This window comes from Oscillospiraceae bacterium (assembly GCA_035353335.1).
Taxonomy (GTDB): Bacteria; Bacillota; Clostridia; order Oscillospirales; family JAKOTC01; genus DAOPZJ01.
The window spans coordinates 1-41,484 of record DAOPZJ010000021.1; the positions used below are offsets into that span (position 1 = coordinate 1).

Here is a 41,484-nt window from a genome sequence, read left to right on the forward strand (position 1 = left end):
CCACATCCTCTTGAAATTGTTCCGTGATAACCCTCTGTTCTAGTCAAGACCCAAAGATATTATACTGAAATTCTGAAATTCAAACGCCTCCGCGGGTTTTTTGCGGAGGCGTTTTCTTTTCTTTGAGGTAAAAATAACGGCGCCAAGCCGTTTCGGCATTTCTTTATCTGCGCCGAAAGCCTCATATCCGCCCCTCTGTTTTTAACGCCGACAGTGCGGTGATATCAAAAATTCACGCAATATGATATTGTAAAACATTCAAGGTAAAAATAAAGTGGTTATCCCTAATGTGAAGCCGCTTACCGCTTATTCTTGTGTTTGATTTTTAAGCGGCTTCACGATATAATCTGAACGGGAAGCTTTCCGAAATCGATGCTCATTTGAACCTGAGAAATCGGAAGTATTATCGCCGCGCGCGCGTAAAGTCCCCCGCGGGGAGCAAGTTGACTTATTTTCAGGGAGAACAAAAAATTGATCAAACGATACATAAAAATGGTGCGGCATTATTGGTGGGCGCTGGGTCTCGGAACCGCCGGACTGGTCGGAGCCGCACTGATGAATCTTGTGGCTCCGGCGCTGGTGCGGAATTTGACGGCGTCTTTGACCGACGGCACTCTGACAAAAAACACATTATTGGTGATGGCGGCGATCCTGTTGGGATCGTATCTGCTGCGGGCGGTTTTCCGGTATCTGGCCATGTATTATACCCATGTGGCGGCATGGAACTTTGTCGGTGAACTGACGGCGATGGTGTACGCCAAACTCCAAAAACTCTCGATGAAATTTTATGCCGATAAACAGACCGGGCAGCTGATGAGCAGAGTTATCAACGACACCCGTCTGTTGGAAGTGCTGATGGCGCATGCCCTGCCCGACCTGGCCTCCAACCTGCTGATGTTAGTTGGTGTCACCGTCATGATCTTCTTCATCCATCCGGTGCTTGCGCTGATCACTTTGCTGCCGGTGCCGCTCGTGCTGTATGTCGGCACGTTCTTTTCAAAAAAAGTGGCTCCGCTTTTTCGCATCAATCAACGGGTGCTCGGCGAGCTGTCCGGTACTTTACAGGATCACCTCGCCGGGATGAAAGAGATCCAGGCCTTTGGAATGGAAGGCGCCGAGGATGCGGCGATGACCGAATTTTCAAAGCAATACAGTGCCGTCAACATCTATGCCAACAAGGCGAATGCGATCTTTCATCCCTCGATCGAGCTGTTGACTTCTCTCGGAACCCTGGCGGTGATCGGGTTCGGAGGAGTTGCCGCCTTGAACGGGAAGCTGACGACCGCCGATATCGTGGGATTTTTTATGTATCTGGGATTGTTTTATCAGCCGCTCACGATGTTGTCCCGCACCGTTGAGGACGTCCAGTCGGCCATGGCGGGGGGCGAGCGTGTTTTGGAGATTTTGGACGCGCCCGAAGACATCACCGATGCGCCCGATGCGGCGCCTTTGACCGACGTCACGGGAGCGCTCACGTTCGAAAACGTCAGTTTTCATTATAACCCCGAGGAACCGGTTTTGGCCGATGTGTCATTTCACGCGGCGCCGGGTCAGATGATTGCGCTCGTCGGCGCCACCGGGGTGGGAAAAACCACCATGGCTTCGCTTGTCGAGCGGTTTTATGATCCGGTGTCGGGGCGCATATTATTGGACGGGATCGATATCAAAACCGCCTCGGTCGGTTCGCTTCGCCAAAACCTTTCGCTCGTGCTCCAGGACGTCTTTTTGTTCAACGGAACGATCGCCGACAATATCGCTTTCGGCTGCCGGGATGCCGCCCGCTCACAGATCAAAGACGCCGCCGTCATCGCCTGCGCCCACGATTTCATCGCCTCCCTGCCGAACGGCTATGACACCTTAATCAGCGAGCGGGGGATGCGGCTGTCGGGAGGGCAGAAACAGCGAATCGCCATCGCAAGGGCGGTATTGCGTCAAACGCCGGTATTGATTTTGGATGAGGCGACCTCCGCGGTGGACACCGAAACCGAATCCGCCATCCAGCAAGCCATCGAAAATCTGGCGGGACGCCGTACCATGCTGGTGATCGCCCACCGGCTCTCCACCATCCGCCGTGCTGACATGATATTGGTTCTCGAGAACGGGCGGATCGCCGAACGGGGCACCCACAGCGAGCTGCTTTCGAAAAACGGGGTTTACGCCCGGCTCTGTGCCGTCCAGGCCAACAATTTCATGGTCTGAACTTATATAGAATCCACAGCCGCATCGATCGGAGGCGTATTTCATTGAGAATGGAAATCGCGTTTATTCACGAAGGGGAAAGGCCTGCCGAAAGCGCTTCGGTCGCAATGATACTCCCCGGTAACCGGTTGATTCAGCCAAAAGAACACCTGATGAAATGCCGAACGCTTTCAAAAGAGATGGGTATTCCGGTGGTGACGGCGCCTTTTGCCTATGAAGGCGGTGCGGCCATGGCCTGGATCGGCAAAGGGCAGGAAATTTTGCAGCAGGCCTGCTTTCCGGACGACGGCTTTCAAAAAGGCGGCGACGTGAACGTATTTGATACCCCCTGGGGACCCGCCGCTCTTTGCTGCGACGCGGATATTTTCCAGCCACAATACGCGCGTCTTGCGGCGTTCAAAGGTTGTAAGTGCCTGATGGCATCGACCGCGAGGATCAGGATCGACTCTGTATGCGAATATATGCCGGAGGACTTGCCGGCCTGCGGTGATCGCGGGCTCTTTTTTGTCGGACCTTGGGCTTCGGCACAGGCGAACGGGATCGCCGTCGCGGCCGCGGGCCGAACCGGCGGGGCTCTGATTCTCCCGTGCGCGTTGACGCCCCGGGGGAGCGGGCTTGGTGAGAGCGGATTTGATCCGGCGGATCTGGCAAGGGCGCATCGGGAGTTTCCGGTTTACGAGAGCATGAATCCAAAGCTCTATGAGCGTTATCGGAAGGAGCTGGAAGCATGATCCATTGGCTTGCCCGACAACTTTCCGAAAGTTTAAGACGGCGGTTATCCGAACCGAAACTGAAAAAGGCCTTTGCGGTTTTACCGGACCGTCCGGCAAAGCCGGACGTGCGTCCTTTTCAACCGAGAAGCGCCGGGGATCAAAGCCCGGTTCGCGTGTGTGCCGTTCAGGCAGAGGTGAAGCTATACAGCAGCCTTGAAAAAATGGCCGCAGACATCGACCGCTTTTTTTCCGACGCGCAAGATCACCAAACGGAGTTGATCTGCTTTCCGGAATTCTTCGGAATGCTGCCCCTTGGCCTGCTTCCGGGCGTGCGATTCGGATTACGGATGCTTAACAAATTCAAAAAGAGAACGCCGGAATCCTCTCAGGAGGCAAAAGCTAAAAGCGTCCGAAAAAATAAAGAAAAGACCGGTCCGCGGCAAATACCGCCCTTACCGGAGCTTTTGCAGCCCTTTGATTTTTTACAGAACCGGTATACCGAACTGATGGCGCGCTTCGCAAAGCGATACGGGATGTACGTCTCCTGCGGCACGCTGCTTGCGCCGGAAAACGGAAAGGTCTATAATCGCCATATTTTCTTGGGGCCTGACGGGTCGGTGCTCGGCATACAGGATAAACTCCATCTGACCGAAACAGAACGGGAACTGGGAATCTCCACGGGAGACGCGTTATCGGTCGTGCCCACTCCCATCGGAAATATCGCCCTCATGGTTTGTATGGATGCGTCATATTTCGAAACCTTTCGGATTGCCAAACATCTCGGCGCGCACTACGCGATCGTTCCGATCGGGGATATGGCGGAGTTTCAGCCGTGGCTGGCACTCCGGGGAACTCAGACAAGAGTGAGCGAAACAGGGCTTGCCGCGATCAAGTCGGCCTTGGTTTCTAAACCGTCTTTTCCGATGGTTTTTACGGGCCGCGCGGGAATTTGGTTTCCGCTCTCGAGCGGAAAGAAAAGTATTGAAGCGCCGCAGCACAACTCATCAACAGCGGTATATGGAGAAATCGATTTGGTTCCGCAGCACAAAAACGACCTTCCCGGATGCCGGACGAATCCCGCATTTGACCGCCGATACGCGGAAGAATTGATCAAAAAGAGCAAAGATTTCACAAAACAATAAATCAAGCCTCCAAAGGCTTGAATTTGTCGCATCCTGACCGGATATACCCACGACTTCGAATACGGAAGGTGAGGTAAAATAATGGCAGACACTGTTTTTGAATTCATAGGTTCTTTAGCCGACGGCGGAGCCGAAACGCTGGTGAAAGATTATGCCAAAATGTTGGATCCGACTTTATTTTGTGTCAAAGCAGTCGTGATTCATGCTGATAAATCCACGGCGAATTATAAAACGATTGCCGCAAATGATACGGAAATAATAGCGGTATATAAAAAATGGAACGTGGCGGTCAGAGCTTTCAATAAAGTTTTCGGGAAGTATTTTGTCAGCAGGAAACTGAAACGATTCATTAAGCAATACCATCCGACATGCATTCACGTCCATTTGGCGCTGTTGAAGTATTTGGTTCCCATCAGCAAAGAACTGAAAGGGATCCGACTGCTTTATACCTGCCATAGTCTGCCGGAACATTTGTTTGAAGGAAAAAACGCCGCGGAAAAAAAGGCCGCGAACTATTTAATCAAGAATCACGCGCTTCGGTTAATTTCGATTAATCCCGAAGCAAAAGATCAGCTCAACGAAATATTTCATATCGACAACACTGTTTTTATCAGAAACGGCATCGATTTTTCTCGTTTTCATAACAACGGGATCAAAAAAGAGGAGGTTCGCAAAGAACTCGGAATCCCCGAAGACGCCTTTGTCATCGGGCATGTCGGAAGATTTTCCCCGTATAAGAATCATGAATTTTTAATCGATATATTCAATGAAACAAAGAAAATCAATGATCAAGCTTTCCTGGTTATGGTGGGAACCGGAGAAACAAAGAAAGATATCATGGCGAAGGTCAGAAGACTGCGCCTGGAACAATCGACGATCGTGCTGTCAGCCCGGCCGGATATCCATCGCATCTTAAAAGCCGTTGATGCGTTTGTGTATCCCGCGAAATTTGAAGGGCTGAGAATCGTGATGATTGAAGCGCAGGTCAGCGGATTGCATTGTGTTTTGTCGGACAGCGTTGCGAAAGAAGCTTTCATCTCCCCGTTGGCAATCCCCATGAGCATTCATGAAAGCCCCGAAAAATGGGCGGAAGCAGTGATTGACATTACAAGAAGAAGCGCGATTGAAGACCGCACTTCGGAATACGATATGAAAAAAGAAATCAGACGGCTTGAAAAGCTGTATATGGGCTTGAACTCCAGCCCCTAAATTGAATCCGGAGATTTCCGAAAACTTCTCTGCGCTCATCTCCTATGCGTCGGCTGATACCCGAGAACGTAATCGGACACGGTCCGAAGACCGCGCCCTGCTTAATGTATAAATTAATTAAATTCCTAATTCTGAATTCTTAATTCTGAATTCTGAATGAAATCTCTACGCCGCGCTGCCCTCCTTTTCAATCCGCTTGTCCCTTCTCTCCCCGGCGCACAATCCCTTTTTAACGGCCGGTTTCCGCCTTTGTTTCCTCATGGGGATCAAAAGGCAGGCGATCCCGCCGCCGACGGCGCCGCCGATCAAAACGGAAAAAACCACGCCCGCGGCGGTGCTTCCGAAATCGCTCGTGACAAGCAGCGCCGTGATGATGAAAAACGTGCAGGCGGCGATAAACCCGACCGCATTCTCCGCTTTCTTCAGGCGTTTTTTCAGACCGGTCATCCCGTATAAAAAGACCCGGTCGAGCATCTCTTCGTTATATCTGTCGTTTGCATATTCTCTCATAAAAAAGAACTCCCCTCCGTGTTGTGCTTTCACTATACACGGAGGGGAGTCCGATAAAACGGACTTTACGAGGGATTTCCGAAATAGGCGCCGGCGCGGGTCCCGATGTCGTAGATATCGACGTAGGTGTCGGGCATCACGGCGTCGAATTCGATTTTGGCGAGGTTTGTATCGACGTTCGGGTCCTCGCCCGGACGCAGCGCGCGCGCGATCACAAGGAAGCGCACGTTTTTGAAATAATAGCAGCAGGAGTGCAGGGTCATAACGGTGTCGCCGTATTCAAGCGAATAGCCCGTGTTGACGACCGTTCTGGCCTCAACTTCGGTCTTGAAATTGTTGAACACCGCGGGGTCGCTGAGATCGGTCACGGCGAAATCGAAGGTAGGGCCGTCTTCCCATTTGACGTTGGCGACGACAAAACCGACGATTTTAAACTCTCTGACGTCGTTGATGCCGTAGAATTTGATGACGGGGGCTTTTTTATAGAGATCGAGCCCGTACATCAGCGCGTTGTATTTTTCGAGCGGGCCGAACATCAGGCCGTTTTTGTTGTTATGTCCGTGGATGAGTATGTTCTGGTTCGGGGCGTTCAGGTCGACCTTGTAATCGACGAACGCGGTGCCCTCTTTGGAATATTTCAAATCGAGGTTTTTGCGGTAATATTTATCGTTGTTGTCGGTCTGCACGATCGGATAACCGAAATCTTTGATGCCGTCGATGGTGATGAAGCCGACAAGCTCCGGGTTGCGCGCATAGAACGGCTTGAGCTGTTCGAGAATTCCCGCCGGGAATTCCACTTCTTTATAGGGGTCTTCGCCGGGATTGGTCACCATGGAGGGATTTTGAAACAAATTCAGATCGGAGGCCACGCGCTTCCGGTCGGCGGATTCCCGGATATAGTTGTTCGCGAGCATCGCGCCGGAAAAAATCAGCGCCGCCATAAAAATCACCAGCAGCCCGTTCATCATCAGTTTCTGCTGTTTTGTCAGGGGTCTTTTCTTCTTTCGATTCTCCATATGTCCTAGCATCTCCTGTTTTCAGCCGATCTGCGTCCAGGTGACCCGGTCGGCAAGTGTTGTCGATATGATGTTGATCCAGGTCCTGCCCTGGTTGAGTGTCAGCTCATTGCCCTTTTCGTCGTAGAGCGTGATCCGGTCTGTCTCCCCGACGCCTTTCTGCCAGTAAATCTTCCGGCCGCCGCACATAGAGAAATAATACCCCTCTCCGGCGTTGATGTCAATGGTAACCATCGTTGCGTCGTTCGGATTCGCGTATTGTTTGGCAAAAAGCACAAGGACGTTGGTCACGCCGACCTGTTCGCCGTTGTTGAGATCGGTCTGCGCGGCGCCTGCGAGGGACCGCATGTAAAGGCCTGTCGTTTCGTCGAAATGATATTCGGCGTTCAATCCGACCGGCAGATAAACCGCTCTTGCCCGGAATGCCGGCGGAATGACCAGTTCGCCGCCGGCGGCGAATTTAAAACAGGTCTGCGGGTAATCGTCCCCGAGCGCGGTGCGCATTTTTGACGAGGAGATCACTTTGGTGAGCATTTCGCCGTTTGTCATCACCGTGTGCTCGGCGGCGCGGGTCTTTTTGAGTTCTTCGTCGCGGTAGGTCAGCTCTTTATCGGAATAATAGGCCGCGTCGAGGGTCTTGTATCCCCGCGCTTTCGCAGCGTCTTTCGTCTCCTGGTTCGCGCCCATGTAAACCATGATCGAGTCAAACGATTGGGCCAGATCGAGAAAATGCAGCCGGGCTTCGCGGATCGAGCCGATCACGGGCGCGGAGCGCCAGTCGGAATAAAACGCGAGCAGGCGGGTGATTCCGCCCTCGGCTTCGGCTTCGATCACGAGATCCGCGGCCGTAATGCCGTTTTGCGGCAGCGCTTTGACGTAGTTGTTGATAAGCACCGAGACGGGCCTTGTGCGCGCCATATAAGACGGAAGGTTGCTCTGTCCGGTCAGCGGATTGAGCGTTCCGGTAGACACATACTCGGCTCCGGCGCTTTTCGGCGTTTCGGACACTGCGGGAGGCGCCGAGGCCTCTTCGGAGGAAAGCCCCGCCCACGGGTCCGAAAACTCAGGGCCGCTGTATTCCTGCACCGTTCCGCAGCCGGCCGCCAAAAACAAAGAAAAAATCAAAAGGGCGGCGAGCGTTCTTCTCATCGGGGGCACCTCCTTCTCACAAAGACGTTTTTCAAGTCCGGTTTGTTACAAGTCTTTTTTGCCGTCGGAAAATCACGCTGCATATTACCACTAAAACGCGTTTGTGTCAAGACGATTTTCGCGCGGGAAATGCGTCCGCGAATTTCCTGCGGGAATGGATCGCGCCGGTCGGGCAGACGCCGACGCAGGCGCCGCAGCCCGTGCATTTTGCCGGGTCGATGACCGCGAGATTGTTGTCGAGTACGATGGCGCCGCTCGGGCAGGTGTTCACGCATTTGCCGCAGCCGAGGCAGCCCGCTTCACAGGTCCTGTGGGTCGTCGCGCCCTTGTCATGGCTGGAACACAGCACGATGTGCGTCGCATCGGTCCGGACCAATTTGATCAGGCCTTTCGGACAGGCCTTTGCGCAGGTGGAACACCCCGTGCATTTGCTCTGGTCGACTTTCGCCAGTCCGTGTTCGATCTTCATCGCGCCGTAGACGCAGACCGCGGCGCAGTCGCCGAGGCCCATGCAGCCGTAGGTACAGGCGCTGATTCCGCCGTAAAAGGTCGAGGCGGCGGCACAGGTCCTGATCCCGCGGTAATTCATTTTGATTTCCACTTTGTCCTTGGAGCCGCCGCAGCAGACGACGGCGGTCTTCGGCACGATCCGGATGACGCCGAGTCCGGTGATCTTGCCGATCTTTTCGGCGGTCGCCGTTCCGCCGGGCACGCACAGGTAAGCCGGCGCGTTCCCGCCCGCGACCGCGGCCGCGTATTCCGAACAGCCGGCAAATCCGCAGCCGCCGCAATTCGCGCCCGGAAGCGCGTCGCGGATCTTGGCTTCCCGTTCATCGACCGGAACGGTCATAAACACCGAGCAGGCCACGAGCAGCACGCCGCCGAACAGCGCGATGGCGGAGACGATGATAATCGGAAGAATGATGTCACTCATAAGATTATTTACCTCCGAAAAGCCCGTCGGCAAGACCGGCGAAACCGAGCAGACATAACGCCGTGATCGACGCCGCGATCAGTAATATCGGAAGTCCCCGCAGGGATTTCGGCACGTCTCCGGCTTCCACTCTCGAGCGGACTCCGGTGAACAGCACCATCGCCACGAGATAGCCGATCCCGCAGCCGAAGGAGTTGACCATCGCCTCGGCGAAGGTGTAGCCCTGGTCGATGTTCAGAATCGTCACGCCCATGATGGCGCAGTTTGTCGTGATCAGCGGCAGATAAATGCCCATCGCCTTGTACAGCGGCGGAATGTATTTTTTCAGGACCATCTCGACCAGCTGAACCAAAATCGCGATGACCAGGATGAAGATGATGGTCTGCATATAGCCGAGGCCGTTGGGGTCGAGCAGAAAGATTTGAATCGGCCAGGTGACCGCCGTCGAGAGCACCATGACGAAGGTGACCGCCGCGCTCATACCCACGGAAGTATTGAGTTTCTGAGAGACCCCGAGGAAAGAACAAATGCCGAGAAACTTCGAAAGCACGAAATTGTTGGTCAGAATCGCGGCGATGACAATGGCGAGAATTTTCGTCATTTCACTTTCACCCCCTCCGGTTCTTTGGCCGGAATCGCGTCCGCGCAGGCGTCTTTTTCGGCTTTGCCGCAGAATTCGCGCGCGCCGCAGGCCTCGCATCCGGCATTGGTCACCGGTTTGCCGGTGATTTTATTGACCAAAGCGATTAAAATGCCGTATACAAAGAAGCCGCCCGGCGGCAGTATCATAATGAGCATCGGCTCGATATGGCCCTGCGTGACGGCCATTCCGAAAATCGTGCCGTTCCCGATCAGTTCGCGGATGCTGCCCATCACGAGCAGCGCCGCCGTGAAGCCGATCCCCATTCCGATGCCGTCGAGCACCGAGGCGAGCACGGTGTTTTTGTTCGCGAACATCTCGGCGCGCGCCAGGATGATGCAGTTGACCGTGATTAACGGCAGATAGATGCCCATCTGCGCGTCGAGTTCGGGCGTATAGGCCTTGACGAGCATCTGGACGACCGTCACGAAACCGGCGATCACCGTGATGTAAGCGGGGATCCGGATTTTATCGGGGATAATTTTTCGCAGCAGCGAAATGACGAGATTCGAGCCGACCAGCACAAAAGTCGCCGCAAGCCCCATTCCGAGGGCGTTGCTCGCCATCGTGGTCAGCGCGAGGGTCGGGCAGGTGCCGAGAATCAACCTGAAAACCGGGTTTTCTTTTAATATTCCGTTGGTCAGCGTCTTCCACATCACTGCTTACCTCCGTTAAAGTGCGCAAGCACCGTATTGACCGCATCGGTGATCGCCTTTGAGGTGATCGTCGCGCCCGAAATGGCGCTGATCTGGTCATCGGATTTTGCCGTACCCCTGACAACCGAGAACTGCTTGACGTTTTTATCGGTGAATTGACCGTAAAACGCGGGGTCTTCGGCCTTTTGACCCCTGCCCGGAGTCTCGGAAGAAGCCAAAATCGAGACGCCGGCTACGACGCCGTCCGCTTTAATGCCGACCAGCAGTGTGATCGGACCGGCGTAACCCTCACTATCGATCAAATAAGCCCTTCCGAGGGCGACACCGTTGATATCCGTACAATCATAATAAGTGAATTTATTGCTGACAGTTCCGGTGTTTTTGGTTGTTCCGGGCAATAATAATTTGATGTTTTCAAGGATTTTCGTGTCTACAGCTGTATTCGATTCGGTGACCGGGACCGCAGACGAAACTTCGGATGAGACCTCAGACGCGGCCGCAGAGGTAACCGCTTGCCCACTGCCGTTAAAATGTTCTAACACGGTATTGACGGCGTCGGTGATCGCCTTTGAGGTGATCGTCGCGCCCGAAATGGCGTTGATCTGGTCGTCGGCCTTCGCGTCGCTTTTTACAACCGTGAACGAATCTGCTTTTTTATCGGCAAACTGTCCGTAAAAATCGGGGCTTTCGGCTTTTTTGCCCATCCCCGGGGTCTCGGAGGAGGAGACGATCGAAATTCCAGCGACGGTGCCGTCCGGTTTGACGCCGACCATCAGCGAGATCGGGCCGCCGTAACCTTTGGCGTCGATCAGATAAACTCTGCCGAGCGACTTTCCGTCCGAACCGGAACAATCGTAATAGGTGAACGCGTCGCACTCGGTCTCGGTGTTTTCGGTCGTGCCGGGCAGAAGCAGGGCGATGTTCTCGGTGACTTTCGCGGCATCTTCGGCAGCGATTTTTTCGGCGGTGAAATAATTGGTGACCGAGACCGCCGCGGCGACCGTGAAGCACAAAATCAACAGCACCAAAATCGGTTTCAGATAGTGTTTGTTCATGGTTTCGCCGCCTCCTTCGGGGGGCCTTTCAGACGCCTTTTGCGGTCAGTGCCGAACGGGCGCGGATAGGTCGCCATCTCGATCAACGGCGTCAATACGTTCATAATCAAAATCGAATAGGAGACGCCCTCGGGCAGATTCGACCACAGCCTTATCACGACCGTGAAAAAGCCGCAGCCGATGCCGAAAATCACTTTCGCCAAGAGATTCGTCGGGCTGGTGGCATAGTCGGTGGCCATAAAGACCGCGCCCAGAATCAGGCCTCCGGAGAGCATCTGCATCACCGGGTCCGCGCCGAATATCCGGGTGAGCAGCCCGACCGTACCGATAAAACAGAGCGGGATGACCGGCGTAATGACTTTTCGGATAAACAGATAAAGACCGCCCGCCAAAAGCAGCAGACGGCTGACTTCCCCGATGCAGCCGATCGTGTCCACATTGCCGACCAAAGCGCCTAAAATCGTCGTGCCGTCCGGGACAAGCACGGTGCCGGTCTTCATCATCGCAAGCGGCGTCGCCGAGGAGACGCCGTCATAGGCCGTCCGCCAGGCGGTCATCGCCGTCGGAAAAGAGACGAGCAAAACGATGCGCGCGGTGATCGCGGGATTCGCGAAATTCTGCCCGATACCGCCGAAGCACTGTTTGACGATGACGATGGCGGTGAAAGCGCCGATCACGGCCATCCAGACCGGGAATTTCGGCGGGAGGTTATAAGCGAGCAAAAGCCCGGTCACGACCGCTGAGAGGTCGCCGACCGAGTTTTCGCGTTTGGTGAGTTTCCTGAAAAGATATTCAAACACAACAGCCGCAGCCACCGTCGACACGATCAGCACGGCGCTGTACCACCCGAACATCACGCACCCCGCGATTCCCGCGGGCAGCAGCGCGATGATCACGTCGAGCATAATGCGCCGCGTGGACGAAGCGGTGGTCATGTGCGGCGAGGAGGTGACGATAAACCGTTTTTCCATCATCTTTTCCCTCCCTGCTTTTTGGCGTAGACCTTGCCGAGCCGCATCATCTGGGTCAGCTGCCGCCTGGCCGGGCAGATATAAGAGCAGCACCCGCACTCGACGCAGTCCATCACGCCTTTTTTCTCCAAATCCGCGGCGTCGCCGCGCAGGTAGGCCTTATATAATTCATACGGCGCGAGGTTCATCGGGCAGGTATTCGCGCAGCGGCCGCAGCGGATGCAGGGTTGCTCGGGTTCCTTTTCCCCGCCCGCTCCGGCAAAAATCAGAATCGCGTTGTTTTGTTTGAGCACCGGTTGTTCGTCGGTGTAGACGCAGATGCCCATCATCGGGCCGCCCATGATGATGCGGTTGGCGTCCGGCGCGTAGCCGCCGCAGAACTCCACGATGTCTTTGATCCGGGTTCCGATGGTCACGCGCAGGTTGCCGGGGTTTTTGACGCCGTTGCCGTCAATGGTCATCCGGCGGGCGACGAGCGGCATCCCGTCTTTGAGATATCGGCTGATAAACGCCGTGGAGGTGATGTTCATCACAACGCAGCCGACGTCGGACGGCAGTTTTCCCGCAGGGACTCTGCGTCCGGTGGTGCTGTAAATCAACATTTTTTCCGCGCCCTGGGGATATCGGGTCGGGATGGACTGCACGCGGATCCGATGTCCTTCGGTCGTGCAGGTCTTTGCGACTTTGGTCAGCTCCGCGATGGCGATGGGCTTGTCGTTTTCGATGGCGATCACGATCTCTTTGGCGTTGAAGTGTTCGGCCGTGACCATAATGCCGTTCATGATGTCCCAGGTGTTTTCGCGGCTCTCGCGGTTGTCGGAGGTTATGTAGGGCTCGCATTCGGCGCCGTTGATGATGAGCGTGTCAATGCAGTTTTGTTTGTAAAGCGCGAATTTGACGTGCGCCGGGAAACCCGCGCCGCCGAGGCCCACAAGGCCGGACGCGCGCACCGCGGTCACCAAATCCTCTTTGCCGTGGACGTGGGGAGGGGTGACGCCGCCGAAAACGCGGTGTTGGCCGTCGTTTTCGATTTCGACGGCGGCCGTTTTCGTGCCGCCCGGGAGGATGATCTCGCTGATTGCGAGGACTTTTCCGCTCACGCCCGAATGAATCGGCGCGCAGATCTGTGCGGTGCTGTCGCCGATGATCTGACCGATTTCCACGCGGTCGCCTTTTGCGACCGTGGGAATACAGGGCGCCCCGATATGCTGGAGCATGGAGACAACCACCCTCTCCGGCGCGGGCATTTCGACCGTCGCGCACTCCACGGTGTTCTTGCAGTGCGGCGGATGAACGCCTCTTTCCATGCCGAAAAGAGCGGAGATTCGTCCGTTTAGTCCCATCGACTCATCCCTTCCTTGGTTCTGCCGTAATTTTAACATAAATGAATTTTGGTGTCAACGGGAAATGGTGTCAACTTTACCCCCAAGAGTCAGTATATATAGGGAAGCGTTGTTCCCGTTGGGGAAATCAATGCTTCACGATACAAGCCGTTTAAACCGCCCGACCATTCGGAAAAGAGGATTAAATGAGCGAAAAGCGCCGCGGCGTCACCGCCGTTTTCATTTTCATCATTTGCGCCGCCTGCCTGGGCCTTCTTGCCGCGTTTCCGCGGCAGACGGCGGCCGGCATTTCGCACGGGCTGACGCTGGCGGCGGGCCTGTTCATCCCCGCGATGCTCCCGATGTATTTTCTCGTCTTTTTCATCGCCGGGACTCCCGCCGAGGCGGTGCTTCGCAAACTGCTCTCCCCGCTCTGCCGGTTTTTCCGGGTAAGTGACGGCGGCGCCATCGTGCTCGTATCGGGTTTTCTGGGCGGTTATCCGTCGGGCGCGATCGCCGCGAAAAAACAGCTCGAACGGGGCGCGTTAAGCCCGGAAGAAGCCGGACGGTTGATGATTTTCTGCATCAACCCGGGTCCGTCTTTCGTGATCGGCGCGGTCGGCGGAACTCTTTTCAACAGCGTCAAAGCGGGCTTTTTATTGATGTTTTCGGGCTGGGCGGCCTCCGCGGTGCTCGCGCTTGTCAGCCGCGTCAAAACCCTGAAAGTTTTCCCGAAGCAAAGCAAAGAGGCCTATGAACCTCTGTCGGCCGTCTTCTGCGACGCCGTCTCGGGCGCGGCGGGCGCGTCTTTGACCGCCTGCGCGGCGATCGCGCTTTCCTGCGCGGCCGTCTCCGTGCTCTCGGAGATTTTCGGCGGCGGTACGATGATTTTATCGCCGTTATTCGAAGTCACCGGCGGCGTCGGCGCACTCAGCCGAACCGGCTCGCTGCCCTTTTGCGCGGCAGCGCTCGGTTTCGGCGGCGTCTCGGTCATAATTCAGATCGTCTCGTTCAGCGCACGGTTTTTCGGTTTGAAAAAACTCTTTTTCTTCCGATTCGCCCACGCTGCGCTCTCCGCCGGTTTCGCGGCTGTGCTCACGCTGATTTTCCCGGTCGAAATACATGAAGTCACAGCCGAGACCCTTGCGGCCGTTCGGGAAAACCAAGTGCCGGCGGCGCTGCTGCTCGTGTTCTGCGGATTCGCACTCTCGCTTGCAAATTTGCTCCGAAAGCGGTATAATGAGAACGGTCTTTAAAAGCCGCGAATGAATCTGACAGCAGCTCTTTATTTTTGATGCGATAAAGGATATCGATTATGAAAAATACCGAGGATAAGAAAATCACGCCCGCCTGCGCCTATTGCACACTCGGCATCGGGAAATCCGAATGCCGCAGACGCGCCGAAACGCGGGGCAAAACCGCCTGTTTCCGCTTTAAATACGACCCTTTGCTGCGCGTTCCGAAACCGCCGCGTGTTCTTGCCGAACACTCGGAGAACGAGTTCAAGCTATAAAACATAAAATCAGCCGCCGGATTGCTCCGACGGCTTTTTGATTGCTTATGATTGATTTGCCAGTCGCTCGAACAACCGGTAATCCGCATCTTCATAGATCAGTTTATACCCGGCGTCATGCGGCAGACAGGTGTATAAAACATCGCCTTTCGGCACCAAAAGGTGCGTAAAATCATATCTGCTCAAAAAATCCTGATAATAGATCCGTCCCCTCTGGAGGTCATAATACTCCCGCATGATGTCTTTTTTGCCGTTGTTATTTTTGACAAAGACCTCCGCCCTGGGGTCAATGTAACACCTGAACCCCATATATTCGGCATAACCGCCGACGTCATAAGAAGTATATACGACAGCGGTATCGGGATCGGCATGCTCCAGAAGATAACCCACCGCGTCCGCTCCGTCGGGTTTGGAAGCGAATCGAACCGATTTCTGATATTTATCCGCGAGCCCGAAAACGAGCGCCGCGCAAACGGCAGCGATTAATAAAATTCTGATCAAAACCTGCCGTTTCGGAGAAGACGGCGTTTTTTCTTTTATTTTTGCCTCCCGTAAAAAGTAACTGAGCGGGAAAAGGCCGCAGATCGAAAAGAACAAAAATCCCCGCATCGAAGAAAGCGCGAGAAATGCCGTTCCGAGCGTCAGCAAGACATAGCGGAGTTTTGTGTTCCCTTTTTTATAAAGTATATATGTCAGTGTCACCGCCAGGAGAGTTCCGAAAATCCACTTTCCGAAACCGACATTGATGTCGGCGGGCAGCATCTCCTGCACCATATAGCTGATTTCGGGGTACCCGTAAGATTTGAACAGATAGGTCATCGCGTCAAACCCGTAAGGATTCGCGAATCCCGCCGCAAACATCAGGATTGAAACGATCAAAAACGATATTTTCGGATATCCCTGCCCCTTGATAAACAGAAAGCGGAACTTGAAAGCATCGATCCAATACGGGATTAAAATCACAAACAACATCGGCCACATCGCGGCGTGAAAATTTATTTCCAACGCCGATAAAACGGGCAGAATATACAGGTATTCCTTTTTCCCCCTGATAATATAACTCTCGAGGCAAAAAATCTCCAGTACAATCAAAAGTGTGGAAATGATATACGGCCTTGTCACCATGAACGGCGTGATCAATGCGCCGGTCAGCATCGTTATCCCGTAAGAGACAATGAAATTGTTTTCCGAGACCAGCATGCTGATTTTATAGAGGATAAAAACGATCAGGCAGTAAAAAATCATGACCAAAGCGAACAGGCCGAAGACGCCGAGCTTTGCGTACACCGTCCAAAACAGCGACGAAGTCAGCCATTGCTGCATCACAAACGAAAGGCCCTCATGAACCGTGAACGGCTCCGTGACGGGAAATCCGTTATGAAGAACGTATCTTCCGCTGTTCAATAAAAACCAGACGTCGTTGTCAAGCGCCTGACTGATCAGCAGACACGGGATAAAAATCAGGAAAAAAAGGCCTTTTTGCGCTTTTTGATTTTGATTCGATTTGATATTTTCCAAAATTCCACCGGCTTTCCCCAAGAAATCCGATTTTTCGTTCGGGATTATTATAACATTCCTTTCGGGATATTACAATAATAAGCATATGAGGCACTCTTTTACCAAATTTGTACGGAGCTTCCGCCATCGAATAAAAACGGGCATTTTGCAGATAATGATTGGGAAATGTCGCAACATGCGGCAAAAAATCTGCAAATTCGGAGGAATTTCATATATGAAGGCAACAGGAATCGTCAGGAGAATCGACGATTTGGGCCGGGTGGTCATTCCAAAGGAAATAAGGCGCACCATGCGCATCCGGGAGGGCGACCCGCTCGAAATTTTCACGAACGCCGACGGAGAGGTCATCTTTAAAAAGTATTCGCCCATCGGCGAACTGACCGAAGTTTCAAGCATCTACGCGGAGGTCATGTTCAAAAACAGCACCGACCCCGTCATCATCTGCGACCGCGACCATGTGATCGCGGCGTCGGGGGTCTCGAAAAAGGAAGTGCTGGAACGGAGGGTCTCGCCTCTGCTCGAGGAAGTGATGGAGCAGCGCAAGCCGTTTGTCGCGAAACCGGGCCTGAAACATCTGGCGGCCATCGAAGGCATTGAGCGCACCGCGTCCATCGCGATCCCGATTCTGGCGGCGGGCGACGTCTGCGGCGCGGTGATGATGATGTCGGACGAAAACAGCACCGTCCCGAAAGACAGCGACGTCAAGATGATCAACGTCGCGGCCGCGTTTTTGGGCCGCCAGCTCGAAGGGTAAATGTCGGTTTGAGTAAAACAGCGTCGTGATTTGACGCAATAAAGAATGCCACGCTATTTAGCGATTGAAATGGTATTTATCTGACTGCCCGCACAAACGCGCGGGCAGTCACAAATTTATTATAATGTAAAACATACATACAAAATTATCTTGTTTTACCTGAATGAAAAGATGTATAATTTAACCATCTTGATTTTAGAGGAGATATAAATGGAGTTTCAACATATCTGGGATAATATCTTAAAGCACGAAGGTGCAGAATTTTATACGAAAACGCATTTACCTTTTACATATAAAATAAAAGGCGGATGTGTTGTTCCTAACAGAACTAATTACCCTTTGGCAAAGATAAATTTTGAAAAAGCAGCTAAGATGCTTCCGCTGGAAGGTCCGGGGCAGATTAATAGTATGGTCATGGGTCCATCATATGTTTATTCATTGTTGACTGATAAACGCATTATTGGTTAACATCGATTAATTGTGTCCTAACCACCTTATCTTTGGATTATACATAAAAAACGCTTGCAATCCCTTTTAAACTGTGATATAATCCTTAAGCATTTGTTTCCGGCTGTTCCGGCCGGGGGTTGATGACAAAAACATTAACGCAGGTATTCCTCTGGCGGCGCATTGTATGCGCGAGACCATGAATGCCGGTAAAATACGGAGGGTAAAAACATCATGGATCTCATTAAAACAATGACGGATTCCTGCCTCAAGGCCGAGCCGCCCAAGTTCTCCATCGGCGACACCGTTCGCGTGTCGGTTAAGATCAAAGAGGGCGAGCGCGAGAGAATCCAGGCCTTTGAAGGCACGGTCATCGCCCGCAAAAACAGCGGCATCTCCGAGACGTTCACGGTTCGCCGCATCTCTTACGGCGTCGGCGTCGAGCGCGTGTTCCCGATTCACAGCCCGAACATCGCGGGAGTCGAAGTCGTCCGCAAAGGCACCGTCCGCCGCGGCAAGCTCTACTATCTGCGTACCCGTGTGGGCAAGTCCGCAAAGATCAAAGAAAAACTTTAAAAACAAACACTGCGGGGACGTCGTCTCCGCAGTTGTCATATTCGGCTGTTTTACGGTACTGTCGGCCGAAATCCTTGAAGGGAACCGGACAAAACGATGAACGACGACGCCAAAAGCGAACCGAGATACGGATTTTCCTACAACTTAGCCGATTTCATGCTCAGCATGGTCAAAGTCACCGCCGTGCTGGTGGTGGTGTTGATGCTGCTGTTTCGCTACGCGGTCGTGGACGGCGACTCCATGGTCCCGACTTTCGAAAACCGCGACCGCGTCTTTGCCGCCAACATCTTTTATGAACCGCAGCGGCTCGACGTCGTGGCGGTCTTTGAGGTAAACACGCTCCACAAACCGCTGATCAAACGCGTCATCGGCATTGCCGGCGACAAAATCGTCGTCGACGCCGCGGCCGGAAAGGTCTACGTCAATGATATCGCGCTCGAAGACGCCTACGTGTCGGGCCCGACCAACGAGGCGGGCAGCGTCAGTTACCCCGTCATCGTGCCCGAGGGATACATTTTCGTCATGGGCGACAACCGCAATTACTCCTACGACAGCCGCTATACCGAGATCGGAATGATCAAACTGAGCGCGGTCATCGGAAAAGTCGTTTTGCGGTTTTACCCCGTTGACAAAGTGACTTCACAGTTCTCATGACACCCGATATCCAATGGTACCCGGGTCACATGACCAGGACCCGCCGCGAGATCGAAGCGCAGCTCAAAATCGTCGATCTGGTGGCGGAAGTGCTCGACGCGCGTCTGCCGCTGTCATCGCGCAATCCCGACATCGATTCCATCGCAGCCGGAAAACCCCGGCTGATTCTTTTGAATAAATCCGATCTCGCCAATCGGAAAATCACCCTCGCCTGGGCCGAAAAATTCCGGTCGCAGGGTCTCGGCGTGGTCATCACCGACTGCAAGAGCGGCTACGGCATCAACAGCATCAAGCCGGCCGCGTTCTCGCTGCTCGCCGAAAAGCGCGCGAGAGACGCGGCAAGAGGTATGACGAAGGCCGTCCGGATGATGGTCTGCGGCATTCCGAACGTCGGCAAATCGGCGCTGATCAACCGGCTCGCCGGCACGAAAAAAGTCCGCGTCGAAGACCGTCCCGGCGTCACCCGCGCCCGTCAGTGGGTCACGGTCGACAGTGAATTCGAACTCATGGACACCGCGGGCGTGCTCTGGCCGAAATTCGAAGACAAAGAAGCCGCCGTCCGCCTTGCGCTGACCGGCGCGATCAAAGACGCGGTGCTCGATACCGCCGGGCTTGCGCTGAAAATGCTCGAATACCTCTCCCAAACCGAACCCGAAGCGCTGAAAGCGCGTTATGAAGTTGATCTCTCCGGCACGCCGCTGGAACTCTTCGACCGCATCTGCAAAAAGCGCGGCATGATAATCCGGGGCGGCGAGCCCGATTACGAGCGCTGCGCGGTGATGCTGCTCGACGAACTGCGCGGGGGTAAACTCGGCCCCGTCTCTTTCGAAAAGCCATGACGCTCTATGAATTCGACAAAGCGGTCTGCGGCGAGGGTTTCCCCGTCGTCTGCGGGCTCGACGAAGCGGGCAGAGGCCCGCTGGCGGGTCGGGTCTATGCCGCCGCGTGCGTGCTTCCGGCCGGATTCGAGCCGGAATTTTTAAACGACTCCAAAAAACTGACCGCCAAACGGCGGGAGGTTTTATATGACGAGATCACCGCGAACGCCCTCGACTGGGCGGTCGCTTTTTCCGATGAAAAAGAGATCGACGCGATGAACATCCTCGAGGCCTCGCTGCTCGCGATGCGCCGCGCCGCCGCGCAGTTGTCGGTCATTCCCGACATCTATTTGGTCGACGGCAACCGCCATCCGAAGATCGCGGGGGTCTGCCGCATGGTCGTGCAGGGAGACGGCAAATCGGCCTCGGTCGCGGCGGCCTCGATCCTGGCCAAGGTCAGCCGTGACCGCTATATGACCGCGATGGCGGAAAAATACCCGGGCTATGGATTCGAGCAGCATTTCGGCTATCCGGTCAAGGCGCATTACGACGCCCTCGCCGATCTCGGCCCCTGCGAACTCCACCGCAGGACCTTTTTAAAGAATTTGGAAGAAAAGCACCCCGCCGCAAGCAAAGGCGCCAAAGGCGCCGCCGTAAGCAAAGGCGCAAAAGGCGCCACCGTGAGAGGCGCCTTGGGCGAAGACGCGGCGGCCGTCTTTCTCGAACACAGCGGTTTTCGGATTTTATCCCGCAATTTCAAAGTCACCGAGGGCGAGCTGGACATCGTCGCAGAGCGCAACGCCCTCGTACATATCGTCGAAGTCAAACAGCGCGCCGCCGACTCTATCGAGCGCCCCGCGGCTTTTGTCACTCCGGCAAAGCAAAACCGCCTCAAAACAGCCGCCATGCGCTGGCTGTCCCAAAGCGGCTGCAAAATGCCGTTTTGTTTCGACATCGTCGAAATTTTAGGCGACGAAATCACCCTGATCGAAAACGCGTTCTGAATTGCCGGCATGATGCCGGTTCTTAAAAAACGACAGGAGGAATTCCGATGAACCAAATCATCAGAAGACCTGCCGCGCAATCCTGGCCGCTGAAAAACGGTTTCGGGAATCACCGGCTGATTGTGCGGGTATCAAAGGCCGCGGATTATGTCATGGCAGAGGCTCAGTGGAGGAGACGGGACGCTGAACCATGGAAGATCGGTGTACGGATCAAACACCTCGTTACGGATGCGGAAATTACGGATATCAAAATTCTAGGGAACACAAGAGAAAACTGCAGGATCGTATTCAGGGCGCCGATGACGGGTGAATACGGCATATACTTTATGCCGTTTGTCATTGAAGGAAGGCACTGGTATACTCCGTTTGTGCGATATATGCCGGCTGAGGATTTAAAGGCGGACAAAAGCTGGGCCTCTTCCCTGCCGGATTGCCCGGAACGCGCTGAGGCACTTGCCATAGAGAGCCGTACGGCGTTTGATCTGTTCGGTTCAATGGAAGTGATCGCTTCGGAACAAGAGACAAATGAGCTGATTGAACTCCATCGTGAGAAGGATTTTTTAATATTTACCGAAGACAGGCAAAACCCCGTCATGATGTTTTATGACCTCCCGCAAAAATGGATTACGCGGGAAGGGGTAAAAAGTCATTTCAACGGCAGCGCTTTTTCAGACGAATACTATGTCTTTCAGGCCGCGGTTTACGCGCTGAAAGACATTGAATGCCTGAAAGCGGAATTTGAAAGCGATACGTTTGACACCGGCAGGCTGACCTGTTTTAATACGCACGGCACCGACTGGCTGGGAAGAAGGTTTTCCAAAACCCTGTCCGTTCGAAAAGGGGAGATCCTGCCGCTCTGGGTCGGCGTTGACATCCCGAAATATACGGATGAGGCCGGGTTTACGGATAAAATATGTTTTGATGTTTCGATCGGCACCGGTCGTGCATCAAAAGAAAAAATATCGGTTGAGCTGGACATCAGCAGGGAAAATCTGCCTCGGCGCGGAGATGCCGATCTTTGGCGGCTGTCGCGTCTGAGGTGGTTGAACTCCGGAATCGGGCTGGAAGAAAGCACCGTCAAGCCATACACGCCGGTCGTTGTCAGGGGCGACACAGTCACCTGCCTCGGCAGAAGCGTGACATTCGGCGCAAACGCATTGCCGTTGTCGATCAAAACATATTATAACAACAACGCCACGGACATCACCGAACGGGCAAGAGACGTGATTTCCGAACCAATCGGGTTTTCAGTCGCTGCCGGCGGAAAAGTCCTTCCTTTTATACAGGAAAAATACAGTGTCAAGAGCATCAATGATACCAAAGCCGAAGCAGCCGCGGAACTGAATTGCGGCAATATATCAATGAAAACAAAAACGGTTATGGAGTATGACGGACACGCGGAAACATATATTACGCTCGTCTCGTCCGAAGACATCCTCATAGATGATGGCGGTCTGCATATCGCCATGCCCGGGGATGCCGCCAAATACATGGCCGGTATGGGATACGAGGGCGGTCTTACCGCGCAGGAATGGGATTACAGGTGGGACGAACAATACGCGAACAATTTTTTGTGGGTCGGAAACGTGTATGCCGGGTTGTCGCTTAAATTGAAGCACAACGAAGACGTCTGGGAGTTGTATAATTTCAAAAAACAAGGCGTTCCCGCTTCGTGGGCCAACGGCGGAAACGGCGGGGTCAGGTTGGAAAAAACAGGCGGCAACCCGACGATCCATGCGTTTACCGGCGGATTTACGTTAAAAGCCGGAATGCCTGTTCTGTTCCGTTTTTCGCTTCTCATCACACCGCTAAAACCGATCGACACCGACATGCACTGGCAGCACAGGTATTACCACAAAGATACATGGAATAACGAAATACCCGATATCGAAGAGGCGAAAGAAGTCGGTGCCGCGATCATAAATCTGCACCAGGGCGGGCCTTTGAATCCGTTCATCAACTATCCCTTCGAACAGTCGGACAACCTTTCCCTGCAGACAAAGCAAGCGCACGATACCGGCCTGAGGTATAAGATTTATTACACCGTGAGGGAACTGACCAATCACGCCGCGGAACTGCCCGTGCTTCGCGCGCTGGGCAGCGAGATTTTGATGGACAGCCCGAATTTCCGCATCGCGGACCATTTTACCGATTCCCCCGACGAGCGGATGACCGGCGCGCCCTGGCTCTGCGAGCACCTGACCGAGGGTTTCGTTCCGGCATGGCAGGCGCTGCTGCCGAACGGCGAATACGACAGTGCGATTGCTGCGACAGGGCTGTCCAGATGGCACAACTATTATCTTGAAGGACTTTCATGGCTGATAAAGGTAAATGATTTCGATGGTATCTATCTCGACGGTGTCGGATACGATCGTCAAATTATGAAGCGGGTGCGCAGAACGCTGGATCAGGCCAAGCCGGGCTGCCTGATTGATTTCCATTCGGGCAATAACTATAATCCGCTGTACGGGCTGGCGAATCCGATCATTCAGTATTTGGAACTGATGCCGGGCATCGACAGTCTCTGGCTGGGCGAAGGTTATGACTACGAAAATACCTCTCCGGAATACTGGCTTGCGGAAGTCAGCGGCATACCCTTCGGCCTGATGGGTGACATGCTTTCGGCCGGCGGCAACCGCTGGCGCGGCATGGTCTTCGGTATGACGGCGCGGTACGGTTGGCAGCAGGGAGGGAACCCTGTGCCGGTGTGGGAATTGTGGAAGCGGTTTGGCATGCAGGGCACAAAAATGCTGGGATGGTGGGATGAAGACTGCCCTGTCAAAACAAACAGTGACAGGCTTAAGGCGACCGCCTTCGTCGGGGAAGACCGCTGCATGATTGCTGTCGCATCATGGGAAAAAGAATCGGCCGCTGTCCGTTTTGATATCGATTGGGCAAAACTCAACGTATCCGAATCCGACCGCATCACAATTCCGTTTATTCAAGATTATCAGGATGAAGAACCGTTCGACTTCAGCAAACCGCTCGGCATTGAACCGAATAAAGGGAAGATCATCATCATCCGAAAAGGATGACCGCCGCTTTCAAATTCATTATTTCAATTTCTCATTCCATCAGCGCTTTGGATAACGGCTTCGCGAGCGCCGCGCAGCAGCCGCCATGCGCCGGCTGTCCCAAAGCTGCCGCAAAATGCCGTTTTGTTTCGACATCGTCGAGATTTTAGGCGACGAAATCACCCTGATCGAAAACGCTTTTTGAATATGTAGGGGTCGGCATCCTTGACGACCCGTAAGCAACAGTTATCGCTTTTAAAAAAGGACCTTACTATAATCCAATTGCATTTGCGTTATATTAATTGTTGCAAAACTGAATGCTCTCAAATCTGCATTGCCTGATGACAGGCTTGATATATAAACCTCATCCTTATAAAGCAGTATTACATTATAATCGCCGTCACTCCAAAATGTTTCCACATTTGGCCCTTTTTCTTCAACTCTGTTAAGCAAACTCATTATGTATTCTGCATTTTGAATACTCAGCTTTTTCTTTCCCGTAAAATCGGTTGAAATCAGAGATTCCTTGGAACGTATATCACGACTATTCATACATTGACCTTTTGCATATTGTAAAACCCCGTTACTCTCCAGTAAATAATAATATGTCGGATAACTTGCGCCGGATGTTATGGTCATTTTGAAAACAACATTATGAAAGGGACTGTACCACAGTGTTTTGAATGAGCTGAAATAGATCTTCCATGTACATGCTCCGATGATCAGTAATAACGATAATATGATTGCCGTAATTTTAATTGGCTTTTTCATAAAATGATGAACCCTCCGTTTATGGTATATATTACCATCGAAGTAGAGTTTCGTCAAGATCATACCTATAAACAAAAGCGGACGGAAGCTCAAAGCTCCGCCCGCTCAATTTTTCTTACGCCTGCGCGGTGGCCGTGCAGACATTCTTGCCTCCCTTGTATTCAGTAACGGCTGCGCCGTTCCCGCAGGAATGGGGGCAGAATTGCTATGCAATTCATCTTCCGCCTGAAGCGGTGGTTGGATTCATATTTGTAGGGAAGCGAAATCCGCGCGGCGGGACAAGGTTGCCGACCCCTGCAACTCGGACGGCCAATGGCCGCCCCTACGCCATAATTCTTGATTTTGAATTCTGAATTCCGAATTTCCCTACTCCATCAGCGCTTTGGATAACGGTTTTGCGAGCGCCGCGCAGGCAGCCGCCGCGATCACGATGCCCGGAATCATATAGAGCGCGTTATAGGCCGCCGAATAGAGCCAGACCGTCGGCGTGTGCATAAACCAGACCTTCGGCGCCGCGAAGCTCGCGTAAAAGACCACGCCGCTGACGATGTGGACGAGCCATCGCGCGAATCCGCCGATGACCGCGCCGAGCGCCCAGCCGCCCGCGCTCTTTTTGAGCATCATCAGCCCCGCCAGCCCGACCATCATATACGCGAGCGGATAATCCATGATGAGCGACCAGATGTTGACCGCGTACCCCTCGTTGAAATATTGGATCATACCGGCCACCGCGCCCGCCATGAGCCCCGAAAAAACCCCGCGCCGCAGCGCGTAGATCATCAACGGAATCATCGCGAAGTCGATGGAGCCGCCCTCGGGGCCGACCGGGATGCGCAGCAAACTCAGCACCGCCGACAGCGCGACCATGACGGCGCCTTCGGCAAGCACGAGCAGCTTTTTGTTTCTGATTTTTTGCATTGCCATAGGAAACATCCTTTCAAACTTTCAACCGCATTCCGTGATCATGTTGATAAATGAATAAACAAAACCGCCGATAAAATATCGACGGCTTACAAGTCATTGCGTTGAGCATGTACCTCCGTCGGCATTATCCGAATCAGGTTCAAGGCCGTAAATTTACGGCCTATGGGTTTCGGGCAAGGGACCCGCTCTCAGCCGACCCGTTCGTCGGCACCCCAATGCAGTTGTAAATTCATTTTATCACAATCCGTAAAAATGTCAACCCAACATTTTTCGCAGAGACGTCAATAACTTTTTTTCGCGGCGCGAGACCTGCACCTGGGTCATTTTCAACCGTTTCGCCGCCTGGGTCTGGGTCAGCATGCAAAAATAACGCAGCCGGAGCAGTTCGCGGTCGTCTTCTTCAAGCTCCTTCATCGCCTTGATCAGCGACAGGCGGTCGGTCAGCTGTTCCTCCTCGAACGGCACGGGGATGTCCAGCTGGCTCTCCTCGTCCTCCTCGTTGCTGACCGTCAGTGAGATCGTCGGCGCGGCGGCCTGAATCGCGTCTGCCGCCGTCTCGGGCTCCACGCCGAGCAAAACCGCGAGTTCCGACACCGTCGGCTCGCAGCCGTTTTCGCGGCAATATTCCTCGCGCGCACGCAGCGCGTTCATCGAAAGCTGCTTTAAAGCCCGTCCGATTTTGATTGAACCGCCGTCCCGGAACTGGCGTTTGATCTCTCCCAGAATCGCGGGCACCGCGTAAGTCGAGAATCGCAGCCCCCGCTCGGACTCGAATCCGTCCGCCGCTTTGCATAATCCCACGCATCCGGCCTGGAACAGATCGTCATAATCGATTCCGCGCCCCCGAAAACGGTACGCGGCCGCCCGGACAAGGCCGAGATTTTCGGTAATCAGCAGCTCGCGCTGCGGCGACCGGAACTTTTCGTTTGCCCTGCTCTTCAATTTTTCCGACCCTGCCACCTAACGCCCTTTCCTGTCGGACTTCTTTTCGGCGTCCGGACTGATCAGCCGTTTCTTTAAGGTCACGGAAGTCCCTCTGCCGGGCTTGGAGCGTACAGCGACGCCGTCGGAAAACTGCTGCATCACCGTGAACCCGAGTCCCGAGCGCTCACCGCTTGTCGACGTGGTAAACAGCGGCTCCATCGCCTGCCTGACGTCGGCGATGCCGCGCCCCTTGTCCGAGATCTTTATGTAAAGCACCCCGTCCGAAGTCAGTTTGGCCGCCATGACGATCTCACCCGAACTGCTCGGATAGGCGTGAACGATGCAGTTGGTCACTGCCTCGCTCACCGCCGTTTTGACGTCCGAAATGACGTCGCAGGGCGGATCGGCCTGCGCCGCGAAGCAGCCGGCAATCGCTCTCAAAAAACTCTCGTTAACCGACTTGGCCGGAACCGTCAGACGCATTTTGTTGATCACTTTCATTGGTATTATCCCCTTTCTCACTTTCCCGAAATTCCGCGATCCGATCCAGCCCCGCCAGTTTCATCACCCTTTTTTGGCGCGCTGTCAGCCCGCTGACAGCCACTTTGCCGCCCCACGCCTCGATCACGCGAAACCGCCCCATCACCAGTCCGATGGCCGAACTGTCGATGAAGGTCACGTCGGAAAAATCCAGCTCCACTTCCGCGGGGCGTTTGCGCATCAGCGCGTCGTCGATTTGCGGCCGAAACCGCGCGGCCTCGTGGTGGTCAATTTCCCCGCTCAGATAGACAGTCACCCTATCGAGCGCAATTTTAATCAGCATCTCTATCTCCCTTTCTTTGTTTCGGAGGTGCTTCGCCTGTCGATTACCGCATCACGGCACTTCAAAAGGCGAAACTTCCTCTCGCTCGCCGATTGATTTGATAAAAGCATACCGCAGCCCGCGCGAAAAACTTGTCGAAATCCGAATCCCCGAAAGCGGGTATTTTGCTTTTCTCGCTCGGCGAAAACCCGATTATTTTGCCTTTTTAAAATCAAAACACTTGCAAAAAAAAGGGCGGTATGTTATAATAGCGCTTGCGCCTTTTATAAGGAAGCATCAACAGATAGGAGAATTTTCATGAGCGTTTTTGAATATGTCATCGGCGGGTTGCTGCTGGTGGTGTCCATTGTGCTCACCGTCGTAATTTTGCTCCAAAAAGAGAGAGCAAGCACCTCCAACAATGCGTTCGAGGCGGATACATCCGACAGCTATTACAGCAAAAACAGCAGCCGCACCAAAGAAGCCGCGCTCAGCCGGATCACCAAGATCCTTTCGGTCGCGATGTTCGTGCTTGCGATCGCCATCAATATTTTCATCAATGTGTCCAACAACTCCAAAAACACTTCCAGCTCCGCGAGCAGCGCCGCGTCCGGCACTGTTTCCTCGGCCTCCGGAGACACCGCGCTCGAGTCCACCCTCAGCGCCGTGTTCGCTTCTTCAACCGCGGCCTCGGCTCCGGCCTCCGTTGAAAGCGCCGCGAGTTCGGTTCCGACCGCTTCGAGCCAGGGTTAGTCCGTTCATAAAAAGTGCCGCCGCAGCGGGCCTGCCCGCTGCGGCGCTTTTACAGTAAATTGAATTTGAGTGTCACAGCTCGCAGAATGAGATTCCTTTATAATAGGTCTTCAGAATCTGCGAATAGGTCTTCCCCGCTTTTGCAAGCGCGCCCGCCCCGTATTGGCTCATTCCGACGCCGTGCCCCCAGCCCTTGACCGAAAAGGTGAATTCGCTGTTTTTATATGCCACCTCAAAGCAGGCCGAACGCAGCCCGAAGAGTTCCCGCAGCTGCAGCCCCGTCAGCGAAATCCCGCCGATTTTCGCGGCGCTGACATACCCGGCAGGCGTCCGAAGAAGTTCTTCAAACCACTTTTTCTGATCCGAGGGCAGTTCGCATCCCGCTTTTTCAAGCGCTGTTTTCACCTCATCCGTTGAAAGCATCACTTTTGACAGATAATCGGGCGACTGCTCGTCCCCGGAACTGTCGACTCCGACCAGATACGGCGAATAGGCGCCCCAGATATTCTGCGCGCTCTCGGTCTTGCCGCAGCTGATGGCATGATAAGTCGCCACAATCGGCTCGCCCTCGTAAACCATGATCAGATCACCCACCTCTTCAACCAGTTTGTCAAGGCGTGCGATCTGCTCCTCCCAGTCATCGGGATACAGTTTTTTGATCTCCTCATCGCCGATGTACGCCTGTCCGACTGCCGGGTCGTCGGAGATATCGGCGCCGGCAAGCGAAGCCGTAGGGCTGCTGCGCTCGCGGATCTTGTAACTCACCGCATAGGTATGCGCCGCGACAATCTGGGCTTTCAGAGCTTCATCCGGGTATTCGAGCGGCATTTCGGCGGCAGCCGCGCCGCGCAGATATGCCTTCGGGGTCAGAGCGATCACCTTTCCGCTCGCCGACAAAAAGACTTTGTACTCCGACTCGTCGCCCGAAGCGGGTGAGGCATTCAGGGAACTCGAACCGGCATAAATCGCGTCAAAGAACTGCGACATCGTGGGAATATCGGATGCCGTCGTCATTTCCGAAGAACTCATCTTTCCGGCCGGCTCCTCCATTTTCGAAACTGCCTGCGCGAGCAGCGGAGCCGCGACCATGCAGATTACTGCAAGCGCAATGCCCGTTTTCAGCTTTTTCATTTTGATTTTCTTCCTCCCCGCACGGTTTTCCCGGAAATTGCGGATCGGCTCCGACACGATGTCGCCGCGCCGACCACAAAATAAAGATATTCACAACCTGTCCGCGGTATGCGCGGAGTTTCTCATCGAAAGGAGACGTCCGGTTTGAAAAAAAACACCATGACCTTCGCGGTCTGCCTCGTCTTTGCAGCGCTGCTGACTGCCGTCAACACCTACGGCGCCGTCGGCACTTCGCAGGTCATGCTGCGCGACGGCATGGGGTATATCTACGCGCTCCTCGCAGTCGGGGCGCTGCTCTGGTTGTTTTTCACCGGCAAAAAACGCTTCCGGACCGAACCGGGGTGGCTCAACACCGGCAAACCGGAATTTTTCTTTTTCGGCGCCGCGGTTTTGACGGTTTCGCTCGTTTCTCTTTCCGAATTTTTACCGCAGCTCGGAAATTTTGACCCGGTCCTCCAGGGCCCGTTTTTGATGACCCGTACGGCTTTCTCCTGCCTCGGCCTCGCGGCCGGCCCGCTGCTTTTTATCGCGGGCGCTTCGAAAAAAGCCGGGCTCAAAGGCCTTTCAACCGCCTTCGCTGCGATTTGGAGCTTTGCCTTTGTGGTTTCGGAATGCACCTTTTTCATTCCTCTGCCCGATATCTCACTCTATCTTCCGCGGCTCGGAACCGCGGTTTTCGCGACGCTGACTTTCTGTTATCTGACAATGGCCGGAAAAGCCGGCCTTCGCCGAAACGCCGCGGGACTTCGCACCTGCGCCGGGGCGCTGATGATGTTCTCGGTTTCGGACATCGTATTCTGGATGGTTTATCACAACAACGCCTTCCGCTCGATGCCCGTTTCGAGTTTTCTGTTCGCGGTTTTCTTCGCGTTATATTCCGTATGGTTTTCTTTTACGCTGGACCGCAGGTTTATATCCCATGACCCGTCGGCGGAGGTGGCGGCCGTTGAACTATGAAATCGTAAATTTTTCGGGCGGTTTTGAACTTCTGAAGCCCGCTTCCGCTTTCCTGAAAAGCGCCGGAGCGCTCTCTTTGAAGGTTCTTTTTGCCCTGCTCACCGAAGGCGGCGGTTCGTCGGAGGCGATGGCCGCGCGATTCGGATGCGAAGACAAAGAGATCCGGGATGCGCTTGCCTACTGGATCGACTGCGGCCTTTTTTCGCGCTGCGGCGGAAAACTCGCCTTTGCCGAACTGCCCGAGCAGAAGAAAACAGTTCAAAAACCGCTCCCGGCCAGCATCGCGGCGGTTCCGGCCATGACTTCGGACGAAGCCGCGAAACGCATCCGCGAAAATGAGGAATTGAAATTTCTGATCGAGCAGATGCAGCGGTGTTTCGGCCGGCTGCTCACTCAGAACGAGGTCTCCCAGACCATCTCGGTATGCGACTATTCGGGGCTTCCCGTCGACGTGATGATTTTGCTCGTCGGCTACAGCGCCTCGGTCGGAAAGACCTCGATGGCTTACATCAAGAAAGTCGCGATGGATTGGGGAGAGCGCGGCATCGTCACCCAGCAGCAGGCCGACGAACAGCTCAAAGCCCTTGCCTCTCAGTCGAGAGCCGACGAGATTGTCACGAAGGCGCTCGACGTCACCGGCAGAAATCTCGTCGCCCGCGAGCGCGAATACGCAAACGACTGGGTCGCCGTCCTCGGTTTTGACGGCGATATGCTCGCAGAGGCCTATTCCCAGTGCGCGCTCGCGACCGGAAAAAGGGATTTTCGATACATTGATAAGATTTTACATAACTGGAGCGAGAACGGAATCGCCACCCTTGAGCAGGCGAAAACCTTCAAACAGAGCCGTTTTTCGAAGACCTCCCGCAAAAAGGCGGACGAAGAGGCGAACGGCGAATTTTTGAAAAACGCCTTGTCTATTAAGGACGTTTGATGTAAAATAGAGCTTGGGGGTGCGAACGATGAACGAGGAGATCCTGCGCAAAGCGGCGGACGAACTCGCCGCCGTCCGCGAACGGAATCTGCGCGAGCAGCAGCGGCGTTTTGAGGAATGCCGTCGGCTGAATTCGCGCTTTTTTGATATCTCCGCCGAAAATTGTGAGCTTGCCGCCGCCATGGTGCGGGTCGCTTTATCCGGCAACACCGACAATCTCCCCCCGCTGAAAGACCGGTCCTTGGCGCTTCGCGCCGAACAGGAGAAACTTTTAAAAGCCCTCGGAAAACCCGAAAACTGGCTTGATGCGATCTTTTCCTGCCCCGTCTGCAAAGACACCGGCATCACCGACGGCAAGCGCTGCGGCTGCGTTCAGAAGCTGATCGCCGAAATCAACACCAAAACTCTGAACGCCCGCTCACCGATGAAGTTACATACCTTTGAGGAATTCGACCTCTCTTATTACGACGATAAACCCGACCCGAAACTCGGAGAGTCGCCGCGCGCAAGAATGACCCAGATTTATAACAAACTGCGCGGTTATGCCGCCAACTTTTCTCCGGCTTCCAGGAGCTTATTGCTCTGGGGCCAGCCGGGACTCGGAAAGACCCATCTTGCCCTCTCGGTCGCATCGGTCGTATTATCCCGCGGTTTCTCGGTCGCCTATATCCCCGCAAACGACCTGTTTTCTCAACTTGACCGTGAGCGTTTTTCAAACGACGAGGAGAACGAAACGCTCAAAACCGCTTTAAACTGCGACTTATTAATCCTCGACGACCTCGGCACCGAATACCTCAACGCCTTTATCCAGTCGCAGTTATACACCATCGTCAATGACCGGCTGCTCGCCCGAAAACCCACGATCATCAGCACCAACCTCGAACCCGGCGAACTCGACGAACGTTACCCGCGCCGGCTGGTCTCGCGCGTCATGGGTGAATACGCCGATTTTCTGCTCACCGGAAAAGATGTCCGAATCATCAAAAAATATAAATGAAATCTTTCAATGTGAAAGGAAGGTCAACTTTATGAACCTCACCAAACAGGAGATCTCCGCGCTGCAAACACTCGCCAAAAGAACCCACGAGGCCGCCTGCGACCCCGTCAATATCGAGCGCGAAAAGGGCTGGAGAGCGCTGAACGGCCTCAAGCCGATCCGCCCGATGGTCATCATCGACCAGCTGCCCTGGAACGAATTCCCCCAGGAAGAACTGACCGGCGCCGTCACCTCCGACCCCTATTGGCAGCGGGCCGAAAAGATGATGCAGCGGATGTTATTCCGCTTCAAATATATCCCCGGCGACGCGATCATCAAAGACGTTTTCACCGTCACCAAGGAGATTTCCGGCATCCACGATTTCGGCCTCAGAGTCAACGAGGACACCGCGAGCATCGAAGAGAGCAGCGAAGTCCGCGGACATTATTATCATGACCAGCTCGAGACCGACGAGATCGTCGACGCTCTGACCCCTAAGCCCATCGTCTATAACGAAGAATCGACCCTGAAGCATCTCGCCGAGGCACATGAGCTGTTCGACGGGATTCTTCCGGTCGCTTTGAACGGCGTCAACCCGCCGAACGACATCTGGGACCACCTGTCGATGTACCGCGGCGTCGAAAACCCGCTGTACGACATGGCGGAGCGCCCGGAGTTCGTTCATAAAATCATGCGCAAATTCACCGACATGTATATCGGCAACCTGCTCGAGCTTGAACGGCGCGGACTGCTCGGACACAGCCAGGAGACCATCCACTGCACCCAGGCGTTCGTCGACGAACTGCCCAAGCCCGGTTTTGATCCGAATCACGTGCGCGCCTGCGACACCTGGGCTTACGGCCTCGCGCAGATGCTCTCGACCGTCTCCCCGGCGATGTTTGAGGAGTTTGAAGTCGACTACTGCAAAGAGTGGGCAAAACACCTCGGCCTGGTTTATTACGGCTGCTGCGACCCGCTCGACCGCAAGATGGCGCAGGTCCGCAAGATCCCGAACGTCCGCAAAGTCAGCATGAGCCCGTGGACCACCCCGGAAGTCGGCGCCGCCGCCATCGCGGGTGACTATGTGTTCTCCTCGAAACCCAACCCCGCGCATCTCGCGGCCCCGACCTTCGACGGCGATATGGTCCGCGCTTATCTGACAAACATCCGCAAAGCCGCCGAGAGCAATAAGTGCCCGGTCGAATTCATCCTCAAAGACGTCAGCACCGTCAAGCATGACTTCAAGCGTCTGGTCGAATGGGAAAAGATCGCGATGGAGGTCGCGAAAGCTTAGTTTAAACATTAACCCGAACTGAAAATTGAATACGCGTGAGGAAAGCTTGATAATCAGTTTTCAGACCAAATTATGAAAAGGATGGCTGTTATTATGATGAAGCTCAACTACAAACGCACGATTCTGATCGGTCTGGCCTTTATGTCCATCTGCGCGTTCTGGCAGATGTACGACAGCGTCATCCCCTTGATTCTGAAAAATACGTTTGGCATCGGCGACGGCCCTTCAGGCATCATCATGGCCGCGGACAACGTGCTCGCGCTGTTTTTGCTGCCGCTGTTCGGCGCGCTTTCCGACCGCGTAAACACCAAAATCGGCCGCAGAATGCCGTTCGTCCTGATCGGAACGGCGCTCGCGGTCATTTTGATGAACTTTTTGCCCTTCTTTGACAACAGCTACTTTGCCGCGCCCACCAATCATCTCAAGCTCTTTTTCATCATCGCGCTCGGCTTGCTGCTCATTTCGATGGGCCTCTACCGTTCGCCCGCAGTCGCTCTGATGCCCGACCTGACCGTCAAACCGCTGCGCAGCAAAGGCAACGCGGTCATCAATCTGATGGGCGCGGTCGGCGGCGTCATCTATCTGATTCTGACCACCTTCCTCTATTCCAAAAAGCGCACCGAAGGCCTTGCGCACATCAATTATCAGCTCCTGTTCATCATCGTCTCGGCCATCATGGTCGTCTCGGTGGCGATTTTGTTCTTCACCATCCGCGAGCCGAAACTCTATGCCGAGACCAAGGCCTACGAAGATCTGCACCCCGAGGAAAACCTGACCGTCACCGACGAAAAGACCGGAAAGGTCCGGCTCCCCGGAGACGTCAGGCGCAGCATGGGCTTCCTTCTGTCGTCCATCGCGCTGTGGTTCATGGGCTATAACGCCATCACGACGGCGTTCACCAAATACGCCGCGCAGGAATGGAACATGTCGCTCGGCAGCGCGAGTCTGTGCCTGACCATCGCGACGGTCGGCGCCATCGTCTCCTATATCCCCATCGGCATGCTCGCCACCAAAATCGGCCGGAAAAAGACGATTATGGGTGGCATCGTGCTGCTGGCCTCCTGCTTCTTCGGCGGTTATGTCTTCACTTTGATCACAGATCAGTTCTCCCCGGTGCTTTACGGGCTCTTTTTGCTGATCGGCCTGGCCTGGGCGGCCATCAACGTCAACTCGCTTCCGATGGTCGTCGAAATGTGCAAGGGCTCGGACATCGGCCAATTCACGGGTTATTATTACACCTTCTCGATGGCGGCGCAGACGATTACCCCGATCGCCTCGGGCTATCTGCTCCAATATGTCGGCTACCGGACGCTGTTCCCCTACGGCGCATTCTTTGTGGCGCTGTCGTTCGTCACGATGATCTTTGTCAGACACGGCGACAACAAACCCGCGCCCGCGAAAGAAAAGCTCGAAATGCTCGACGTCGGGGACTGAAATTTGAAAATTAAATATTCAATTTAAAAAAAGGACGGCTCATGGAATGCCCGTATTGTTAAAAATCCTGATTATTCTTCTTGCGGTTGGTTTGTTTTTATTTGTTCTTGTCTTATATATGATCGCTCCGAATAAAAAGCGGGACTGCTCCAAATTTCGCGGCAGAAAATATGCCCACCGCGGCCTGCACGGCGACGGCATTCCCGAGAATTCACTTTCGGCATTCAAGGCTGCAAAGGAAGCCAACCTCGGTGTCGAGCTCGATGTCCAGTTCACAAAGGACAAGCAGATCGTCGTCATGCACGACGGAAACTTGAAGCGCCTGTTCGGTGTCGACCGAAAAATTCTTGATCTGACATATGATGAACTCAAACAATACCGGTTCGGCGGCACCGATGAGCACATTCCGCTGTTGTCCGAAGTGCTTGAAGTCCTCGGCGGCGTTCCGATTATCTGTGAGATCAAACCCTATTCGGGCAACCGTTGCCCCGAGCTCTGCGAAAAGACCTGCGCTTTCTTTGACAACTATCAGGGCGACTGGTGCATAGAATCCTTCAGCCCGTTTCTCGTTCAATGGTTTCGCAAGAACCGTCCCGACGTCATCCGGGGACAGCTCTCTGCCGGCATGCTGATTTTTAAAGGCCTAAACGCCTTCAGCCTCTTCGGTCTTCGCCATCTGTTGATCAATGTCTTATCCCGCCCCGATTTTATCGCCTATCGGTTTATTGACCTTTCACCTTTGGGTTTCCGGCTCTGCCGTCTATTTTATAAACCTTTTATGGTCGGCTGGACAGCCCGCGGGGACAAACAATTCGCCCAGGCGCAAAAGAATTTTGATACTATTATTTTTGAAACCTATGAAAGGGAACTCGGAATTGACGAATGATATTTAAAACGCAGCGTTTTAATTGTCATCCTGCACGCGGTCGAAGGATCTCGGACCGATCAAAGCAATCGGCAGCAATTTAAAATTTCATCTTCACTCAATCGAAAGGAGTGGACATATGCCTGATCTCCAAAATGCCGCATTTTTTAAACTCAGTTACGGCCTCTATTTGTTAAGTTCCGGAAACGGCCAGAAACAAAACGGCAGCATCAACAATACGGTCATTCAGATCACTGATACGCCGAAGCAGCTGGCCGTCACGGTCAACAAAAACTCTCTGACCCATGAGCTGATCGCCGAAACGGGTCTGTTCAACGTCTCGGTGCTCACGACCGACGCCCCGTTTGAACTTTACAAGCGTTTCGGTTATCAAAGCGGCCGCACCGCCGATAAATTCGCCGGTTTTCCCGAAGTCGAGCGCTCGGAAAACGGATTGCTCTATCTGACCAAATACGCCAACGCCCTGCTCTCGGGCAAGGTCACCTTCTCCAAGGACCTCGGCACCCACACCCTGTTTGTCGCCGACACCACCGATGCGCGGATTCTCTCGGACGGCGAATCGGTCACATATCAATATTATTTCGACCATATCAAGCCCAAACCGGAAGCGGCAAATAGGAAAAAGGGCTATGTCTGCAAAATCTGCGGCTGGATTTATGAGGGCGATCCTCTGCCGCCGGACATCATCTGCCCCATTTGCGGCCACGGCGCCGCCGATTTTGAACCCTTGCAATAAACCAACCCATAGGGGCGTCACGGGCTGCAGCCCGCCGTGGCGCCCGCCTTGTAATCGCCATGTAGGGCGCGGCTTCCCAGTCCCCATCACATGGATTGCGCGCCGCCCCTACGGTATATAAATCCCGCCGCGCGGTACCTTTCTTCTTCCCTATTCACTCTTCACTCTTCACTTTTATTTATTACCCAATTCCCCCTCGGGTCGTCGGGGACGCCGACCCCTACGGAACGATTTTACGCTGTTTCCACAGAGAGTCAAAAATAGATTAACCCTTTTAAATAACGGAGGTTTTTTCATGACAAGACGGGACCGCCTGATGGCGACATTGCGGGGAGAAAAGACCGACCGCCCGCCGGTTTGTTTTTATGAACTCAACGGCATAGACGAAGATATTCACAACCCCGATCCCTTCAATATCTATAACGACCCGTCATGGCGGCCGCTTTTAGAGTTGGCCCGGGACAGAACGGACCGGATCGCCATGAGAACGGTGGCGTTTCATCATGAGCCAAACGCCGTCGATCAGCTGACAAGCACAAAGATCTATTACGATGAGAACGGCAGCCGCCACAATATTACCGAAATAAAAGCCGGGGACAGGGTGCTTCGGCAGCACACACGGCGTGATAAAGACATCAATACGGTCTGGGCTTTAGAGCATTTTGTCAAGGACGAGGACGACCTTCGCGCATGGATCGATCTGCCGCACGACGGCAATGTGGGAATCCCGGACTGCCGTCCGGTGCTTGAGGCGGAAAAAGTCCTCGGTGACACGGGGATCGCGCTCATTGACTCAAGCGATGCCCTTTGCGAGATCGCTGCGCTGATGAGCATGGAAGATTATACGGTCATCGCCATGACCGCGCCCGAGCTGTTTGAGCAGGCGCTGAATATCGCTCAGGTTTTAATTGAGAAAAAAGTTGAAATTCTCTCTAAAGAACTGCCCGGCCGGCTTTGGAGAATTTACGGGCCGGAGTACGCCACTCCGCCCTATCTGCCGCCGGCTCTCTATGAGCGCTATGTGGTGAATTACGACCGCCCGCTCACAAAACTGATCAAAAGCACGGGGGGCTTCCCGCGCCTGCATGAGCACGGGCGGATGAAAGCCGTGCTGGACCTGATTTTGAAGACGGGCTGCACCGCCGTTGACCCGATTGAACCGGCCCCCCAGGGCGATGTGACGCTGGCGGAGGTTCGGGAGAAAACCGGCGGTAAGCTGGTGCTGTTCGGGAACCTGGAGATCAGCGACATTGAGCAGCTTTCCCCTGATGAGATGGAAAAGAAGGTGCTGACGGCGATACAAGAGAGCGGAGGCAGCCGGTTTGTGCTGATGCCGTCGGCCTCGCCGTACGGAAGGAAGCTGTCCCCGCTCACCTTGGCAAATTACACCCGCATCGTTGAGACCGTAGAAAACTATAGATACTAAAGGTGTGAAAAACAATCCCGCCGGGTTCTGTAAACAATGCGGCAAGGCGGATCGTATGTCATGCCCGATATCGTTTATACAGTGTCCAAAGACATGGTTTACAGGTTTTAAAGTAATCAGAGGCAAAAAGGAACGCTAAAAGAAGAACACGCCTTCCTGCTGTTTGAATAATCCGGCTTTACCGTTGACAAAACATTCGGTACAAATGTCATTATAAGAAAGGGCTTCAGGCCGTGATCACACTCACCAATTTACAGGCAAGACAATTTTTATTACTGAAACACGGCTTGATCGGCGAATACCGCTTTATCGGTAAAGAGGGCGCGTTCGATTTTGTCAAACAGTCCGGCTGCATCCAGTTTGACCCGGTCGACGTCTGCGGCAAAAACGCCGAACTGGTGCTCCAGTCCCGCGTCAAAAACTTTACAAAGCGTACTCTCGAGGAGCTTTTATACAAAGATCGACTGCTTCTCGACTATCCCGACAAAAATCTCTCGATCATCCCCTCTGAAGAATGGCCGTATTTCACGCGCTTTAAAGAGGCCGCACGCCGCAACGTCAGCCGCTATCCCGAAATGCGCGCGCTGCTGGATACCGTCTATCAAAAGGTGCTGAAAGACGGCGCCGTTTGTTCCGACGATCTCGGCCTCAAGGGCGATTTTTACTGGCAGTCGGCCATCCACTGGAGCGCGGGGCATAATCTCTCCCGCTCGGTGCTCGAACAGCTTTATTCGACCGGCGACCTGATCATCCACCACAAAAACGGCTCGCGCAAATATTACGACGCCGCCGAAAAGTACTTTCCATCGGATTTGCTGCACGCACCCGAGCCGCTCCCGGACGATTTCGAGTTCTTGAAATGGCGGATTCTGCGCCGCATCGGCGCGGTCGGCATGCTCTGGGACCGCCCTTCGGACGCCTGGCTGAATATCTGGAACTTGACAGCCGGCGAGCGCAGCCGCGCGTTTACCGCCCTGCTTGCCGAGGGCAAACTGCTCGAACTCACCGTCGAAGGCATTAAATCACCCTTGTATTGCCGTTGCGAGGATATCTCAATCATAAACACCGTACTGCAAAATCCGGAGCTCAAACCCCGCTGCGAATTCATCGCTCCGCTCGATAATTTTTTATGGGATCGTAAACTCGTCAAGACCATATTCGGCTTTTACTACTCCTGGGAAATTTACACGCCGCCCGAAAAACGCAAATACGGGCACTATGTGCTGCCCATTATATACGGCAGCCGCTTTATCGGCCGGATCGAAGCCGTCTGCGACCGCAAAAACAAGTGTCTCGCGGTCAATCGCTTCTGGCCCGAAGACGGCGTAAAAATGACCAAGGCGCTGACAAACACCGTCAACGCCCGCCTCGCCCGCTTCGCGAAATTCAACGAAATGTCGAATTATGATCAATTATCCGTTTCGTAATAAAGCCGCAAAAAAATCGACTGTCTGAGTTACCATAAACGAAAATACCGCCTCAATATAAACCAAACCGGGTCTAAACCGCCCGGTTTTGGCTTTTAGGGCCTTTCTCACAAAAAATACACGAAATCCCATTTAATTTGCCATAAACTGTATGGTACAATGGATGTGTCACCATCGGTTAACATTGTCATATTCGATTTTTGATCTTTTGTTTTTCGTTTTTAACATCGGAAAGGGGAACACGGGTTATGAAACCGTTAAAAATCGGGGAGTCTCTATTATTTGCCGCCGTTTTGCTTCTGACTGCCTGCGCATCAACGCCTTCAACCTCGCTGCCGGATGCCCTGAAAGCGCAAAAGGGATACTACCCCAAATCCGTCGATATCTTCGCGTCCGATTTCTTCAAAGCGACCGGAGACGTAAACGGTGAAGAGGCCAGGCAGAAATGGACGGATGAGATGTCGCGGCGGTACGGCGTCGACATTCAAGTCAACCCGAAAAGGGAAACGAACAGCACAACCATTTCGGGCCTGTACTCAATCCAATCCTATGAAACCGATGCCATCGGCAGCTATTGTCTGCCTCTGGACGACTATCTTGCCGACAATCCTGTCTGGAACGCCCTGCCCGAGGACTTCAAATCCCTTTTCGAAGCGGACGGTCACATCTATGCGATCCCGGCTTCTGTTTCCGTGGGCGTGCAAAAAGCCCGCATCATCCATAATGAGGCGATAATAGATACCGGAATCACCGTGACCGATCTCGAATCATTTCGTGAATTCGCCTTGGCTTATTTCAAAAAAACGGCATATCCCGCAGGCAGCTGTGGGATATCTGACGTAACGGATATTTTGAACGCTTTCGGCCTTTACAAGGGAGATAGTTCATACGCTCCGTTCAGCTACGATCCGAAAGAAGATTGTCTCGTGGACTGGCTGACCAAGCCCGCCGCAGTCAGCGCACTGGAGTATCTGCGAAATCTTTACTATCTCAAAGCTTTGAATTATACGAGCAGTGATTCGGCTTCATCGGCATTTGATTACGGCCTTTTGGCCTCGGAATACGTTCCTTATAATGATGACAGCAATTGCACCGAACTGCTCACCCTGAATCCCGAATACCCGCAGGTCATATTCACGAACACACGCGGGTTTGCACTGGGCAAAGATACCCCGCAGCCGCAGGAGACCGTCAATCTTCTGATTGATATGCTGTTCGGCTCGGAGCAAAGTTACCTCAATTGTTGGCTGGGCTCGCCGGACAACTACATTTTAAACAGCGACGGCTCGCTCACGATCAAGATGGCCAAAGATTCCCAAGGCAAATCCGTGCAGCCCTGCACGCCGAATCTGACAAGCGGCCTTTCGCAGCTCTTCCCCTTTTCGGACGAAAATATCATCTACTGTCCGGCCGATGACACCGGCACGGATCGGGCTGCCCTCATCACCAAAAACAAAGCGCGCATCAAAATGTTCGACGATTCACTCCGAAACGGCTCGCTCGTTGAAATTCCGGCGGAATTTCAAAGGATCCGGTCGGATACTTTCGGTCAATATTACCGGGATGTAGGCAATTTAAATTTTAAATGCTGCCGCGATGCAATCATTGATCCCACTCAAACGGTGCAGCAGGTTTTGGACGATTACAAAGCAAAAATGCTCGCACTCGGCGGGAATCAAATGCTCGACGAGATGAACACCGCCATCGGCAAGAAAACCGCGTATTATTACGGATAAAATGCTCGACGGATCATACTGTCGAATAACGAAAAAACAACAACGAAGGTGCAATCAAGTGAAACAATTGATTCAATTAATAAACTTCAGCATCTTGCTGATCATGTTTTCTTGCACAGCTTGCAGCCCGGCAAGTACCGTTTCCCATCCCACCGGCGACGAACAAAGTAAAATTTACAGTCCGGCAAATACCGGTACCGACCACATCGGCGACGAACAAAGTAATATTTACAGTCCGGCAAGTACCGGTTCCGATCCCCCCGGTGATGATGATTGGAACTGGTGTTCGCATACAAAAGAAGAAAAATCCTGGATTCATGATATCGGCAGTGAATTTCATTTATATGTCGGCACCAGAGAATTCGAGCGGCTTGACGCGCAGATGGTACAGCTGACAAAAAATATGACGGATGAGGAAATGTGGGAGTTTACGACACTTCCCCAACTCTTCAGGAGTGCTGAATTAAAGCTGCAAGAGGTCATCGCAGTAATAGACGCCATTAACGCAAATGACGTCAATGCGAGACATATGGATCAAGGACGAATCTCTGAGCAGGAAAAG

The 41,484-nt window shown here is 53.7% G+C and carries 41 protein-coding genes, 1 pseudogene and 1 riboswitch; of the genes and pseudogenes, 26 read left to right on the forward strand and 16 right to left on the reverse strand.

The window, feature by feature from the left end:
• Positions 1 to 471 precede the first annotated feature (471 nt).
• The 4 genes from PKH29_05965 (at position 472) to PKH29_05980 (ending at position 5,263) form a co-directional block, all read left to right on the forward strand.
• Positions 472 to 2,199 carry an ABC transporter ATP-binding protein gene (locus PKH29_05965; GenBank protein ID HNX14383.1) on the forward strand — a complete coding sequence of 576 codons (1,728 nt, stop codon included), beginning with the start codon at positions 472 to 474 and terminating at the stop codon, positions 2,197 to 2,199.
• A 44-nt stretch (positions 2,200 to 2,243) separates the two neighbouring features.
• Positions 2,244 to 2,930: a hypothetical protein gene (locus PKH29_05970; protein ID HNX14384.1), complete on the forward strand. Its 687-nt coding sequence runs from the start codon at positions 2,244 to 2,246 to the stop codon at positions 2,928 to 2,930.
• Positions 2,927 to 4,054 carry a nitrilase-related carbon-nitrogen hydrolase gene (locus tag PKH29_05975; protein HNX14385.1) on the forward strand — a complete coding sequence of 376 codons (1,128 nt, stop codon included), beginning with the start codon at positions 2,927 to 2,929 and terminating at the stop codon, positions 4,052 to 4,054. The genes PKH29_05970 and PKH29_05975 overlap by 4 nt, the downstream gene beginning before the upstream one ends.
• An 81-nt stretch (positions 4,055 to 4,135) precedes the next feature.
• Positions 4,136 to 5,263, forward strand: coding sequence for a glycosyltransferase (locus PKH29_05980; GenBank protein HNX14386.1), 1,128 nt, complete (start codon positions 4,136 to 4,138; stop codon positions 5,261 to 5,263).
• Between the two features lie 165 nt (positions 5,264 to 5,428).
• Here the strand turns inward: PKH29_05980 and PKH29_05985 are convergent, their stop codons facing one another.
• From PKH29_05985 to rsxC, 9 genes are all read right to left on the reverse strand, one after another.
• A complete protein-coding gene (locus PKH29_05985; GenBank protein ID HNX14387.1) occupies positions 5,429 to 5,773 on the reverse strand; it encodes a hypothetical protein in 345 nt (114 codons plus the stop codon).
• A 65-nt stretch (positions 5,774 to 5,838) separates the two neighbouring features.
• Positions 5,839 to 6,789 (reverse strand): class B sortase, encoded by a 951-nt coding sequence (locus tag PKH29_05990; protein ID HNX14388.1) that lies wholly within the window; start codon positions 6,787 to 6,789, stop codon positions 5,839 to 5,841.
• A gap of 21 nt (positions 6,790 to 6,810) precedes the next feature.
• Complete coding sequence (locus PKH29_05995; protein ID HNX14389.1) at positions 6,811 to 7,938, reverse strand: DUF3048 domain-containing protein; 1,128 nt, start codon at positions 7,936 to 7,938, stop codon at positions 6,811 to 6,813.
• Positions 7,939 to 8,044: 106 nt separating this feature from the next.
• On the reverse strand, positions 8,045 to 8,872 hold the full coding sequence (locus PKH29_06000) for an RnfABCDGE type electron transport complex subunit B (GenBank protein HNX14390.1): 828 nt from the start codon (positions 8,870 to 8,872) through the stop codon (positions 8,045 to 8,047).
• Positions 8,873 to 8,876: 4 nt separating this feature from the next.
• Positions 8,877 to 9,473, reverse strand: a complete 597-nt coding sequence (locus tag PKH29_06005; GenBank protein HNX14391.1) for an RnfABCDGE type electron transport complex subunit A — start codon at positions 9,471 to 9,473, stop codon at positions 8,877 to 8,879.
• Complete coding sequence (locus PKH29_06010; GenBank protein HNX14392.1) at positions 9,470 to 10,168, reverse strand: electron transport complex subunit E; 699 nt, start codon at positions 10,166 to 10,168, stop codon at positions 9,470 to 9,472. The genes PKH29_06005 and PKH29_06010 overlap by 4 nt, the downstream gene beginning before the upstream one ends.
• Positions 10,168 to 11,223 (reverse strand): FMN-binding protein, encoded by a 1,056-nt coding sequence (locus PKH29_06015; protein ID HNX14393.1) that lies wholly within the window; start codon positions 11,221 to 11,223, stop codon positions 10,168 to 10,170. The genes PKH29_06010 and PKH29_06015 overlap by 1 nt, the downstream gene beginning before the upstream one ends.
• Positions 11,220 to 12,197 (reverse strand): RnfABCDGE type electron transport complex subunit D, encoded by a 978-nt coding sequence (locus PKH29_06020; protein ID HNX14394.1) that lies wholly within the window; start codon positions 12,195 to 12,197, stop codon positions 11,220 to 11,222. Before PKH29_06020 ends, PKH29_06015 begins: the two co-directional genes overlap by 4 nt.
• Complete coding sequence (gene rsxC / locus PKH29_06025) at positions 12,194 to 13,537, reverse strand: electron transport complex subunit RsxC (protein HNX14395.1); 1,344 nt, start codon at positions 13,535 to 13,537, stop codon at positions 12,194 to 12,196. Before rsxC ends, PKH29_06020 begins: the two co-directional genes overlap by 4 nt.
• A 185-nt stretch (positions 13,538 to 13,722) precedes the next feature.
• Here rsxC and PKH29_06030 point away from each other — a divergent pair, with 185 nt between their 5' ends.
• Together PKH29_06030 and PKH29_06035 are read left to right on the forward strand one after the other, a co-directional pair.
• Positions 13,723 to 14,772 (forward strand): hypothetical protein, encoded by a 1,050-nt coding sequence (locus tag PKH29_06030; GenBank protein ID HNX14396.1) that lies wholly within the window; start codon positions 13,723 to 13,725, stop codon positions 14,770 to 14,772.
• 59 nt (positions 14,773 to 14,831) lie between these two features.
• The gene (locus PKH29_06035; protein ID HNX14397.1) at positions 14,832 to 15,029 is read left to right on the forward strand and encodes a hypothetical protein; all 198 of its coding nucleotides are present in this window, start codon (positions 14,832 to 14,834) and stop codon (positions 15,027 to 15,029) included.
• A 45-nt stretch (positions 15,030 to 15,074) separates the two neighbouring features.
• On the opposite strand, the gene PKH29_06040 is transcribed toward PKH29_06035, so the two are convergent.
• Complete coding sequence (locus PKH29_06040) at positions 15,075 to 16,547, reverse strand: hypothetical protein (GenBank protein ID HNX14398.1); 1,473 nt, start codon at positions 16,545 to 16,547, stop codon at positions 15,075 to 15,077.
• A 214-nt stretch (positions 16,548 to 16,761) separates the two neighbouring features.
• Between PKH29_06040 and PKH29_06045 the strand changes: the two genes are divergently transcribed.
• The 8 genes and pseudogenes from PKH29_06045 (at position 16,762) to PKH29_06080 (ending at position 23,835) form a co-directional block, all read left to right on the forward strand.
• On the forward strand, positions 16,762 to 17,301 hold the full coding sequence (locus PKH29_06045) for a stage V sporulation T C-terminal domain-containing protein (GenBank protein HNX14399.1): 540 nt from the start codon (positions 16,762 to 16,764) through the stop codon (positions 17,299 to 17,301).
• Positions 17,302 to 17,511: 210 nt separating this feature from the next.
• Positions 17,512 to 17,769, forward strand: a complete 258-nt coding sequence (locus tag PKH29_06050) for a hypothetical protein (protein ID HNX14400.1) — start codon at positions 17,512 to 17,514, stop codon at positions 17,767 to 17,769.
• Positions 17,770 to 17,982: 213 nt separating this feature from the next.
• Entirely contained in the window at positions 17,983 to 18,324 is a 342-nt protein-coding gene (gene rplS / locus PKH29_06055) for a 50S ribosomal protein L19 (protein ID HNX14401.1), read from the forward strand.
• A gap of 96 nt (positions 18,325 to 18,420) precedes the next feature.
• Positions 18,421 to 18,978 carry a signal peptidase I gene (gene lepB, locus PKH29_06060; GenBank protein ID HNX14402.1) on the forward strand — a complete coding sequence of 186 codons (558 nt, stop codon included), beginning with the start codon at positions 18,421 to 18,423 and terminating at the stop codon, positions 18,976 to 18,978.
• Positions 18,975 to 19,817, forward strand: coding sequence for a ribosome biogenesis GTPase YlqF (ylqF, locus tag PKH29_06065; protein ID HNX14403.1), 843 nt, complete (start codon positions 18,975 to 18,977; stop codon positions 19,815 to 19,817). The genes lepB and ylqF overlap by 4 nt, the downstream gene beginning before the upstream one ends.
• Positions 19,814 to 20,404, forward strand: a pseudogene (locus PKH29_06070) (ribonuclease HII). Before ylqF ends, PKH29_06070 begins: the two are co-directional and overlap by 4 nt.
• Before the next feature lie 72 nt (positions 20,405 to 20,476).
• Positions 20,477 to 20,800, forward strand: coding sequence for a YraN family protein (locus tag PKH29_06075; protein ID HNX14404.1), 324 nt, complete (start codon positions 20,477 to 20,479; stop codon positions 20,798 to 20,800).
• 47 nt (positions 20,801 to 20,847) lie between these two features.
• Positions 20,848 to 23,835, forward strand: coding sequence for a DUF6067 family protein (locus PKH29_06080; protein ID HNX14405.1), 2,988 nt, complete (start codon positions 20,848 to 20,850; stop codon positions 23,833 to 23,835).
• A 234-nt stretch (positions 23,836 to 24,069) separates the two neighbouring features.
• On the opposite strand, the gene PKH29_06085 is transcribed toward PKH29_06080, so the two are convergent.
• From PKH29_06085 to PKH29_06105, 5 genes are all read right to left on the reverse strand, one after another.
• Positions 24,070 to 24,585 carry a hypothetical protein gene (locus tag PKH29_06085; protein ID HNX14406.1) on the reverse strand — a complete coding sequence of 172 codons (516 nt, stop codon included), beginning with the start codon at positions 24,583 to 24,585 and terminating at the stop codon, positions 24,070 to 24,072.
• Between the two features lie 366 nt (positions 24,586 to 24,951).
• Entirely contained in the window at positions 24,952 to 25,509 is a 558-nt protein-coding gene (locus tag PKH29_06090) for an energy-coupled thiamine transporter ThiT (protein HNX14407.1), read from the reverse strand.
• A 93-nt stretch (positions 25,510 to 25,602) separates the two neighbouring features.
• A riboswitch (TPP riboswitch) is annotated at positions 25,603 to 25,733 on the reverse strand.
• Between the two features lie 31 nt (positions 25,734 to 25,764).
• Entirely contained in the window at positions 25,765 to 26,469 is a 705-nt protein-coding gene (locus PKH29_06095) for a sigma-70 family RNA polymerase sigma factor (protein HNX14408.1), read from the reverse strand.
• The gene (gene spoIIAB, locus PKH29_06100) at positions 26,470 to 26,934 is read right to left on the reverse strand and encodes an anti-sigma F factor (protein HNX14409.1); all 465 of its coding nucleotides are present in this window, start codon (positions 26,932 to 26,934) and stop codon (positions 26,470 to 26,472) included.
• A complete protein-coding gene (locus tag PKH29_06105) occupies positions 26,885 to 27,256 on the reverse strand; it encodes an anti-sigma factor antagonist (protein ID HNX14410.1) in 372 nt (123 codons plus the stop codon). The genes spoIIAB and PKH29_06105 overlap by 50 nt, the downstream gene beginning before the upstream one ends.
• Positions 27,257 to 27,553: 297 nt before the next feature.
• Between PKH29_06105 and secG the strand changes: the two genes are divergently transcribed.
• Positions 27,554 to 27,988 (forward strand): preprotein translocase subunit SecG, encoded by a 435-nt coding sequence (secG, locus tag PKH29_06110; protein ID HNX14411.1) that lies wholly within the window; start codon positions 27,554 to 27,556, stop codon positions 27,986 to 27,988.
• 72 nt (positions 27,989 to 28,060) lie between these two features.
• Here secG and spoIID read toward each other — a convergent pair whose 3' ends face one another.
• Positions 28,061 to 29,119: a stage II sporulation protein D gene (spoIID, locus tag PKH29_06115; GenBank protein ID HNX14412.1), complete on the reverse strand. Its 1,059-nt coding sequence runs from the start codon at positions 29,117 to 29,119 to the stop codon at positions 28,061 to 28,063.
• A gap of 144 nt (positions 29,120 to 29,263) precedes the next feature.
• Here spoIID and PKH29_06120 point away from each other — a divergent pair, with 144 nt between their 5' ends.
• The 11 genes from PKH29_06120 to PKH29_06170 all read left to right on the forward strand — a co-directional run.
• Positions 29,264 to 30,076 (forward strand): hypothetical protein, encoded by an 813-nt coding sequence (locus PKH29_06120; protein HNX14413.1) that lies wholly within the window; start codon positions 29,264 to 29,266, stop codon positions 30,074 to 30,076.
• A complete protein-coding gene (locus PKH29_06125; protein ID HNX14414.1) occupies positions 30,066 to 31,007 on the forward strand; it encodes a DnaD domain protein in 942 nt (313 codons plus the stop codon). Before PKH29_06120 ends, PKH29_06125 begins: the two co-directional genes overlap by 11 nt.
• Before the next feature lie 28 nt (positions 31,008 to 31,035).
• The gene (locus PKH29_06130) at positions 31,036 to 32,004 is read left to right on the forward strand and encodes an ATP-binding protein (protein ID HNX14415.1); all 969 of its coding nucleotides are present in this window, start codon (positions 31,036 to 31,038) and stop codon (positions 32,002 to 32,004) included.
• Positions 32,005 to 32,035: 31 nt separating this feature from the next.
• Positions 32,036 to 33,277 carry a hypothetical protein gene (locus PKH29_06135; GenBank protein HNX14416.1) on the forward strand — a complete coding sequence of 414 codons (1,242 nt, stop codon included), beginning with the start codon at positions 32,036 to 32,038 and terminating at the stop codon, positions 33,275 to 33,277.
• Positions 33,278 to 33,373: 96 nt separating this feature from the next.
• Positions 33,374 to 34,711, forward strand: coding sequence for an MFS transporter (locus PKH29_06140; protein HNX14417.1), 1,338 nt, complete (start codon positions 33,374 to 33,376; stop codon positions 34,709 to 34,711).
• A 46-nt stretch (positions 34,712 to 34,757) separates the two neighbouring features.
• Positions 34,758 to 35,597, forward strand: a complete 840-nt coding sequence (locus tag PKH29_06145; protein ID HNX14418.1) for a glycerophosphodiester phosphodiesterase family protein — start codon at positions 34,758 to 34,760, stop codon at positions 35,595 to 35,597.
• 118 nt (positions 35,598 to 35,715) lie between these two features.
• The gene (locus tag PKH29_06150) at positions 35,716 to 36,333 is read left to right on the forward strand and encodes a flavin reductase (protein ID HNX14419.1); all 618 of its coding nucleotides are present in this window, start codon (positions 35,716 to 35,718) and stop codon (positions 36,331 to 36,333) included.
• A gap of 295 nt (positions 36,334 to 36,628) precedes the next feature.
• A complete protein-coding gene (locus PKH29_06155; protein HNX14420.1) occupies positions 36,629 to 37,759 on the forward strand; it encodes a uroporphyrinogen decarboxylase family protein in 1,131 nt (376 codons plus the stop codon).
• A 233-nt stretch (positions 37,760 to 37,992) separates the two neighbouring features.
• Positions 37,993 to 39,186 carry a crosslink repair DNA glycosylase YcaQ family protein gene (locus PKH29_06160; protein ID HNX14421.1) on the forward strand — a complete coding sequence of 398 codons (1,194 nt, stop codon included), beginning with the start codon at positions 37,993 to 37,995 and terminating at the stop codon, positions 39,184 to 39,186.
• Between the two features lie 248 nt (positions 39,187 to 39,434).
• Entirely contained in the window at positions 39,435 to 40,922 is a 1,488-nt protein-coding gene (locus PKH29_06165) for a hypothetical protein (GenBank protein HNX14422.1), read from the forward strand.
• 58 nt (positions 40,923 to 40,980) lie between these two features.
• The coding region (locus PKH29_06170) for a hypothetical protein (protein ID HNX14423.1) at positions 40,981 to 41,484 on the forward strand (504 nt) is incomplete at its 3' end.

Coding starts and splice junctions, on each gene's coding strand:
- PKH29_05975 (HNX14385.1), top strand. CDS start 2,927: ATGATCCATTGGCTTGCCCGACAACTTTCCGAAAGTTTAAGACGGCGG.
- PKH29_05980 (HNX14386.1), top strand. CDS start 4,136: ATGGCAGACACTGTTTTTGAATTCATAGGTTCTTTAGCCGACGGCGGA.
- PKH29_05985 (HNX14387.1), bottom strand. CDS start 5,773: ATGAGAGAATATGCAAACGACAGATATAACGAAGAGATGCTCGACCGG.
- PKH29_05990 (HNX14388.1), bottom strand. CDS start 6,789: ATGGAGAATCGAAAGAAGAAAAGACCCCTGACAAAACAGCAGAAACTG.
- PKH29_05995 (HNX14389.1), bottom strand. CDS start 7,938: ATGAGAAGAACGCTCGCCGCCCTTTTGATTTTTTCTTTGTTTTTGGCG.
- PKH29_06000 (HNX14390.1), bottom strand. CDS start 8,872: ATGAGTGACATCATTCTTCCGATTATCATCGTCTCCGCCATCGCGCTG.
- PKH29_06005 (HNX14391.1), bottom strand. CDS start 9,473: ATGACGAAAATTCTCGCCATTGTCATCGCCGCGATTCTGACCAACAAT.
- PKH29_06010 (HNX14392.1), bottom strand. CDS start 10,168: ATGTGGAAGACGCTGACCAACGGAATATTAAAAGAAAACCCGGTTTTC.
- PKH29_06015 (HNX14393.1), bottom strand. CDS start 11,223: ATGAACAAACACTATCTGAAACCGATTTTGGTGCTGTTGATTTTGTGC.
- PKH29_06020 (HNX14394.1), bottom strand. CDS start 12,197: ATGATGGAAAAACGGTTTATCGTCACCTCCTCGCCGCACATGACCACC.
- rsxC (HNX14395.1), bottom strand. CDS start 13,537: ATGGGACTAAACGGACGAATCTCCGCTCTTTTCGGCATGGAAAGAGGC.
- PKH29_06030 (HNX14396.1), top strand. CDS start 13,723: ATGAGCGAAAAGCGCCGCGGCGTCACCGCCGTTTTCATTTTCATCATT.
- PKH29_06035 (HNX14397.1), top strand. CDS start 14,832: ATGAAAAATACCGAGGATAAGAAAATCACGCCCGCCTGCGCCTATTGC.
- PKH29_06045 (HNX14399.1), top strand. CDS start 16,762: ATGAAGGCAACAGGAATCGTCAGGAGAATCGACGATTTGGGCCGGGTG.
- PKH29_06050 (HNX14400.1), top strand. CDS start 17,512: ATGGAGTTTCAACATATCTGGGATAATATCTTAAAGCACGAAGGTGCA.
- rplS (HNX14401.1), top strand. CDS start 17,983: ATGGATCTCATTAAAACAATGACGGATTCCTGCCTCAAGGCCGAGCCG.
- lepB (HNX14402.1), top strand. CDS start 18,421: ATGAACGACGACGCCAAAAGCGAACCGAGATACGGATTTTCCTACAAC.
- ylqF (HNX14403.1), top strand. CDS start 18,975: ATGACACCCGATATCCAATGGTACCCGGGTCACATGACCAGGACCCGC.
- PKH29_06080 (HNX14405.1), top strand. CDS start 20,848: ATGAACCAAATCATCAGAAGACCTGCCGCGCAATCCTGGCCGCTGAAA.
- PKH29_06085 (HNX14406.1), bottom strand. CDS start 24,585: ATGAAAAAGCCAATTAAAATTACGGCAATCATATTATCGTTATTACTG.
- PKH29_06090 (HNX14407.1), bottom strand. CDS start 25,509: ATGGCAATGCAAAAAATCAGAAACAAAAAGCTGCTCGTGCTTGCCGAA.
- spoIIAB (HNX14409.1), bottom strand. CDS start 26,934: ATGAAAGTGATCAACAAAATGCGTCTGACGGTTCCGGCCAAGTCGGTT.
- PKH29_06105 (HNX14410.1), bottom strand. CDS start 27,256: ATGCTGATTAAAATTGCGCTCGATAGGGTGACTGTCTATCTGAGCGGG.
- secG (HNX14411.1), top strand. CDS start 27,554: ATGAGCGTTTTTGAATATGTCATCGGCGGGTTGCTGCTGGTGGTGTCC.
- spoIID (HNX14412.1), bottom strand. CDS start 29,119: ATGAAAAAGCTGAAAACGGGCATTGCGCTTGCAGTAATCTGCATGGTC.
- PKH29_06130 (HNX14415.1), top strand. CDS start 31,036: ATGAACGAGGAGATCCTGCGCAAAGCGGCGGACGAACTCGCCGCCGTC.
- PKH29_06135 (HNX14416.1), top strand. CDS start 32,036: ATGAACCTCACCAAACAGGAGATCTCCGCGCTGCAAACACTCGCCAAA.
- PKH29_06140 (HNX14417.1), top strand. CDS start 33,374: ATGAAGCTCAACTACAAACGCACGATTCTGATCGGTCTGGCCTTTATG.
- PKH29_06145 (HNX14418.1), top strand. CDS start 34,758: ATGCCCGTATTGTTAAAAATCCTGATTATTCTTCTTGCGGTTGGTTTG.
- PKH29_06150 (HNX14419.1), top strand. CDS start 35,716: ATGCCTGATCTCCAAAATGCCGCATTTTTTAAACTCAGTTACGGCCTC.
- PKH29_06155 (HNX14420.1), top strand. CDS start 36,629: ATGACAAGACGGGACCGCCTGATGGCGACATTGCGGGGAGAAAAGACC.
- PKH29_06165 (HNX14422.1), top strand. CDS start 39,435: ATGAAACCGTTAAAAATCGGGGAGTCTCTATTATTTGCCGCCGTTTTG.